Origin of the sequence: Paraglaciecola sp., from assembly GCF_039964565.1 — a bacterium.
GTDB lineage: Bacteria > Pseudomonadota > Gammaproteobacteria > Enterobacterales > Alteromonadaceae > Paraglaciecola.
Genome location: NZ_JBDVXF010000032.1, coordinates 1 through 57,671, shown reverse-complemented (window position 1 = coordinate 57,671; position 57,671 = coordinate 1). Strand labels below are relative to the sequence as shown.

General features: G+C 40.9%; 56 protein-coding genes (1 of these 56 running past the window's edge). 30 read left to right on the top strand and 26 right to left on the bottom strand.

What is annotated here, in order from left to right:
- Both ABJK37_RS15015 and ABJK37_RS15010 read left to right on the top strand, forming a co-directional pair.
- Positions 1 to 55, top strand: partial view of a retropepsin-like aspartic protease gene (locus ABJK37_RS15015; RefSeq protein ID WP_348355551.1) — the final stretch only. 1,127 nt of this gene lie to the left of the window's left edge; 55 of the gene's 1,182 nt are visible here — the last part of the coding sequence; its start codon lies off the left edge, out of view; the stop codon is at positions 53 to 55.
- Positions 56 to 494: 439 nt separating this feature from the next.
- Positions 495 to 1,670 carry a hydroxymethylglutaryl-CoA reductase gene (locus tag ABJK37_RS15010; protein ID WP_348355548.1) on the top strand — a complete coding sequence of 392 codons (1,176 nt, stop codon included), beginning with the start codon at positions 495 to 497 and terminating at the stop codon, positions 1,668 to 1,670.
- 158 nt (positions 1,671 to 1,828) lie between these two features.
- Here the strand turns inward: ABJK37_RS15010 and ABJK37_RS15005 are convergent, their stop codons facing one another.
- Positions 1,829 to 2,686: a PA4780 family RIO1-like protein kinase gene (locus tag ABJK37_RS15005; RefSeq protein ID WP_348355545.1), complete on the bottom strand. Its 858-nt coding sequence runs from the start codon at positions 2,684 to 2,686 to the stop codon at positions 1,829 to 1,831.
- Positions 2,687 to 2,950: 264 nt separating this feature from the next.
- Here ABJK37_RS15005 and ABJK37_RS15000 point away from each other — a divergent pair, with 264 nt between their 5' ends.
- Complete coding sequence (locus tag ABJK37_RS15000) at positions 2,951 to 4,285, top strand: hypothetical protein (RefSeq protein WP_348355542.1); 1,335 nt, start codon at positions 2,951 to 2,953, stop codon at positions 4,283 to 4,285.
- A gap of 60 nt (positions 4,286 to 4,345) precedes the next feature.
- Here the strand turns inward: ABJK37_RS15000 and ABJK37_RS14995 are convergent, their stop codons facing one another.
- Positions 4,346 to 5,764, bottom strand: coding sequence for a VCBS repeat-containing protein (locus ABJK37_RS14995; RefSeq protein WP_348355539.1), 1,419 nt, complete (start codon positions 5,762 to 5,764; stop codon positions 4,346 to 4,348).
- Between the two features lie 295 nt (positions 5,765 to 6,059).
- Between ABJK37_RS14995 and ABJK37_RS14990 the strand changes: the two genes are divergently transcribed.
- Positions 6,060 to 6,908 (top strand): hypothetical protein, encoded by an 849-nt coding sequence (locus tag ABJK37_RS14990; RefSeq protein WP_348355537.1) that lies wholly within the window; start codon positions 6,060 to 6,062, stop codon positions 6,906 to 6,908.
- A gap of 134 nt (positions 6,909 to 7,042) precedes the next feature.
- A complete protein-coding gene (locus tag ABJK37_RS14985) occupies positions 7,043 to 7,939 on the top strand; it encodes a DapH/DapD/GlmU-related protein (RefSeq protein WP_348355534.1) in 897 nt (298 codons plus the stop codon).
- A 126-nt stretch (positions 7,940 to 8,065) separates the two neighbouring features.
- Here the strand turns inward: ABJK37_RS14985 and ABJK37_RS14980 are convergent, their stop codons facing one another.
- From ABJK37_RS14980 to ABJK37_RS14950, 7 genes are all read right to left on the bottom strand, one after another.
- Positions 8,066 to 8,551: a hypothetical protein gene (locus ABJK37_RS14980; RefSeq protein ID WP_348355531.1), complete on the bottom strand. Its 486-nt coding sequence runs from the start codon at positions 8,549 to 8,551 to the stop codon at positions 8,066 to 8,068.
- A gap of 242 nt (positions 8,552 to 8,793) precedes the next feature.
- The gene (locus ABJK37_RS14975) at positions 8,794 to 9,882 is read right to left on the bottom strand and encodes an alpha/beta hydrolase-fold protein (protein WP_348355528.1); all 1,089 of its coding nucleotides are present in this window, start codon (positions 9,880 to 9,882) and stop codon (positions 8,794 to 8,796) included.
- A 45-nt stretch (positions 9,883 to 9,927) separates the two neighbouring features.
- Positions 9,928 to 10,968, bottom strand: coding sequence for an alkaline phosphatase D family protein (locus ABJK37_RS14970; protein ID WP_348355525.1), 1,041 nt, complete (start codon positions 10,966 to 10,968; stop codon positions 9,928 to 9,930).
- 6 nt (positions 10,969 to 10,974) lie between these two features.
- Positions 10,975 to 12,105, bottom strand: coding sequence for an alkaline phosphatase family protein (locus ABJK37_RS14965; RefSeq protein WP_348355522.1), 1,131 nt, complete (start codon positions 12,103 to 12,105; stop codon positions 10,975 to 10,977).
- A gap of 85 nt (positions 12,106 to 12,190) precedes the next feature.
- Positions 12,191 to 14,533 carry a TonB-dependent receptor gene (locus ABJK37_RS14960; protein WP_348356087.1) on the bottom strand — a complete coding sequence of 781 codons (2,343 nt, stop codon included), beginning with the start codon at positions 14,531 to 14,533 and terminating at the stop codon, positions 12,191 to 12,193.
- Positions 14,534 to 14,708: 175 nt separating this feature from the next.
- On the bottom strand, positions 14,709 to 15,071 hold the full coding sequence (gene rraB / locus ABJK37_RS14955; protein WP_348355519.1) for a ribonuclease E inhibitor RraB: 363 nt from the start codon (positions 15,069 to 15,071) through the stop codon (positions 14,709 to 14,711).
- 24 nt (positions 15,072 to 15,095) lie between these two features.
- Positions 15,096 to 15,815 carry a 1-acylglycerol-3-phosphate O-acyltransferase gene (locus ABJK37_RS14950; protein ID WP_348355516.1) on the bottom strand — a complete coding sequence of 240 codons (720 nt, stop codon included), beginning with the start codon at positions 15,813 to 15,815 and terminating at the stop codon, positions 15,096 to 15,098.
- Between the two features lie 190 nt (positions 15,816 to 16,005).
- On the opposite strand from ABJK37_RS14950, the gene ABJK37_RS14945 reads away from it, so the two are divergent.
- Entirely contained in the window at positions 16,006 to 17,157 is a 1,152-nt protein-coding gene (locus ABJK37_RS14945) for an HD domain-containing phosphohydrolase (protein ID WP_348355513.1), read from the top strand.
- Between the two features lie 93 nt (positions 17,158 to 17,250).
- Here the strand turns inward: ABJK37_RS14945 and glnG are convergent, their stop codons facing one another.
- The 4 genes from glnG to glnA all read right to left on the bottom strand — a co-directional run bounded on the left by glnG (position 17,251) and on the right by glnA (position 21,911).
- Positions 17,251 to 18,657: a nitrogen regulation protein NR(I) gene (glnG, locus tag ABJK37_RS14940; RefSeq protein ID WP_348355510.1), complete on the bottom strand. Its 1,407-nt coding sequence runs from the start codon at positions 18,655 to 18,657 to the stop codon at positions 17,251 to 17,253.
- Complete coding sequence (gene glnL / locus ABJK37_RS14935; protein WP_348355508.1) at positions 18,654 to 19,733, bottom strand: nitrogen regulation protein NR(II); 1,080 nt, start codon at positions 19,731 to 19,733, stop codon at positions 18,654 to 18,656. Before glnL ends, glnG begins: the two co-directional genes overlap by 4 nt.
- Before the next feature lie 90 nt (positions 19,734 to 19,823).
- On the bottom strand, positions 19,824 to 20,351 hold the full coding sequence (locus tag ABJK37_RS14930; protein WP_348355505.1) for a DUF4124 domain-containing protein: 528 nt from the start codon (positions 20,349 to 20,351) through the stop codon (positions 19,824 to 19,826).
- A gap of 150 nt (positions 20,352 to 20,501) precedes the next feature.
- The gene (gene glnA / locus ABJK37_RS14925) at positions 20,502 to 21,911 is read right to left on the bottom strand and encodes a glutamate--ammonia ligase (protein ID WP_348355503.1); all 1,410 of its coding nucleotides are present in this window, start codon (positions 21,909 to 21,911) and stop codon (positions 20,502 to 20,504) included.
- A 434-nt stretch (positions 21,912 to 22,345) separates the two neighbouring features.
- Here glnA and typA point away from each other — a divergent pair, with 434 nt between their 5' ends.
- Positions 22,346 to 24,184, top strand: coding sequence for a translational GTPase TypA (gene typA / locus ABJK37_RS14920; protein ID WP_348355500.1), 1,839 nt, complete (start codon positions 22,346 to 22,348; stop codon positions 24,182 to 24,184).
- A gap of 254 nt (positions 24,185 to 24,438) precedes the next feature.
- Positions 24,439 to 27,636 (top strand): response regulator, encoded by a 3,198-nt coding sequence (locus tag ABJK37_RS14915; RefSeq protein WP_348355497.1) that lies wholly within the window; start codon positions 24,439 to 24,441, stop codon positions 27,634 to 27,636.
- Between the two features lie 86 nt (positions 27,637 to 27,722).
- Here the strand turns inward: ABJK37_RS14915 and ABJK37_RS14910 are convergent, their stop codons facing one another.
- A complete protein-coding gene (locus ABJK37_RS14910) occupies positions 27,723 to 28,079 on the bottom strand; it encodes a hypothetical protein (protein ID WP_348355494.1) in 357 nt (118 codons plus the stop codon).
- 309 nt (positions 28,080 to 28,388) lie between these two features.
- On the opposite strand from ABJK37_RS14910, the gene ABJK37_RS14905 reads away from it, so the two are divergent.
- From ABJK37_RS14905 to ABJK37_RS14880, 6 genes are all read left to right on the top strand, one after another.
- Entirely contained in the window at positions 28,389 to 28,997 is a 609-nt protein-coding gene (locus ABJK37_RS14905; RefSeq protein WP_348355491.1) for a MarC family protein, read from the top strand.
- A 27-nt stretch (positions 28,998 to 29,024) separates the two neighbouring features.
- The gene (locus ABJK37_RS14900; protein WP_348355488.1) at positions 29,025 to 29,357 is read left to right on the top strand and encodes a hypothetical protein; all 333 of its coding nucleotides are present in this window, start codon (positions 29,025 to 29,027) and stop codon (positions 29,355 to 29,357) included.
- A gap of 121 nt (positions 29,358 to 29,478) precedes the next feature.
- Complete coding sequence (locus tag ABJK37_RS14895) at positions 29,479 to 29,646, top strand: HopJ type III effector protein (protein ID WP_348355485.1); 168 nt, start codon at positions 29,479 to 29,481, stop codon at positions 29,644 to 29,646.
- Positions 29,631 to 29,693: a hypothetical protein gene (locus ABJK37_RS14890; protein WP_348356085.1), complete on the top strand. Its 63-nt coding sequence runs from the start codon at positions 29,631 to 29,633 to the stop codon at positions 29,691 to 29,693. Before ABJK37_RS14895 ends, ABJK37_RS14890 begins: the two co-directional genes overlap by 16 nt.
- A gap of 137 nt (positions 29,694 to 29,830) precedes the next feature.
- A complete protein-coding gene (locus ABJK37_RS14885; protein ID WP_348355483.1) occupies positions 29,831 to 32,128 on the top strand; it encodes a TonB-dependent receptor in 2,298 nt (765 codons plus the stop codon).
- 21 nt (positions 32,129 to 32,149) lie between these two features.
- Positions 32,150 to 32,830, top strand: a complete 681-nt coding sequence (locus ABJK37_RS14880; RefSeq protein ID WP_348355480.1) for a Fe2+-dependent dioxygenase — start codon at positions 32,150 to 32,152, stop codon at positions 32,828 to 32,830.
- A 151-nt stretch (positions 32,831 to 32,981) separates the two neighbouring features.
- Here the strand turns inward: ABJK37_RS14880 and ABJK37_RS14875 are convergent, their stop codons facing one another.
- The 3 genes from ABJK37_RS14875 to lspA all read right to left on the bottom strand — a co-directional run bounded on the left by ABJK37_RS14875 (position 32,982) and on the right by lspA (position 35,803).
- Positions 32,982 to 34,859 carry a diguanylate cyclase gene (locus tag ABJK37_RS14875; RefSeq protein WP_348355477.1) on the bottom strand — a complete coding sequence of 626 codons (1,878 nt, stop codon included), beginning with the start codon at positions 34,857 to 34,859 and terminating at the stop codon, positions 32,982 to 32,984.
- A 256-nt stretch (positions 34,860 to 35,115) separates the two neighbouring features.
- On the bottom strand, positions 35,116 to 35,301 hold the full coding sequence (locus ABJK37_RS14870; RefSeq protein WP_348355474.1) for a hypothetical protein: 186 nt from the start codon (positions 35,299 to 35,301) through the stop codon (positions 35,116 to 35,118).
- A 7-nt stretch (positions 35,302 to 35,308) separates the two neighbouring features.
- Positions 35,309 to 35,803 (bottom strand): signal peptidase II, encoded by a 495-nt coding sequence (lspA, locus tag ABJK37_RS14865; protein WP_348355471.1) that lies wholly within the window; start codon positions 35,801 to 35,803, stop codon positions 35,309 to 35,311.
- Between the two features lie 167 nt (positions 35,804 to 35,970).
- Here lspA and ABJK37_RS14860 point away from each other — a divergent pair, with 167 nt between their 5' ends.
- From ABJK37_RS14860 to ABJK37_RS14835, 6 genes are all read left to right on the top strand, one after another.
- Positions 35,971 to 36,408 (top strand): LuxR C-terminal-related transcriptional regulator, encoded by a 438-nt coding sequence (locus ABJK37_RS14860; protein ID WP_348355468.1) that lies wholly within the window; start codon positions 35,971 to 35,973, stop codon positions 36,406 to 36,408.
- A gap of 143 nt (positions 36,409 to 36,551) precedes the next feature.
- Positions 36,552 to 36,890, top strand: a complete 339-nt coding sequence (locus tag ABJK37_RS14855; RefSeq protein WP_348355465.1) for a P-II family nitrogen regulator — start codon at positions 36,552 to 36,554, stop codon at positions 36,888 to 36,890.
- A gap of 72 nt (positions 36,891 to 36,962) precedes the next feature.
- Positions 36,963 to 38,171, top strand: coding sequence for an ammonium transporter (locus tag ABJK37_RS14850; protein ID WP_348355462.1), 1,209 nt, complete (start codon positions 36,963 to 36,965; stop codon positions 38,169 to 38,171).
- A gap of 166 nt (positions 38,172 to 38,337) precedes the next feature.
- The gene (locus ABJK37_RS14845) at positions 38,338 to 38,874 is read left to right on the top strand and encodes a DUF4199 domain-containing protein (RefSeq protein WP_348355459.1); all 537 of its coding nucleotides are present in this window, start codon (positions 38,338 to 38,340) and stop codon (positions 38,872 to 38,874) included.
- Positions 38,875 to 38,884: 10 nt separating this feature from the next.
- Positions 38,885 to 39,220 (top strand): VOC family protein, encoded by a 336-nt coding sequence (locus ABJK37_RS14840; RefSeq protein ID WP_348355456.1) that lies wholly within the window; start codon positions 38,885 to 38,887, stop codon positions 39,218 to 39,220.
- A 15-nt stretch (positions 39,221 to 39,235) separates the two neighbouring features.
- Positions 39,236 to 39,613 carry a hypothetical protein gene (locus ABJK37_RS14835; protein ID WP_348355453.1) on the top strand — a complete coding sequence of 126 codons (378 nt, stop codon included), beginning with the start codon at positions 39,236 to 39,238 and terminating at the stop codon, positions 39,611 to 39,613.
- 11 nt (positions 39,614 to 39,624) lie between these two features.
- Here ABJK37_RS14835 and ABJK37_RS14830 read toward each other — a convergent pair whose 3' ends face one another.
- Together ABJK37_RS14830 and ABJK37_RS14825 are read right to left on the bottom strand one after the other, a co-directional pair.
- Positions 39,625 to 41,502 carry a diguanylate cyclase gene (locus tag ABJK37_RS14830; RefSeq protein ID WP_348355450.1) on the bottom strand — a complete coding sequence of 626 codons (1,878 nt, stop codon included), beginning with the start codon at positions 41,500 to 41,502 and terminating at the stop codon, positions 39,625 to 39,627.
- A 95-nt stretch (positions 41,503 to 41,597) separates the two neighbouring features.
- A complete protein-coding gene (locus tag ABJK37_RS14825; protein ID WP_348355447.1) occupies positions 41,598 to 42,302 on the bottom strand; it encodes a glycosyltransferase in 705 nt (234 codons plus the stop codon).
- Positions 42,303 to 42,497: 195 nt separating this feature from the next.
- On the opposite strand from ABJK37_RS14825, the gene ABJK37_RS14820 reads away from it, so the two are divergent.
- Complete coding sequence (locus ABJK37_RS14820) at positions 42,498 to 42,656, top strand: DUF3012 domain-containing protein (RefSeq protein ID WP_348355444.1); 159 nt, start codon at positions 42,498 to 42,500, stop codon at positions 42,654 to 42,656.
- A gap of 91 nt (positions 42,657 to 42,747) precedes the next feature.
- Positions 42,748 to 42,966 carry a DUF6500 family protein gene (locus ABJK37_RS14815; protein WP_348355441.1) on the top strand — a complete coding sequence of 73 codons (219 nt, stop codon included), beginning with the start codon at positions 42,748 to 42,750 and terminating at the stop codon, positions 42,964 to 42,966.
- 30 nt (positions 42,967 to 42,996) lie between these two features.
- Here the strand turns inward: ABJK37_RS14815 and ABJK37_RS14810 are convergent, their stop codons facing one another.
- Positions 42,997 to 43,923: a LysR family transcriptional regulator gene (locus ABJK37_RS14810; protein ID WP_348355438.1), complete on the bottom strand. Its 927-nt coding sequence runs from the start codon at positions 43,921 to 43,923 to the stop codon at positions 42,997 to 42,999.
- A gap of 117 nt (positions 43,924 to 44,040) precedes the next feature.
- Between ABJK37_RS14810 and ABJK37_RS14805 the strand changes: the two genes are divergently transcribed.
- The 6 genes from ABJK37_RS14805 to ABJK37_RS14780 all read left to right on the top strand — a co-directional run bounded on the left by ABJK37_RS14805 (position 44,041) and on the right by ABJK37_RS14780 (position 49,706).
- Positions 44,041 to 45,261 carry an acyl-CoA dehydrogenase family protein gene (locus tag ABJK37_RS14805; protein WP_348355435.1) on the top strand — a complete coding sequence of 407 codons (1,221 nt, stop codon included), beginning with the start codon at positions 44,041 to 44,043 and terminating at the stop codon, positions 45,259 to 45,261.
- Positions 45,258 to 46,073, top strand: a complete 816-nt coding sequence (locus tag ABJK37_RS14800; RefSeq protein WP_348355432.1) for an SDR family oxidoreductase — start codon at positions 45,258 to 45,260, stop codon at positions 46,071 to 46,073. Before ABJK37_RS14805 ends, ABJK37_RS14800 begins: the two co-directional genes overlap by 4 nt.
- The gene (locus ABJK37_RS14795) at positions 46,066 to 47,172 is read left to right on the top strand and encodes a phosphotransferase family protein (RefSeq protein WP_348355429.1); all 1,107 of its coding nucleotides are present in this window, start codon (positions 46,066 to 46,068) and stop codon (positions 47,170 to 47,172) included. Before ABJK37_RS14800 ends, ABJK37_RS14795 begins: the two co-directional genes overlap by 8 nt.
- Before the next feature lie 12 nt (positions 47,173 to 47,184).
- Entirely contained in the window at positions 47,185 to 47,880 is a 696-nt protein-coding gene (locus ABJK37_RS14790) for a histidine phosphatase family protein (protein WP_348355426.1), read from the top strand.
- Between the two features lie 137 nt (positions 47,881 to 48,017).
- On the top strand, positions 48,018 to 48,767 hold the full coding sequence (locus ABJK37_RS14785) for an SDR family oxidoreductase (protein ID WP_348355423.1): 750 nt from the start codon (positions 48,018 to 48,020) through the stop codon (positions 48,765 to 48,767).
- 69 nt (positions 48,768 to 48,836) lie between these two features.
- A complete protein-coding gene (locus tag ABJK37_RS14780) occupies positions 48,837 to 49,706 on the top strand; it encodes a bile acid:sodium symporter family protein (protein ID WP_348356083.1) in 870 nt (289 codons plus the stop codon).
- 191 nt (positions 49,707 to 49,897) lie between these two features.
- On the opposite strand, the gene ABJK37_RS14775 is transcribed toward ABJK37_RS14780, so the two are convergent.
- The 6 genes from ABJK37_RS14775 to ABJK37_RS14750 form a co-directional block, all read right to left on the bottom strand.
- Positions 49,898 to 50,278 (bottom strand): VOC family protein, encoded by a 381-nt coding sequence (locus tag ABJK37_RS14775; protein WP_348355420.1) that lies wholly within the window; start codon positions 50,276 to 50,278, stop codon positions 49,898 to 49,900.
- 125 nt (positions 50,279 to 50,403) lie between these two features.
- Positions 50,404 to 51,399, bottom strand: a complete 996-nt coding sequence (locus ABJK37_RS14770) for an alpha/beta hydrolase (protein ID WP_348355417.1) — start codon at positions 51,397 to 51,399, stop codon at positions 50,404 to 50,406.
- Positions 51,396 to 51,830 (bottom strand): hypothetical protein, encoded by a 435-nt coding sequence (locus ABJK37_RS14765; protein WP_348355414.1) that lies wholly within the window; start codon positions 51,828 to 51,830, stop codon positions 51,396 to 51,398. The genes ABJK37_RS14770 and ABJK37_RS14765 overlap by 4 nt, the downstream gene beginning before the upstream one ends.
- 101 nt (positions 51,831 to 51,931) lie before the next feature.
- The gene (locus tag ABJK37_RS14760; RefSeq protein ID WP_348355411.1) at positions 51,932 to 53,368 is read right to left on the bottom strand and encodes a hypothetical protein; all 1,437 of its coding nucleotides are present in this window, start codon (positions 53,366 to 53,368) and stop codon (positions 51,932 to 51,934) included.
- On the bottom strand, positions 53,365 to 54,267 hold the full coding sequence (locus tag ABJK37_RS14755; RefSeq protein ID WP_348355408.1) for an ABC transporter ATP-binding protein: 903 nt from the start codon (positions 54,265 to 54,267) through the stop codon (positions 53,365 to 53,367). The genes ABJK37_RS14760 and ABJK37_RS14755 overlap by 4 nt, the downstream gene beginning before the upstream one ends.
- Entirely contained in the window at positions 54,264 to 54,659 is a 396-nt protein-coding gene (locus ABJK37_RS14750; RefSeq protein ID WP_348355405.1) for a GntR family transcriptional regulator, read from the bottom strand. The genes ABJK37_RS14755 and ABJK37_RS14750 overlap by 4 nt, the downstream gene beginning before the upstream one ends.
- Positions 54,660 to 54,871: 212 nt before the next feature.
- On the opposite strand from ABJK37_RS14750, the gene ABJK37_RS14745 reads away from it, so the two are divergent.
- Positions 54,872 to 56,380: a serine hydrolase domain-containing protein gene (locus ABJK37_RS14745; RefSeq protein WP_348355402.1), complete on the top strand. Its 1,509-nt coding sequence runs from the start codon at positions 54,872 to 54,874 to the stop codon at positions 56,378 to 56,380.
- A 181-nt stretch (positions 56,381 to 56,561) separates the two neighbouring features.
- Entirely contained in the window at positions 56,562 to 57,398 is an 837-nt protein-coding gene (locus tag ABJK37_RS14740; protein WP_348355399.1) for a lysophospholipase, read from the top strand.
- Positions 57,399 to 57,671: the final 273 nt, after the last annotated feature.

The following is a 57,671-nucleotide window of genomic DNA, read 5'->3' as shown; positions in this document are numbered from 1 at the left end:
AAGGGAATTTGACTTCAAGATTGACCAACAGCAATCCGTGATGTTTATCAAATAATAGCGCCCCCATTGCTATTACCATTTTGGTTTTTAGTTGAGACATCTTCCATATTTACTTTCAAAACTATCGTTTAATACACATATTGGACTCTCATTTTGGTTAAAAATTTTCCTCTTATTTTGTCATTTTAGTTTAATATGGCTAACTCATAATTTATACCAAGCGACTAGTAATATAAATTGAGATTGGTCCTATGCTAGTGCAAGGAGGATATATTTTGGTGCAGTTATTTACACACATGCTAGCTATCAGTGCAGAAAAAAAGCCTAAAAAATATGGGCTTACAGCTTGGCCTCACTCCTGCATATAGTCACATGCCTTACATACGCAAACACGCTTTTTTGTTTGCTTGTCAGTCTAGATTTAATACTGACAAACAAATATAAGGAGCTTAAGCTGTATGAAGGAAGCGTTATTTAATTAAGGAAATAAAACAATGAGTGATCCTACCCGTATTCCCCGTAACACAATGAATGATCATAGCCATGAATGGGCCGAAAAAAGGAGACAGTTTTTAACAGAAAAAACTGGCGCAACGTTAGATAACACTGGGCACTATTCAGTCGACCCAGGCCAATTACCCGGCAATGTTGAGAATTTTATCGGTGTCGTCCAGTTACCAGTGGGCATAGCTGGTCCGATTCAAATAAATGGCGAACATGCTAATGGATTGTTTTATGTACCTCTAGCAACAACAGAAGGCACCTTGGTCGCTAGTTATAGCCGAGGAATGCGCGTTATAAATGAATGTGGCGGTGTAAAAACCACAGTAGTAGAACAATTTATGCAAAGGGCACCGGCATTTATTTTTGCTGACGCGCGTGAGGCACGAGAATTTGGTCACTGGGTGACCGAACATTTCCACGAAATCAAAGCCGCCGCAGAAGTCACTACTAGCATAGGTCAATTGGAACATATTCAGCAGTGGTCAGTCTCGAAAACCAAGTACCTAAGGTTTAACTATACAACCGGAGACGCCGCCGGACAAAACATGGTCGGCAAGGCCACCTTGGCTGCCTGCGAGTGGATTACTGCTAACTATCCTCATGAATGCGAATATTTGCTGTCGGGCAATATGGATACCGACAAAAAGCACTCTCATTTGAACGTGTTACATTCCCGAGGCAAACGAGTGATCGCCGAGGTGGTGCTCAAAAAATCCGTTCTTAAAAAAATAATGAAGGTAGATACCAAAACACTCGCAAGGGCTACGGTTTTAGCAAATACCGGGGCCATGATGGCTGGTGCTGCGTACAATGGCCCACATTCTGCCAATGGCATCGCATCCCTGTTTATTGCCACTGGCCAAGACGAAGCTAACGTAGTGGAATCACATGCGGGATTGTTAGCCCACGAACTATTAGACAATGGCGACATTTATATGTCGGTCACCCTGCCCTCTTTAATAGTCGCAACTTATGGCGGTGGAACCGGACTTCCGACACAAAAGGAATGCCTTGAATTGTTAGGTTGTTATGGTCAAGGCAAGGCTAACAAACTAGCCGAAATTGTAGCGGCAACGGTCTTAGCGGGTGATATATCATTAGGTTGTGCCGTAATCGGCGGCCATTGGGTCAGTAGTCACGATAAACTGGGTCGTAACCGCGACTAATATTAAACAGTACTTTCATCACATAATTGCCTCTACATCCAACTGACTTTAACTTAAAAGTTAAGGTCAGTTTAACGAGAATGATAACAGGTGATAATTGACCATCGTTAACGAGTGTAATACCAATCACTGCGCTGATTAGTCAGTAAAGTTTAGTATCAGAGCGGTTCGTTGGCTTCTTTGACTCTTTCTTGGCGAGCTTGCTCTTCAGCGAAAGCGGCTTTGATTTCTTCCAATACCGAGTCTACGTCTGCATCTTCTTCAGGCTGTAAATATTGTCCGGTTAATTCAGTATCAACGGTTAATTCGCCGGCCTCAAATAAAGCCCACATTTCTTCAGCATAAAAGGTTTTTGTTAATTCGGGGGCGTATTGGCCGTAATACTCATTCATGTTTCTAACGTCTCGCTGTAGCATGCTAAAGGCGTTATTGTTTGCAGCGGCATCGACTACTTGGGGTAAATCAATAATGACAGGGCCGTAGTCATCTACCAATACATTGAATTCTGACAAATCGCCATGTACGAGTCCCGCACACAACATTCGCATCACATACAGCATCACTAAGGCATGATCTTCAATGGCTTGCTCGGCAGACATGGATACATCATTAAGCCTGGGGGCGACTTCCCCCTCGTCGTCTGTCACTAACTCCATTAGTAACACCCCTTCGTAACAACCGTAAGGTTCTGGCACTCTTACTCCAGCTTTAGCTAACTTAAACAGTGCGTCGACTTCGGTATTTTGCCACGCATCTTCTTGTTGCTTTCGGCCAAACTTAGAGCCCTTTTCCATGGCTCGGGCACGGCGAGTATTACGTACCTTGCGGCCTTCTTGATATTGCGCAGCCTTTTTGAAACTGCGTTTCATCGCCTCTTTATAGACTTTTGCGCAACGGATTTCAGACCCGCATTGCACCGCATAAACTGTGGCTTCTTTACCGCTCATAAGCTGATAAAGTACTTCGTCTATCAAACCATCTTCTACAAGTGGTTGTAATCTTTTTGGTATTTTCATTAAAACCTAAAGCCAACAGAATCAGTTGTTGGTTGAATTATCACGTCGTTCAAATCATCAAAATTTGAACCCCTTAAAATACAAATAGTATGATATCAAGTTTACTCAGCATAATGATATCTAACACGCTTAAAAAGTTTACCACAGCGGCCAAACCTCTGAAAATCAAAATAACCATTAACCTAGGTTCACTATGACCCTAACCCTACGCGGACTAATAGTATAAGCTAAAGCCTACACATCAATAGGGAACAACAATCACTTATGATAACTACACAGAATCGACAACTTTCTATCGCTCTATTGTTGGCTTTTGCCGTCATTTTATTTGGCTGTACAGCGTCTGACTCAAAGTCAAATAACAGCGAGACTAACAGCAATACAAGTCAGCTTAATCAGGCTGCACAACACTATGTAAAGTTGGGATTAGAATTAGGTGAATACGATAAAGATTATGTCGATGCCTATCTCGGCCCTGATGAATGGAAAAAACAAGCTAAGACGCAACTGCGTTCTAAACAACAACTCGCCCTCGCTACTAGCGAGTTACTGCAACAACTGAAAACCATGGATATCACTGATCAAACACTGAAATTGCGTCACAAGGCTTTATTTCGCAACGTACGTGCCATGGATGTCCGTGCCCGTATGTTAATGGGTGAAACATTCAGTTTTGCGGAAGAAGCTCGTCTCATTTACGACGTTAACCTGCCTTCATATGACCTTAGGAAGTTTGATCAAGCACTATCAGAAATAGACAAACTTGTTCCGGGAGAAGGCGATTTAGCCGCAAGAGTCGATGGGTTTCGCAAACGCTTTATTATTACTGAAGAAAAAGTGACTGCTGTCGTAAATCGGGCAATTGCTGAATGCAAAAGGCGCTCTGATCACTACATCTCTTTACCTGAAAATGAACGTTTCGATTTGGAGTACGTCACGGGAAAAAGTTGGTCTGGGTATAATTGGTATCAAGGCGATAACAAAAGTTTAATGCAAATTAATCAGGACTTTCCCATGCAAATCGACCGCGCCATAGGCCTAGGTTGTCATGAAGGTTACCCTGGTCATCATGTTTGGAATGTACTGATTGAAAATAACTTGCTCAACAAAAATGGGTGGGTTGAATTTTCAATATTCCCGCTGTTTAGCCCCTACGCTCTAATTGCTGAAGGCAGTGCCAATTATGGAGTAGATTTAGCTTTCCCCGGTACTCAAAAAGTACAGTACGAGCAGGAGGTTTTATTTCCTCTTGCTGGTTTAGATCCTGATACCGCCGAAACTTTAGAAAAACTCAATACCTTAACGGCTCAATTGTCCCATGGTATTACTGCCACTGCACAACTGTATTTGAATGGAACAATCAGCCGCGAGCAAGCTATAGAGCAACGACGCAAATATGCTTTAGTGTCTAGAGAAAAAGCCGAACAAAGCGTACGTTTCATCGAGCAGTATCGCGCTTATGTACTCAATTATAATTTAGGCAAAGACATCGTTTCGAATTACGTGACTAAACAAAGTCGCAACGAAGCTCAAAAGTGGCAGGCCTTTGAACGTATGTTGACAGAATTGTCTACAGCATCTGATATGCTAGATAAATAAACATCTGCGGTACCTTGGTCCTCGGTAAAAGGCTGCTAGTTGCAGCCTTTTTATCAACCACTAGTTCGCCATTAATACAATAAACCTTTTTAAGAGTTCTGGGCTATCTGCGGATCCGTGATGTAACACTATGTCTGTTTTGCCGTCACCATTAATATCGCCAGTAGCAGCATCGAAAGGGTTTTTAGGCATGGCTATCTTTTGTTTTTGGGAGCGTTTTGCATAGGGCTTTTTGCTGTCGGGGGTAGCAAACAACACTCGAATCCTATCATCGCTATCTGAATACACTATATCTTTAACCGCATCACCGTTGATATCTATCATTTTCACTAAAGGCTGCCCCTGTGCCCCAGAGGATAAACTAAAGGTCATCTTTACTTCTTGGCTTACAATAGGTTTTTTACTAAATTGTCCTGTTTCGTCCATTGAAAAAATTAACACATCTTGGTCAATACTACCGGATAACAACGCCCCTATAATTTGTGAAATTCCGATATCAAAAGATGAGACCGACACTTCCTTTTTACCATCCAAATCTGAGTCGAATACAACCAAATCAGACAAAGTTTCGGTTGAAGTCACAGTGGAATCAGCGATATTGGGATAGCTTAACTTTCCTTTGTCTAACACTGAGTAATAAAACTCAAAGTCGATTATTTTATCTAAAACCCCAGAGCTTTTGGTAAACTGAACCGCGATATCGGGATTACCATCAGCGTTCAAGTCCTCAATTTTTCTCACCACTCGGTGTTGAATATTGCTTTGGTCCATTTTCTGTCCATTTGCAGCTTTGATATCCCACCAATCCAAGGCATAAATGTTATTGTTAATTGCTATCTTGGTGGCAATATCGGAAAACCGCATATCATCTTGTTGTACGAACACATTGAGTTGTCCTTGCTCAACTGTTACCAGGTCCATTTTTCCGTCTGTATTCATATCTTGAAAATACAGTTTTTGATCATGGTACCCCACCCCACTTTCTTCCATTTCAATCCGTGCGGCTATTGGTAATGTTTGTGGGTGCCTCGCGCCGCAGCAGTCAGATAACCATAAATTCAGGTGTTCAAAGTGTGGCAAAATTATGTCGTCAAGGCTGTCGTTATTTATGTGTTTTACAAAGTCCATTTTTTGAAACGCGTCAGGTTTATCACCAATATACATAGACGCAACTGACTCAGCTTGCACCCATGCAGATTTTTGTGACAAATGCGCTGGCACATATCGATATACGTTGTTTTTGTCTAAAAGATATAATCGTTGCAATCCATCCAGTAGAGGTTCGCCCACGTCATAGGCAAATACATTAGAACCAATTTGAATAGAGTCCTTTGTGATATAGCTATCGCTGTGAGTATCAAACGCATAAATCACTAACATCCGCTGTTGTTGGTCATCTATGCCAACTACAACTAGCTCTTTGCCTTCCTGAGGTAGCAGGTCAGCGATTAAAACCGGTTGACCGATATTAAAACTCACATCAATCTGCTGCTGCGAAAAAAGGCCAGAAATTTTCGCGTTAGCCGAAGTCGCTAAAATTCCAAAGCAAGTCAATAAAAAAAAGTAACGATAAAAGTGAGCCATTAAGTCACACAATTCCATATAGATTAAGGATACGTGGTATACATTAGCAAAATATATAATCTTAAAAAGCTAAAAAATGTAAGTGCTTACGTATAATTGTTGCTTTAGGTTAGATAACCCAAACTTGATCGTTATGTCTTTCGCAGTGGTATGCTTAGTTATATTAGTTAAATCAATTAGGAGTGTAATTGTGGGTAAACGTTTTGCGTTAATAAGTGGATTGGTAGCAGTTTTGGCAACGCCGCTAGTTTGGGCCGAATTACCAACCCAAACTCACCCTTATGAAACATTGCGCGGTCTTGAACGCTTTAATAAAACCAGTACTTTGGCAATGCATAATGTTACTCAAACCCCTGATGTTTTACTTGAAATTAAGGGGATTAAAATTGGCGACAACGTATTGCAACAAGCCATCAATCTAGAAGAGCAAGGTGGACAGCTGGGTCGAATTCGCGGAGGTACCCGCAGCGATAAGATAAAATTTAGTTTTTATCAGCCTTATGAAGATTCTCGCCTAGAGCAAAAAGTGGAGTTGTACTTCGATAAACATAATGGATTTATTAAACAAGTTACTGCCACCTATTTCTTGCAAGATGCCTATTTAAGCATAGTCCCCATAAGGGAGCAGAGTCTACGTGCCGCGATTGAAAAATTTGGCTCACCTATGACCATGCAGCAAGCCTATGATTTCAGTGGGCAAAAAAATGGAGAAGTACAATTCGAACGTTTTATTAAAAGACTACAGAGTAACGATCAGATACATCCATTAGCCTTAGAATATTTTCAAAAGCGTAACATTTCTAAAAGCTCAAAATGGGTGAAAGGTGAACAAGATTACGCGCTTATGCATAGTGGTTTTGACCGATGCTATTTGTGGCACACCAATACATTTCAGCAAATTTTAACCTTCTGTTTTTTTGATAAAACCAGCGCCAATCCGAATTCCAGAGGTATTGAGTTAGACTTACATGATTTTCCTACAAGTCAGCAAATTACTGAACTGGGGAACCCACATAACAAACCTAAAATATTATTATAACGCAACCTTTAGAAATACCGATTTCGCGCCAGTATGGGTATATGGCATAACCTATAAACAAATACTGGCTGCGAACAAATCCAATTCACGCGATAATCCCGATATATTCATATTCTCTTTTTTAGGACCTAATAATGACAATTACCCGCAATGGTCACCGATATATTGATGTCGAAAGTGGCAAAACCTTAGATGTATGGTTTCCTCGTAGTAATAAAAAAATTGAGCGTCATTGCTTAGCCAGTAAAGTTGGCTTGATTAAAGGCGAGTTTGTAGAGATTAGTCTGGATATTGATGCCGTCCCTCAATCTGCTGAAGACGCGTATTTACGTCTACATTTGTTATCAGAATGTGCGGTATTGCCTAACAATATCAACCTTGAAGGTGTGTTTGGCTTATTAACCAATGTCGCTTGGACCTCAGCGGGCCCAGTATTACCCAATAAGGTGGAAGAATTAAGAGAACTAATAGCCGCAGAACACCATCACTTAGCCGTCACTTCTATCGACAAGTTCCCAAGAATGGTCGATTACGTAATTCCTGAAGGTGTACGAATTGGTGATGCTGATCGGGTTCGTATGGGGGCTCACTTAGCGCCTGGTACAACTGTGATGCACGAAGGTTTTGTGAATTTCAATGCAGGCACTTTAGGTAGCTCCATGGTTGAAGGACGCATATCACAAGGTGTAGTAGTCGGTGATGGTTCTGACATTGGTGGTGGCGCCTCTACTATGGGGACGTTATCCGGTGGTGGTAAGTCTATCAATGCGATTGGTAAAAACAGCATGGTTGGCGCTAATGCCGGCATAGGGATTTCCCTTGGCGATGATTGCATTGTGGAAGCTGGGTTGTACGTGACTGCGGGAACTAAAGTCACAACCCCAGACGGTGAAGTTGTCGCAGCTCGCCAATTATCGGGTATGAACAGCCTTTTATTCCGCCGTAACAGTCAATCAGGCGTGGTAGAAGCAGTAGTAGCAGACTCATCTAAATGGGGCGGTCTAAACGCTAGTTTGCATAGCAACGATTAATAGATTGCGGAGGCATCCTAATCTTGGGTTGCCTCATTTACCTGTTACGCTTTTCCCCTGCTTTTGTTCTTACTAACAATCACCGACTTTGAGCGTCTCACTTTGATTCACTGTTATCGAAAACTGTTATTTCCATTGTTGTTTATCATGCTCTGAAGCACTTTCAACACACTCCCCCGTTATTTCGGTTAATTCAGACGATTGCGAAAAATCTAATTCGATGTAGCCAAGCCGACAATATTTAGTTTCAGCAAGTTTTTCTTCTAGCAAAGTAATAATGGCTTGGCGTTTGTCTTCGTCTGAAATATATACACCAATTTGAGGCGTACTCTCTTGCGTGCCTTCTCGTTTTTGGCCTGATTGTCCGCGCCCACCTTTCCCTCTACCTGAACGTTCGCCGTCTCCTTTATTACCGCTTCGTTTGCTTTTTCCTCGTTCACCCTTAGGTTTATTGGTTAGATATGTCATTGACAATACAAAACGTTTTGCACCGTTAGAATGAATATCGGTACTGAATCGATTAGGCTCCCCTTTGTCGTACTCTGGTGCACTTGAACAAGCGATTAAGCAAAAAGATAAAACTACAAATAATAAGTTAAAACGCAGAAGCATGATGGAATTCCAAAGTGAGAGAGATGTTTGAAAATCAAACCCTAGACTCTTAGTGTAAAATGGGTTGCAACAGCGCCTATAAGCCCTATGTCACCCACAACTAACTATGCAGCATAACGCTTTTTTTATTGAGATTTTTGACCTATACATAAACTTTACAAAGCAACACCCTAGCCTCGCATTAGACAAGATAATATGTAACCTGCCATTGAAAAAGTGCTACTTCATAGTGTCACTTCTGATTATTTTGCTATTCGTGAAAAATGTTCAACACTCATAAAACGATTGACGGTCAGTGTTTGCGGCTTCACTGCAGAATCAAACGTGGCTTGTAATAACTCACCTTGTTGATAGAAACTTTGTTTTGAACTGGCAAAAAGTGGATGCTTTTTGCCATTTATTTGCAACTGCAATTGCCCTTGCTCTGACAAGACTTGGATTAGCGTATTTGAGGTATTGCCGCGGTACTGTCCAATAAAGGTCAAAAGTTCAGCCTCACTTAGGGGAATTCGAGGCTTAGCGAAAACATAATGTAACCCCCAGGTATTAGCTGCGCCTTTTACACTTGCATGCCCTAGACCCGGTAAACGTTCAAACTTAAAAGACACATCTTTGAAATTTTGCTTTTCAAAAAAACCAACAAGGTCATCAAATGCTGGCATTAAGCCATCAAACTCACCTATTGCTGAATAAAGCGTGATTGGCCTTGACAACTTTTTATCAGAGAACGTCTTAGCATAGGAATACAATAAATTATTATCCCAGCCTGACGCAGACGCGGTGGGAATATAACCGTTAAATAAATTAGGCTGATTAAACATAGCATAGAGTGTAAATAAACCACCGTAAGAGCTCCCCATCAAGACACGATTACCATTAGTGCGGTATTCACTGCCAATAAACGGAATAAGTTCTTGCTTAATAAATCCCAAAAACTTTTCAGCTCCTCCAGAATTGGGGACTTGCGCCATATTACTTGGCGTGAAATCTCTCGCTCGTAACACTTCAGGGTTGGGATTTTCTCCGCCCCATTGAATACCCACTAAAATAGCTTCTGGGACAAAACCATCGTAATAAGACTGCCCGTAGGTAGACACCATCAAAGGAAAATCCCATTGGGCATCGAGAAAATATATGACTGGATAGGTTTTATCTGTCTGCCCATAACCTGATGGTGTGGTAATCAAAAGTTGATATTCTTGATTAACTATTTGTGACTTTAGGGTTCGTATTTGCGAGCCTGCGAGTGTCACTTCAGCAAAATTCTCGTTAGCTTGAACATTAATAATGTTCAATAACAACACAAACCAACCCCACTTAAACATACCCATAATGGTTTCCAAATAAAGAATGAGTATGGAGTCTACCCTCACAAGCTAATCGTTGTCCAAAGACAGTGTTTTTGTCATGATTTTTTTACCTGAAACATCCTTTATTGTCATATTGATCTGTTGAGAACTCAGTTCAATGACGCCATAATTTGCTTTGCTGTAGCTTTGCCCTTGGCGATGTTTATTGGGACTCACCGCTTTCCATTCTTCAGTTAAACCAGAGGTAGTCATTTCCCAGAGGGTGTTGCCGTTTTTTCGAGTTATTTGGCTTAATTCACTCCAATGTGTATCTCCGCTGACAATAATTAAATTATCAATTTGATATTTATCCAATAAGGCTAAAAATTTTTGCCTTTCATGGGGTAAGTTTGCCCAAGACTCCCATCCAGAAAACTCGGGTAACAATTGAATACTAGAGGCAAAAATACGTACATCGGCTGGTTGTTGTAATTGTTGCTCTAACCACCGCCATTGGGTATCCCCTAACAGGGAGCGTTTAGGATCTGAACTGGGTAAATATGGGCCCAAATTATTCGGTGCCTTATGACTCAAATATTCCAGCTTGGAAACAGATTCAAGTGGGCTTCTATTCCAACGCAAGTCAGGCAAGATTATTTGTACTCGCATTTCGCCCTGAGTCAACATATGGCTAGTATAGATGCCATCGCCCCTAGTGCGCCTTTTGCTATTTTTGGGAACCTTAAAATAATCCAACAGGATCTGTCGCGATGCTTCTTTGTGCGGATATTCAGCGCCAGCATCGTTTTCACCAAAGTCATGGTCATCCCAAATACCAATAGTAGTAGTGTTTGCCAACATAGTTTGCATACCTGCAGTGGCCCATTGTTTGGCATATTTACCCTCTAGCTCTGACATGTTTTTGGTATCACCGTAAATATTGTCACCCAACAAAACGAACAAATCGGCCTGCTCTTGATTCATTGCCTGCCAGATGGGTTGAGGTTTGTCTTGATGTAAACATGAGCCAAATAAAATTTTAACCTTAGCCGCGGAGACCTCTTTAGCCATTGCCGAACTGCTCATTGATATCAAAACTAAAAAAATGCTGTTAACGACATATTTCATGATCATTTATCTCTGTTTGACTATAGGTAAAGGTTGTCCAATATCAGTAGAAAATTGCTGATAATCTAGGTTAAGCAATTGAATGGCAGTAGCCGCAACTTGATTCAAACTCAAATCTTGCTGTTGTTTAATATCTAGGCTAGTTTTTACATCGGGTCCCATAGCGGCTAACCAAACTTGATCCGCGCCAGGTATGCCATTTTCAAAATGATTGAGGCCATGTAAATATCCTTTTACTGCTTTAGCACTTGCATGATGCTGCCAAGTGTTTGCTGAGTTTCCACGACCATGATCGACTGTGATCACTAAGTTGGTGTTGCCTTGGTACTGCTCGATAGACTGAAGTAGCTCCCATATTTTCGCGATAAATTGATCCGCCCTTTTAGCGCCGCGCAAATATTCTGGATAGTTGCCTTGATGGGCAAAATCATCAGTTTCACCAAGAGCAAGATAAATCACTTTGGGTTGATGTTGCAATATATACTCCTGAGCAAAACCTGCAGTAAAAGCATCTAAACGCACATTGTGCCAAGGACTGGGAATTTGCTTTTGTAGCGCATTTAACCACTTGGCTTTTTCAGATAAATTAGGCCAAGCGGCTGATTCAAACCCTGCGTTTATGGGAATTTTGCTGCGTTTTCGGTTGATAATTGCCGGAAAGACATCCCAGCTGGCAAATGCAGCCACTTGATTTTGGTAGCCTGACTGACTATTTAACCACTCTAAAAAGGTGACGTTTGCATTATCATTGGCATGATTGGAGTCAATTTTAGGATCCGCTTTACCAGTTAATAATTCGTTATAACCAGGATACGAAAACCATAAATGATTAGTGAGTTGCATCGATGAATGGTTATCTCTATCACCCAGTAAAATTCCCTGTTTGGCGACAACTTGCCACAAGAATGGCAGTAACCGATTACGCTTCTCTTGAACCGTATTACCAGCAAACTCTTGAACAATAGCCTTTCTGCTCCCTTCGAAGTCTTCTAAGTTGAGCACATCATCTTGATAACCCCGAAACACTTCCTGCCAGCGTAGCCCATCAAGACTCACAACTAACAGGTTATCTGCAGCCATTACTGGCTCATTAAAAAATCCTAGATACAACAGCACATAAACGTATAAGTATTTCATATTAATTCAGCCCAAATAAAAAAAGGGACGAACATAAAGTCCGTCCCAAAAGTGACACACAGGGAAAACTGGTTATTGTAAAATGTTAAAATTTCAAAGTAGCATTGAATGCTGCGGTACGAGGTGCGCCAATCCAAGCAGACTGACCAGCGATACCGCCTAAATAACTCTTATCAAACAAGTTATTGACTGTAAAACGAAGCTCTAAATCGCCCATCCCTTCAGCCAATGAAGGGATACTGATCCCGGCGTACAAGTCTGTGACTAAGTAAGCATCGGCAACAGCGGTATTGGCAGCATCAATATATCGATCGTCAACCCATTTTGAGGAAAGTCCCGCAAAACGGTTATCTTGTTGCCAATCTAGCGATACCACTATCATGTTTTCGACTGAACCAAATACTGTGTTTCCAGCAGGGTACCCAATAGATCCTTCTGTATATTCAGAATCGTTCGCAGTAAAGGCACCATAAACAGAAATTGTCTCGGTTAATCGTACTGATAGTGAGGCTTCGATGCCGCTTGATTCCACCCCACCAACGTTCACGTAACTGCCGTTAGTACCAATTAAGTAATCGATACCGTCGGGTGAATCTGGAGCGATAAAGGTCAAACGGTCGTCAAATTTAATACTGTAGTAAGTTAAACTCGCATTAATATCTTGGGACACATACCGTAGGCCTAAGTCTAGATTTTCGGCTGATTCAGGCGTCACCAAATCCAAAGTCGAAGCGTCTCGCTCAAGTACCGTATCTTTAATTGCCGCAAAATTTTCTGCATACCCAGCAAAGGCCTCTAAACCATCCACAGGAGTTGGCACTACTATTCCCGCAGAAATTAATACATCAGAGTCTGATGAAACTGAGGCACCATTAGTAGAGTCGAAGTTGTCTTCACGCTCTAAATCCACTAAGAATTTTTTAGCGCCTAAACGAATCACTGCAAAATCCAAATCCAATTCATCTTCTAAATACAACATGGTGGTTTCTACTGGGAAAGTGCGTTCGTATTCAACCCAATATGGGGTATGGTCAAATTCAGCGCTAGAACGAGAATCGATAATTTTATGCCAATCGCGAGACTCATTACGACTATAATCTTCGTACCAAACACCACCACGTAAGGTGTTATCCATATCGCCAATTTTACTGTACCAAGTAAAATCAGCGTTAAAGCCAAAACGTTCTTTTTCATAATGAGTATGTCGGTAAGAGCCCACTGGTATAGCACCGTCTGAATAACATGCAGGATCATATACCGCACCGGCTCCTCCATAAGGGAAAGTAATCGAACTCTCACAATCGGCTTCAGGGCTAAGGGCGTTGCCCGCCTTATCCACAAAGAAAAGTTGCCCGAGCGCCGAACCGCCACTAACGGTTTGGCCAGACACGAGTTCAGAATGGGGAGCACCAACACCATCTGCCTTCACATCAACAATGTACTGCGGCACCCAATCACCACGGCCTTCATTTTCGTGATAATAAACGTTGGCGCTCAAATCAATATTGTCGCCTTTATATTGGGCTGACACATATCCAAAAATGTTCTCACGTAAGGTAGACCAACCTTGACGATACACTTGGTCAACGTAAGGGATCCCCGTCCATTGTGAAATCAAGCCATCTGATTCTGGATTTTGCTGGAATTGCGCAAGGCTGACACGTTGGTAGTTATCTTCATGGGTGTCATCCCAAGAACCATAAGCAGTCACTTCAATGTCACCAATAAGACTGACGACCTTGGCTGCAATATGATCGCGTCTATTTTCGGCTGATTGATCAACCCAGTCGGAGTTACGACTATTTGAAACACTCACCCAAGCAAAGGTATCTTTTGCAATTTCACCGGTATCATATCGTACAAAAAATTTCTGAGCTTCAAAGTTGCCTTGTGACCAACTCAAAGTCATTTGCTCATCGTCGTTTGGAGCAAGGGTTGTAAAATTTAATGTACCACCTAAGGCTTCGTTTGAGCGGGAAGCTATGTCGCCGGTACCTTGTGATACCTCTACAGCAGCTAAATTTTCAGTATCAATGTAACGATTCGCTTTGGCTCCACCACCATAGTTAGAATTACCGTTAGCGATCCCATCGATAGTAATACCGATTTGCTGTTCGTCTAGGCTTAACTGAAAACCACGAATTGAAACGGTAGTAGACCAATCATCAGAGCCAAACGTGTCCCCTTCGTTTATCAATACGCCTGGCAAGTTGTCTATTTGGGCTAACACACTAGTTAAGTTACTTTGTTGCTTCGCCATCTCATCAGAAGTTTGATTGTTGGCGTAAGACACACTTTTGCCTACTACAGTAATTGACTCCAAATTTTCATTTTTGTCTGTCTCTTCTGCGCCAATCACTGGCATAGTCACCGCACAGGCACTGAGTGCTAGAGATATCGATAAAGCTAATTTGGATGGTGTTTTGATGCTCATTGAATGTGTTGTCCCAGTAGATTTATTTTTGTGGGCCGTAATATGAATGAGTAATGTGTAACTGAGATGTATTTTTATTGACGCTTACATGATGGTTTTACTACACTTTTGTAGCGTTCCAATGACACTATTGTGTCATTGGATTGTTTTTTGAACGAATTGATAGTGGCTACTTTTCAATAAAAAACGTTCCCCAACCGTCGTAATCCACACCATGTTTTTCGGCAATGGCAAAAAGTTTATCGGTATCCTGATTAACTAAATCTACATCCAACATACGCTCAACGACGGCATCAAAACAAAAAACTTCTTCACCATCTTCTAACTCAAACTCTTCCGCATCCCCTACTTCGAAGCCTGCTTTAAATGCGTCAACCGCTGCCTTTTCTAACAACTCAAAGTCGGCACTCGCAAAATGATATTCTATTGTATGTGCTTTACTGGCGTCACTACCATCTTCAATTAACGCTTCTATTGTTTCTTGATTAAACGCATGCCATTCGGCTAATTCGGATGTGTGCTGTGAATTCATGAAATACTCCTATGGGCAAGTTAGTTAGACTTTTTTGTTATCTACTTCTGCATTAATTTGTGAAATTTGTTGCTGCATTTTACGATGAAAATATTCGGCATTGAATTTAACCGACTGAGTTTCATTGATGAACTCTGGCTCAGACAGTTGTATGACTAGCGTACCATTGTCCCATCTATTCAATTTTATTTTGTTATGTAAGCTACTGGCTGTCACCATTACTATGGGTTCCTTAGTCGCTTTGGCGATACGAAATGCTCCCGTTTTAAAAGGTAACAATCCACGACCATTGCTGCGTGTTCCTTCAGGGAAAAACCACACAGATAAGCGCCTTTTCTGAATCTTTTGCACTGTGTCTTGTAAAGTATCATGTGCTCGACCTGAATTTTTCCTGTCGATCATAATATTTCCCGTTAGCCAGTACACTTGCCCTATTATTGGGATCCATATGAGACTTTTTTTACCAACTGTCACTGTACCTTTTTGAGCTGCAGCGCATATAGTTAATAAATCAAAACTATTTTGGTGATTGGCAATAAATACATAGGGCCCACCTTGTTTCACACTATCAGGGACGCGTAGTTCAAGTTTTAGTCCTAACAAAGTAGAAACAGAGCTATACAACACACCGGCAGCATGAACGTTGTCACGGTGAAAAGGCCGTAACACGCACACCAAAATCAATAACAAATTGATCAACAAAAAATAAAAGAATATCGCAATAATGCGTAGTAACGCTAACAAGGCATATCCTAACCAATGAAATGGGCGCTGAGTATACTCATTTTAGCAGTTAGCTAAAACAATTAAGGGATCTGATTTATTCAGTAACATATTTGCTTTCTAATGCTACATAAAAAAATGAATAAAATTCACAATTAGCCGATACTTAACAAAACAACAAATTCTTTCAATTATTAAGGCCGTTCAATTTATGCAAATGTTTAAACACGAAGATCTCGATGAAGATATTCTCACTGACCTTTTGGAAGAAATTAACGAGCTTTATGAAGCCAGCGAACAAACCTTAATTGAATTAGAATTAAAGCCGGAAGACAACGAGTTACAGCGATCATTATTCCGCTCCGTACACACCATTAAAGGTGACTTAGGTTTAGTCAATTTCACCCCCCTCATCCCGCTGTTACAGTATGCTGAAGAGTTACTCGACTACCTGCGTAAAGGCCAAATTCAATACACCAGTAACATGAGCGATTTGGTGCTATTGATAATGGACAAAGTGAAAGTGTTTGTTCAAAGCTGCATTCAAACTGGGCAAGCTGAATATGACAAACAATTATTTGAACAATTGGTGATTGCCATTCAACGTATTACTCCAGAGAATGGCGCGCAACATGAACAGTTACTGGCCAAGGCTGTATTGTTGCTCGATCCCAGTCTTGACTTAGGCCAAGAAAGTGAAATCATCAATGAAAAGTCAACGTCTGAAGCACCTGTAAGTATTGCAACAACAGGCATTCCTAAATCTATAAGCAATGAAGAACGTGAAGATTTAGTGTTTTTTAGAGAGTTGATGAAACCCATAGAAAAACGTTCTAAGTATTGGGATGGCAGAGGCGATAGGATTGCAAAGCTTGCTGGCTATATCAATAAAATTGCTGGTTCACCGGTAAATGAAGTGCAACTAGCCGTTGCCTGCTATATGCATGATTTTGGCATGGCCTTTATGCCAATTGCGGTGCTACATAAACAAGAAAAACTCCAAGAAGTCGAATTTAATCTAATGCGCTCACATGTGTATAAAAGTGCACGCTTATTAGAAAATCTGACTCAATGGAATGAAGCACGAAAAATTGTAATGCAACATCATGAACGTATCGACGGCAGTGGCTACCCGCTAGGAATAAAAGAAAGCGACATTTGCGAAGGAGCGAAGTTGTTAGCCATATTAGACACTTTCGACGCCATCACCCACGCACGGGCACATCAAAGCCATTTTAAACGCCCTAAGAAAAAAGCTGTTATTGAAATCAACCGGATTGCCAAAGGACAGTTTTCAACTAAATGGATGCAGGCTTTCAATACTGGTATGGCGGCGTTATTAACCAGCGAACGAGCCAGGTAACCGCTAGAATTTTTCAAGCCTGCTAGCGATAGCTATAACTAATAGCTTTGCTCCTGTTGCCCAAAACAGTAGCAAAGCAAATTGATTCAGGTATTACATATTTAGTTCTTTTAACTTCCGAGTCAGAGTGTTTCTGCCCCACCCCAAACGTTTAGCCGCATCTTGTTTATGACCATGGGTGTAGTGCAATGCTCTTTCTAATAATATTTTTTCAAAACTCATAATGGCGTCATCAAGAATATTATTGTGGCCAGACTGCAATTGTAGGTCAGCCCAACTGGCTAAGAGTGTTTGCCAATCCCCAGATTGCGCAGTTTTCTCAACTGATACTGGTTGTTGATTAATTTCTGGCGGTAAATCATGGGGCAATACTTCTTGTCCGCTAGCCATTACCGTTAGCCAACGACACATGTTTTCAAGCTGTCGAACATTGCCAGGCCAAGGAAGGTTAGACAGGATCTTTTTCGTCTCTTTACTCAGTGACTTAACCTCAACCGCTAATTCTGCAGCCGCTTTTTGTAAGAAATGTCCAGCCAATAGTGGGATATCTTCGCGTCTTTCGCTAAGCGTTGGAATATGGATACGTATAACATTTAGTCTGTGATACAAGTCCTCTCTGAATTTACCTTCAGATACCCGCAATTCCAAGTTTTGGTGGGTAGCGGCAATAATACGTACATCAACGGAAACCGGATTATGCCCACCCACCCGATAAAACTGCCCATCAGCTAAAACGCGTAACAGCCTAGTTTGAACGTCTAACGGCATATCTCCTATTTCATCCAAAAATAGTGTGCCACCATTAGCTTGCTCAAAGCGCCCTTGTCTGGCAGCTTGAGCACCAGTGAACGCTCCTTTTTCATGGCCAAACAACTCAGATTCGATTAAGTCGGCTGGTATGGCCGCCATATTAAGAGCAATGAAAGTATTGTTTGAACGAGGACTATGACGATGTAAAGCGTGGGCCACCAACTCTTTTCCTGTACCCGACTGACCATTGATCAAGACACTGATACTAGAACGAGACAAACGCCCCACCGCTCTAAACACCTCTTGCATTGCCGGTGCTTCACCAATAATTTCCGTGGCTTTTATTTGTTCAGGCTGTTGATTTTTGCTGGACTGTTCACGGGCGTGTGTCAACGCGCGCTGCACTAAATTGACCGCTTCGTCTATATCGAATGGTTTCGGCAGATATTCAAATGCACCGCTTTGATAGGCGTTAACCGCGCTGTCTAAGTCTGAGTGAGCGGTCATGATGATCACGGGTATATTGGCAAAGCGTTTATGCACTTCGTTTAATAACACCATGCCGTCCATTTGTGGCATGCGTATATCTGACACTATTACTTCAGGAGGTTGCGACGTCTCTAGTTGTAACAGTAAATCTTCGGGGTTTTCAAAGCTAAAACAAGGGATATTCGCTGCTTGTAACGCTTTTTGTAATACCCAGCGAATCGAGCTGTCGTCATCGACTATCCATACGGGTTCTGCACTCATGTCTGGGGATCCTTTTTTTCAATAGGTATATATAAAGTAAATTCTGTTCTGCCGGGCCAACTATCCACTTCAATTTTTCCTCTGTGGTGACCAATTAAGGTTTGCGATATCGATAGACCTAATCCACTGCCCTCTTTCTTACCCGTCACCATAGGATAAAACAGAGTATTTTTGAGTTCTTCAGGTATGCCTGGGCCATTGTCAATAATTTGAATTTTCACGCACAAAGGGGAACATTCACCATGAATAATCACCTGTCGTTCTATCCGAGTGACCACATTTATCTGGCCAATAATGTCTGGGTTTTCTGATAATACTTGCACACTATTACGCACTATATTTAACGTAGCTTGCTGCAGCATATCTTGATCAAGATACACATCAGGGATACTAGGATCGTAATCACGTATAATGGAAATATTGTGACTCGGATCAAGTCGAACTAAAGTGCATACTTTTTCGAGCACCTGATGCACGTTGTACCAATCAAAATTAGGGCGAAGATTGGGCCCTAACAAACGATCGACCAAATTAGTTAATCTATCGGATTGTTCAATAATGACTTGGGTAAATTCTTTTAATTCTTCATTAGGTAATTGTTTTCCTAATAACTGTGCCGCCCCTCGAATGCCACCTAGAGGATTTTTAATTTCGTGAGCTAAGCCACGTACCAACTCTCTAGCAGCCTGCTGCTGTGCCCATTGATGGTTTTCCTGACTTATTTTCTTCTGCTGTTCAACCAATCTAATTTCGACCAATAATCGTTTATCTTGATTTTCCAAGATACTGGTAACAGATACGTCGGCTTGGGTGTGCCTTCCATCAATAAACTTGAAGGTAACTTCACTATCGGAATACACTTCGCCAAATTGCATAGAATTTTGAAAGCGATCGAAGTCCAAGCTAGACGAGGTAATAAACTGGTTAAATGAATAACCAATAAGTAAATTCAAACTACGTTCAAATACCCCCTGAGCAGCATGATTAGCATATTGCACATTCAAATTGCCATCCAGTATAACGACCGCGGTAGATAGGTTATCTAGCAAATTTTCTGTAGTGACGGATTCAGACATAAACTCAACATTTTACGCACTCATATAGTGCAAAGTATTATTTAGCTGCTTTGATATTGGTACTATTTTTTGCTAAATCTTTAATTTGCACTAGTTAGCATTGATCAGAGCAGAAGCTTTTTGCAGATAAAAGGTCTGCTGCTTAGACGATGCAAGGATCTTGCCTGAGTTGTCGAGAAAATTAACTTGAATGATATGGGCGCCGCGATTGACGGATTCGAGTTGAAATTGACTATTTGATTGAGTTTTAACTGTTTGATTATCAAGTATTAATTCAAACTTACCTGGTTTTTTTGGCGATACGTCAGCGGTGATGGTGACGGCCCCTGAATTATCGCGCAAGGTTTCCTCAGCCGCAGGCGAGCGAATAGACACCACATATTGAATAGTCGGTTTAGATTTAGATACGGATTTATTATGACTAGCCGTACGGTTTGAAGGGGTATTGAGTGAAGGCACGACAACAGTATTCATTGCCGATAAATTAACAGGTACTGCTCCATCGCTGCGTATATCACTATAAACTACCGTTCCATCTGCCTTTACGGTTTTATAAATAACCTGTGCAGAAGCGCTAATACACAGTATAAATAACAAAATAATAGCAGCGAATTTCATAGCGGTTTTCTACTCCAAATATCAACGACACCCTGCCGCAAACCAGTAAATTCAAGTGTAGCGCTATTTCAAGTAAAAAAAAGCCCGCAAATGCGGGCTTGTTATTTATTTTAATAACTAATCTAGAAAGTTATGTAACTGGGTGTTGAATTAAACGCTGTAGTACATATCAAACTCAACTGGGTGAGTTGACATGTTAAGGGTTTCAACTTCAGCACTTTTAAGTGAAATGTAAGCATCAATCGACTCGTCAGTCATTACGCCACCGGCAGTTAAGAATTCACGGTCATTGTTTAGCGCTTCCAAAGCTTGCTCAAATGAACTACAAACTTGTGGGATGGCTGCAGCTTCTTCGGCTGGCAAGTCATACAAATCTTTATCCATTGAATCACCAGGGTGAATTTTGTTTTTGATCCCATCAAGTCCAGCCATCAACATAGCAGTAAATGCTAAGTAAGGGTTACCTGTTGGGTCAGGGAAACGCACTTCGATACGACGCGCTTTATCGCTAGTAACGAAAGGAATACGAATAGATGCAGAACGGTTACGTGCAGAATACGCCAACATAACCGGAGCTTCGAATCCAGGCACTAAACGTTTGTATGAGTTCGTAGACGCATTAGTGAAAGCGTTGATTGCTCGAGCATGTTTAATGATACCACCAATATAGAACAAAGCTTCTTCAGACATACCGGCATACTTGTCACCAGCAAAGATGTTTTTACCATCTTTAGAAATAGATTGATGTACGTGCATACCTGAACCGTTGTCACCAACCACTGGCTTAGGCATAAAAGTAGCGGTTTGTCCGTATGCATGGGCAACGTTATGTACCACATACTTATAGATTTGTACTTCATCAGCTTTTTTAACTAAGGTATTGAAAAGACATGCAATTTCGTTCTGTCCTGCAGTAGCAACTTCATGGTGATGTGCTTCAACAGTTAGGCCCATTTCTTCCATAACCATACACATTGCTGCGCGGGTATCATGTGCAGAATCAACTGGAGGAACGGGGAAATAACCTCCTTTAACACCTGGTCGGTGAGCCATGTTGCCTTCTTCGAACTCTGCGCCAGAATTCCACTTAGCTTCGCTCGAATCGATTTTAAACATTGAACCTGACATATCAGTGTGAAAACGTACATCGTCAAATAAGAAAAACTCTGGCTCGGGACCAAAAAACGCAGTGTCACCTATACCTGTAGATTTCAAATATTCTTCTGCTCGGCGTGCCACAGAACGAGGATCGCGATCGTAACCTTGCATAGTCATTGGTTCTAAAATATCGCAACGGATATTAACTTGTGCTTCTTCTGCAAATGGGTCAAGAACGGCAGTATCGCCGTCTGGCATTAAAATCATGTCTGATTCGTTAATGCCTTTCCAGCCAAGAATTGAAGAACCATCAAACATTTTACCTTCTTCGAAAAAGTCTTCGGTTACTTGATGAGTGGGAATAGAAACGTGCTGTTCTTTACCTTTAGTATCAGTAAAGCGTAAATCAACAAATTTAGCTTCGGTTTCTTTAATAAGGTCAAAGGCCTTTTGTGCTGACATGGTGTCCTCCAGATTAAAAGTATAAATGCGTTACTCGGAGTCAACTCACTCCAAATTCTAAAACGTGCCAAAACATTGCGATAATCATGCCACATACCTAAGTGTTTGGAATGCCTTTTGTTTATGTTTTTTTAGCATAGAGTAAACGAAAAAAACATCAACCAACGCACCACGTTAAAGCATTTATGCACCATAACAGTGCCATAGCACTTTAATGCTTCAATTTATCTTTCTAATGTTAACGTAACGTTATCGAAATGCTGTTCCATCTTTTATTTACCGCAAAATGCATTTGAAGTTCGCTAAACGTAGGATAAAACTGTACAATCCGCGCCCAATAAATTTCAGTAAATTTTAGCTGTGTATTTCATTGGCAGATTGGCAAAAAAACCATTCCAAAATGACGAATACTTGGCCCTAACAGAGAAAAGATAATGAGTTCATCAACCACCTCAATCGAAAATTTGAGGAACATAGCCATAATAGCGCACGTTGACCACGGTAAAACCACCCTAGTTGATAAGTTATTACAACAGTCTGGCACCTTAGAAAGCCGCGGCGAAGCCGAAGAGCGTGTGATGGACTCTAACGATATTGAAAAAGAACGTGGTATCACGATTCTTGCCAAAAACACGGCAATAAAGTGGAACGAATATCGAATCAATATAGTAGACACTCCTGGACACGCCGACTTCGGTGGCGAAGTAGAACGTGTAATGTCTATGGCTGATTCAGTACTATTATTAGTTGACGCGCAAGAAGGCCCAATGCCACAAACTCGCTTTGTGACTCAGAAAGCTTTCGCTCAAGGTTTAAAACCCATAGTGGTCATCAATAAAATCGACAAGCCTGGTGCGCGCCCTGATTGGGTTATGGATCAAGTATTTGATTTATTCGATAACTTAGGTGCAACAGATGACCAACTTGATTTTCAAGTAGTATACGCGTCGGCTATTAATGGTTGGGCTACCAACGATTTAGATGCAGAAAGCGATACTATGACACCTTTGTTTGAAACGATCATTGAACACGTTAAGCCACCAGCTGCTGACATTAATGGCACGTTTCAAATGCAAATTTCACAGCTAGATTACAACTCATATGTAGGTGTAATTGGTATTGGCCGAATTACTCGAGGTTCTGTTAAGCCTAACCAGCAAGTCACTATTATTGGCGCTGATGGTAAAACAAGAAATGGCAAAGTAGGCCAAGTTCAAGGTTATTTAGGTCTAGCTCGTCACGAAGTAGACGCAGCAGATGCCGGAGATATCATCGCAATTACGGGGCTAGGTGAACTTAAGATTTCTGATACCATATGTGACCCTAGTACTGTGGAAGCATTGCCAGCATTGTCTGTTGATGAACCAACAGTAACGATGACTTTCCAAGTAAACAATTCACCGTTTGCCGGTAAAGAAGGTAAATACGTGACCTCACGTAATATCCTAGAAAGACTGCAAAATGAGTTAGTGCATAACGTAGCGCTTAAAGTAGAAGAAATGCCTGATCCTGACAAATTCCGTGTATCGGGTCGTGGTGAATTACACTTAGGTATATTGATTGAAAATATGCGTCGTGAAGGTTACGAGTTAGCGGTATCACGTCCAGAAGTAATTTTGAAAGAAGTTGATGGGCAAACTCACGAACCTTTCGAGTCAGTCACTATTGATGTTGAAGAAGAACATCAAGGCTCTGTTATGGAACAAATTGGTACCCGTAAAGGTGAGTTAACCAATATGTCGCCAGATGGCAAAGGCCGTATTCGTATGGACTTCATGATCCCAAGCCGTGGTTTGATTGGTTTCCAAACAGACTTTATGACTATGACTTCAGGTTCTGGTTTGATGTACCACACATTTGATCACTACGGTCCGCACAAAGGCGGCGAAATTGGTCAACGTAAGAGCGGTGTATTGATTGCCAACGCTACAGGTAAAGCTTTGACTAACGCATTGTTTAACCTACAAAGTCGTGGACGTTTATTTATCGGTCACGGTGTTGAAGTATACGAAGGCATGGTAATAGGTATCCACTCTCGTGAAAATGACTTAACTGTAAACGCCCTTAAAGGTAAACAGTTAACTAACGTACGTGCGTCTGGTACCGATGAAGCACAAAGCTTAGTACCTCCTGTTAATATGTCGTTAGAGCAAGCTCTTGAATTCATCGATAACGATGAGTTAGTTGAAGTGACTCCTGAAAGTATACGTATTCGTAAGAAGTTGTTGACTGAGAACTTACGTAAACAAGCAGGTCGTCCTGCTAAGTCTTAAACGCTAAGCGTTTAAGAAGAAATATTTAAAACCGGCGAAAGCCGGTTTTTTTTGGGGTAATCTAATACCAACCCACATTTAAGGAATTAACCAATCAATGTCACAATCCTACCCTTAACAATTATTTACTAATCTCTCAAAACTCAGTAATGTTTATTCGACTAAGCTACTTTGTCGTGTTTTTTAAATGACACCATTGATGCTGGAATACGCACCCAGCAATTTTTCAGATACAAATTAGGATTCTTACCAGAATGAAGCAATTTACTTTTGGACTTAGAGCTAAGACAACCTTGGCTTTGGGCGGGCTATTAGCTATTGCATTGGTCGTTATCAGTTTTACCACTAACTGGCAATCAAGGAATCTTGCTGAAAAAGAAGTACTTGAATTGGAGCAAAGTAAATCGTTTTTGCTTAAACAAGCAATTGAAGTGACCTTAGAAAATCATCATCAAAACTTGCAATCACTGCGTGATATCCCTTCTTTGCAAGCCATTGTAACAAGGTCCATTGAGAATACGCTTACTCCAATAAACGCTGAAAACCTCAAAGAGCCTAGGCAGCGCCTAGCAAGGGTTTTCGAAGCATTTGTGCATAATCACAGTGAATATCAACAATTAAGATTCATCGACAAAGCGGGTAATGAAGTATTACGGGTGCAACGCAGTCCAAATGGCGAGGTAATTAATGTGGCTGCTGATAACCTTCAAAATAAAGCTAATTCTCATTATGTAATAGAAACCCTCAAACTAAAGCATGGTGAAACCTATTATTCAAATGTCAGCCTCAACCGCGAGTACGGTGCGATTCAGTTACCTCATCTTCCTGTATTGAGGATCGCAACGCCTGCTTTTGACAATGAAGGAAAAATAGCTGGGTTATTGGTATTGAATTTATCTACTGAACAACTATTTTCCGGCATATCTTCAGTAAAAAATGGGATTCAAAGGAGAATTGTAGATAACAACGGTTTCTACATCAAACACCCCGACGATACAAAAACCTTTGGGTTTGACCTCGGTGTTGACAACAAGTTAAGTAATGATGAGCCTTTCATGGCGAAAACGATACTTAAACAGGATGCTTTCATTAGATACGATCAAAATGAGAAAGAACTGGAGGGGTTTCAGAAAATATTTTTTTCCCCTCGAGATAACACTAATTATTGGGTATTAACCTTCCATATCCCAGAAGATTTAGTCTTTTCTGAGATCAATGATTCACTTCAAACCATGCTGTTATTCAGTTTATTAATAGGTTTTTTAGCCACTGTTTTTATTATTTGGTTTGTTTCACGAAGAATTTTGAAGCCTGTTGTCACTATGGCCGCAGCGTGCGAACGCTTCAAAGGTGGGGATTTGACAGTACGTCTTGATACGCAGTCTGTTAAAGATGAGATTCTTACTCTGTACGAAGGCATCAATACTTTTGTTGAAAAACAACAAAAGACAACTGACTCCCTGAATCATGAAGTCATGACTCAAACCAAACGTCTATCCGCAGTTATCGATAACATAGTAGATGGCATTATTACCATTAGTGAACAAGGAATAATCGAATCATTTAATCCTGCAGCACGCGACATTTTTGGTTATACCGAAGCTGAAGTTATTGGTAAAAATGTCACCATGTTAATGCCAGAACCCTATCACTCGAAGCAAAATGGCTTTCCAGACAACCGTAATAACGCAACAGACAGCGAATTAGTCAATAAAGGCGACGAATTTATTGGCCAACGAAAAGATGGTTCTACCTTCCCTATGGAATTAGGAGTAAGCGAACTTACTATCGATAACGATAAACATTTTGTAGGGATTACCCGAGACATAACCCAGCGCCAACAAACTAAAACCGCATTGAAAAACGCTAAGATAAATGCAGAACAAGCCAGTCTAGCCAAAAGTGAATTTCTCGCTAATATGAGTCACGAAATCCGTACCCCAATGAATGGTGTAATAGGCATGACCAACCTTTTATTAGACACGCCACTAAATCCTGAGCAGCACAATTTCGCCAAAATAGTCAAAAGTAGTGCCAAATCCTTACTGTCTATCATCAATGACATCCTCGATTTTTCTAAGGTAGAAGCGGGGATGTTAGAAATGGAATCAATTGATTTCGACATGGGTTTATTAATGAATGAATTTGGAACCAGTATTGCAGTCAGAGCACACGACAAGGGATTAGAGTTGATCTGCCCAGCCAACCCTTTGTTCGATCAGTGTTTCCGAGCTGATCCTGGGCGTATTCGGCAAATTCTCAATAATTTGGTGGGCAACGCCATCAAGTTTACTGAACAGGGTGAAGTCGCCGTATACTATCATGTTCAGCAACAGACTGAATCTCGTACTAAGGTGCTCGTTGAGGTAATTGATACGGGTATTGGGCTATCGGAGGAACAGCAAGCTGGACTTTTTGAACGCTTTAGTCAAGCTGACGGCTCTACAACACGCCGTCATGGCGGAACAGGACTCGGACTTGCTATCAGTAAACAATTAGTAGAGTTAATGGGAGGTGAAATTGGCATCAATAGTACCTTAGGAAAAGGCTCGACATTCTGGTTTACACTGGATCTTGAAAATGCTGAAGCATCTGCCACTAGTAATTTTATGGCCAACCTAAGTGAACAAAAAATTTTAGTCGTAGATGATAACTTGACCAACCGTACTCTACTTGGACATTTGTTAACAAACTGGCAAGTTGAATACACGTTAGCAGAAGACGCCAAAGAAGCGCTGACACTTCTTAAAGAGGCGAGTGTTCAGAAGCAACCATTCAGCATTGCTATAATCGACATGCAGATGCCAGAAATGGATGGCGTACAATTAGGCAAAAAAATAAAGAATACCCTTGCCATATCTAATACACATTTAGTCATGCTCACCTCTCAAGGAAAACGTGGAGATACTAAAAAACTAAAAGCCGCGGGGTTTAACGCTTACCTAACCAAACCAGTCGACCAAACCGTTTTATACAATACACTATTGCAAGTAGCGAAAATAACAACGGATGATGCGCCAATATTCAATGAATACAGTTCACGCCAATCGCCACAGTTTAATGCAAGAGTATTAGTAGTAGAAGACAACGTTATAAATCAAGTGGTAGCCCAATCAATGCTTGAGCAACTCGGTATTCAGTCAGACCTTGCAGCTAATGGAGAAGAAGCTTTAAAAGCGCTTGAGAGTTTTCCATTTGACCTCGTACTCATGGACTGCCAAATGCCAGTAATGGACGGGTTTGAGGCCACCCGCCATGTTCGCTCGCCACAATCTAAAGTTCTCGACAGCTCGATTCCGATTATTGCCATGACTGCCAACACTATGGCGGGTGACCGAGAAAAATGTATCGATGCAGGCATGAATGATTTTATCTCAAAGCCAGTAGAGTCATTTAAGTTACAACAAGTCCTCGAACACTGGTTATCAAAAACAATCACTGGCGTTAAGTAATAATAAAATAGTGGTTCACTCTTATTTTGGCGTCTCTTAGACTCCTCTAATGTGAGTGAATTTAAGACTATGCTCAGAAGTTTTTGTCATACTTTGGTTTTCAAAAACTTTTCTATATAAGGCTTAACCAGTATGTCTAAATCGGTCTCAACAACTGGCTTGGAATGCTCTTTTTGTAACGCAATTGAAGCTAACTCAACGAGTAATTGTTTAGCGACTATTTCTCGCACCAGACCTCTGGAATATATACATATCTGTTTACTTGTGACTTTGTATTCAATGGCATGGGTTAACTTGGCTTTTTTGAGTATTTTCGAGCTCAATACAACACTAGATACGTGATTTCCCCACTCCTTTGGCACCAGTTTAAATAACAAACTTAGATCTTTTTTTGACAATGCATGAAAAGGTTCATGACTAAACTTTCCAATGATAACTTTCATATTAGCCCTTTGTTAGTAACGTAGTTGTAGGGTTAACCGCATTATTCTTCCCCTGTTAATAAATAGTAGACGGCTTTTCAGCGACCAAAAAATAACGTTTTTGCTGCTCTTCCCGCGTTTGCCCTGCCTTCACTAAGCGACCCAATTGTGAACAATTTCAGTTAAGGTAAGTATTTTGCTAAGATAGGTACCATCTAATTCTAAGAGCAGGTGAAAAACTTAAGAAACCCAGCACTTTGTACAATCTTTCTTAGATAAACAAGTACAAAGAATTAACTACACGCGACACGCCTCTGGAGGTTCCGACTCATGATTGATTTTTTAGCAACGTTTATTTTTTTCTTTGCGGTCATAGACCCTATCGGTACTGTACCTGTTTTTATCGCTGTCACCCAGAAGTTTGACAACGCAGCTCGTCGTAAAATAGCGTTATACGCAACTTTGACATCGGCGGCTATGCTGATATTTTTTGTCGTCGCGGGGGAACTTATTCTAACTGCAATGGGCATACCTCTTAGTGCCTTTCAAATAGCCGGCGGCATTGTTTTATTCCTATTCGCTCTATCTATGATATTTGGCGAGAGTAAACCTGAATCAGAAGTAAAACTTGCCGAAACTCATAACGATACCGCAGTTTTTCCTTTAGCGGTGCCTTCAATCGCAAGCCCCGGAGCCATGCTTGGAGCGGTTATTCTAACTGAAAATTCTCGCTTTAATATTTTGGAGCAAATGCAAACTGTGAGTATGATGTTATTGGTGTTGGTTATTGTGTATATCTTGATGCTTGCATCAAACTTTATAAACCGCTTGATAGGTAGTAGCGGTGCAAGTGTTGTCAGTAGAGTCATGGGACTTATCCTCGCGGCAGTGGCGACGACCAATACCTTAGCTGGTATCAAATTATATTTTGAGCTCTAATTTCTTTCTATTACCGTTTAAATTAAGGTGTTAACCATTAAAACACAGGTTTCTTTTCGCTTTTTAAATTTAAATAAATTACAAGGGATTACCCTAACCAGAGAAGTCACTGGGGCCACTTACCATGCCAACAACACCAATGGTCGCTTTACTGGATCTGTTGCGTTAACTGATAAGTTAGACAACATTAACGATCTCAATATCTATTTTGTGCGACAACAAGTAGTTTTAGATGATTGCGATATTCTAATAACTGTGACTTCTCAAAATCGCCCCTCGAAGATTGAAGTTCCAATGCTAGTGAATAAACTGCTTAGACATATCGACTGCAAAATAACCGTAGCTTTAACCCCAGAGTAACGTGCAACCTTAATAACCGTATAGCGGCTCTTGGTTATTAAATAAATAGAATTAAAACTGGAAATTTTCATGAGCGTAAACGGCTTATACTTACACTCCTACTCGTTTTACAAATGGTACTGTGATAAATCAAGCAGGCACTAATGAGGGCTCCTGTAAGATTTTTTATTTTTCAAAACTACAGAAATTGACTGAAAACCAAACCCTAGCGTTATTTGGAAGCTATTATCGAGACGATGTACTAGCCAACCCAAAGGGGAGGATCACTACAATATTCGTCACTTCATAAAATCAGGTTGGTCTGGGTTAAAATTTGATGGAGTACCGCTTACTTGATTGTCACTTACCTTCCTATATAAAAAGAAAGAATTACAAATAACAGCACCAACGCAAATGATAATAACTATCATTTGCGTTGGTAAATTGATTGAGTTAGTATCAGCCCAAATATTTATTAGGGAACACACAAACTCATGTCTAAACACAAACACACTCCTTTACAGTTGGGCTCTGCAGCCTTACTTACTACCTTAGCTTTATCGTCAACCAATGCACTGGCAAATGACGAAACGACTCAATGCGAGGAGACAAATTGCTCTCAAGAAGAAATGGAGTTAATCAGGATCCACGGTGTTAGAAACTCTATTTATAAAGTTGATCATTCTGGTGATATTAGACGTCAGGCTGAATTATTTGATATCCCACAGACCATTACGGTATTAACTAAAGACCAAATTGATGAATCAGGTCGAAGCGATTTAAAAGAAATACTATCTTCCCAAGCAGGTGTGACGCTGGGTACTGGCGAAAATGGTAATGCCTTTGGCGACCGTTATATTATTCGTGGCCATGAAGCACGCTCGGATGTTTTTGTTGATGGTTTACGTGACCCTGGCATGTCCACTCGAGAGAGCTTTTCTGCTGAACAAATTGAAATAACCAAAGGCCCTAGCTCCACTTTTGCAGGTAGAGGCTCTTCAGGTGGTGCGGTCAATAGCATCACCAAAAAAGCGTCAACAGCTTACGATTTTGGTCGTGTTGACGCCTCCCTTGGTACCGATGACTACAATAGAGTGGTGGTTGATTACAATAAACCGCTCACCGAAAACTTTGCGGCACGAATCAACTTATTGACCGCGAGTGAAGATGCACCAAACAGAGATGGCATAGAAAGAAGTAGAGACGGCGTGTTGTTATCAGGCTTATATGACAATACTAATGATCTGCGAGTATTCTCTGATTTCTATTATCTTGAAAGCGAAGATACCCCTGATTTAGGCAGTTATTTCAACTCAGCAACACGTAAACCTGTAGAAGATATTCCAGTTTACGCTCAAGAAGAAGATTTTCTTGATTCAGAAATTATGGCCTTTACCGTCAGAACTGAATACGACATCAACGAAAATTTCAAGTTTTACAATGCTACCCGTTACGGTGAAACAGAAAATGGCTATATCTCAACAGGTGCGCGAGGCAACGTCAGAGCCGAAGAAGATACATTGGCTCCCAATGTCGCAAGTATTGGACTAAGTACCCACCAAGGCTGGCAAGAAATCGAATACTTTGCGACACAATTTAATTTTTTGTGGGATGTAACAACCGGTGAAATTACACATGACTTAGTATTGGGTATTGAGTTTACCGATGAGCAAGTGACCAATGGCACATATGATATTACTTACAACAATCCCACTAATTGCACTACAGCAGGAAGAGGTGGAGTGAGTGGTAGTTATTGTCTATTAGATGAAAACTCTGAAGTTTATGCTAACCCATCTAAAATCATTGGCCGCACGTTTGAACAGGGAAATTCGGATTCGCTGTTTGACGCCTCGACTATTTCTGCATATGTAATGGATACCGCAAAAATAAGTGAAAAGTGGCAGGTTTTCTTTGGCCTCCGCATAGACAGCATCGACTATAGCAATGACGTAGTGAGCCGAGGTAACCCCATAGACTACGCCTATAAAGATGATTTCTACAATGGACATTTGGGCTTAGTTTATAGTGTCGCAGAGCACGGTAATATTTATGCGACTTACGCCACGGCCACTAATATCAACGGCGGTGAATCTGATGTAGGTGCAAGTTGTGGTTATGGCGGTTTATGTGGCGATCCTGATCAGGCCTCAGTAGCGGATCCTGAATTGGTAGAAAACATTGAACTTGGCACAAAGTGGGAGTTTTTAGACGAACGCTTGTTTTTAGCTGCTACTTGGTTCCAAATGACCAAGTCTGATGTCATGGAAAGTGTTGGTGATGACTATTCTACCTTGGGTACACTAAACACAGGTAAGAACCGTGTAGATGGTATTGAATTCGCTCTTAATGGCAATGTAACAGAAACATTAAGTGTACAAATCAGTGCCTCAACTATGGAATCTGAAGTATTAGAATCCTATACAGCAGAAAATGTTGGCTTAGCCTTAAGTAACTTTGCCGAAGACAGCTTTTATTTGCAGCTTCGCTATCAACCTACAGAAAAATTCGCCTTTGGTGGTGATTTTACTTACAAAAGTGAAATGTTCGGTGGTCAACCAGATTCGGCCGCAGGTTATAACACTGACCTAGGCGATTACAGCATAGTTGTACCTAGTTACAACGTGGTCAACCTATTTGCTAACTACAATGCCACTGAAAATATGACCTTAAGACTGAATCTCGGTAACATAGCCGATAAGGAATATTGGACGGCAGCCTATCGTTCAGGTGCGTTTATGTATTTAGGTGACGGTCGCACAGTTCGCGCCACCCTCACTTACGAGTTTTAATTAGTCAGTAAGGAATGAACCATGGTCATTATTAAGCAGTTGTTATCCGAAGCACAAGTTACCAGTTTCAGAGATAGCCTTAATCTTGCGCCATGGCTTGATGGTAAGGAAACGGCCATGGGAATGGCCGCTTCTGTTAAGCAAAATGTACAAGCCAATCCAGAAGATCCAAAAATAAAACAATTAACCAATCAATTGTTAGGTATTTTTGGCGCCAATCCCAAATTGGTGTCAGCGGCGTTACCCCACAGAATATTCCCCCCCGCTTTTAACCGTTATACGGCAGGTGAAGCCTACGGTTTTCATGTGGATGCTGCCATTATGCGCATGCCAAATAGCCAAGATGTTTTACGTTCAGATATGTCGATGACCACATTTTTATGTGATCCTGATACTTACCAAGGTGGCGAATTAATTATCCAGACCGAATTTGGAGAACAACGATTTAAAGGTCAGGCGGGTGATGCAGTATTGTACCCATCTAGTAGCTTACATAAAGTCACAGCCGTAACCAAAGGACAACGATTAGCGGCCATCACCTGGATGCAAAGTTTAGTACCAAACAGTGCCATGCGCGAGACCTTATACCAACTAGATCAAAGCATTCAAACACTTCTGCAGAACCCTCACATTGACCGCGAGGAATTGGACCGACTGCACCACATTTATCATAATTTAATCCGCCAAAACACGCAGGTCTAGATCTAGAATAACCAAGAGATAGTGATGCTGTTGCTTCACCCCAACAATTAAAAGTCGATCTGTTAAAAGCTAACGGCGTTAAAGGACTTCCACCGCCGGATTAAATTGGGAACTCACAAGACTGAGTCAACTTAAACGCCAAAAAGTCTAACTAACTCTGCACGCAATTGCGCCCCATACGTTTGCCTTTATACATGGCATTGTCTGCTCTTTTAAACAAAATTTCAAAAGTCTCGTTGTGTTGAAATTGTGCCACACCCGCTGTAATGGTAACTGGTACTTCGGCCGCTAGGCTATCAGAAAGTTGTTCTTCAATTGCTATACGCAGCTTTTCTGCAATAGCGAGCGCGCCGTTTTTTTCAGTGTCTGGAAGCAATACTAAAAACTCTTCCCCTCCCCACCTTGCTATCTTATCTTGCTCTCTAATCAATTCTTTGGTTATGGTAACGGCAGACTTTAGTATTTTATCGCCATTATTATGCCCAAAGGAATCATTGATATTCTTAAAATTATCAAAGTCGAATAGCACAATACTGCTTGGCTCATTTGAACGGCGCAATCGTTCAAAACAAGATTGTAAATACTTCTGCAAACCAAGACGATTCAGAGAGCCAGTTAGTTGATCAATCTCAGCTAATGTCTGTAATTCTCTATTAGCCTTCTCTAATTCGCGAGTACGTTGTTCAACTTTTGTTTCCAATTCAGCACCCAATTGCTGCAATTCGATGTTTCGCTGCTGCAGTTGCCCAGACAATGCTTCATTGCGACTGCGTACTTCATTAAAATGGTTATTAATGACATAGCCCTGACATAAGATAAATCCGACTATGCCTAAACTAAAAAAGCGTCCAGTTGCCAATAAATCCATCGCAAAAAGAATATCGTTAATGGCAAAAAAGCCGAGAATAAAACACCCCAGCAACATCATTTTTGCGGCAGGTAATTTTTTGAAGCTGGCAATGCATAAACAAACTAACAAATATGTTGTGACCACAAGACAATAGGCTTGATAACTCAATAACGAATAACCGATAGTTTGTGTTGGACTGACCAATACAAATACTGAAAAAAAGGCGGATATCCCATAACAGACTCTAGTGACATTTTTCCTAAAAATTTGCGGAAAACACAACTGCATAAAATACAAAATGGTTGGAACACCTAGATAAAAAGTTAGATAATTCATTTTTACAGTTGCGATAAAATTAACGTCTAAAAACTGTAAAACAAACAGCATATGTTCGTTAGTAAATTCTCGAAACAATAGCAACATACATAAGCAGGCGAACACCAACGGCATTTTCTCAGTCGGTCGCAGGTAAAACTGAATCAAATAAAAAGCCGCTGTGATGGTTAGCACCCCTAGAATAAACATACTAAGAGCAACTAGATCACGCTGAGTGGCAAACATATCATTGGCATTGCCAATTACAATCGGTGTCCACAATCCGCCCCATGCAGTGTGATAACTCGACACTTGAATGGTTAACGTAAAGCTACTTTTATCGTTAGGCAATAAGATGATTTCGCTGTTATATCCAGGTTTCGCGGTAGATTTCAGGTCCGAAACTACGCCGCCTTGAGCCATAAGATTATCATCAATATATAATCGATATGCGGACTCTATTTGCGGAATCTTCATGGCGAAGTCACGTTTTTCTTTTGGTAAATGGATAGTTAAATAATAGGTACCGTATCCATTCAAGTGATTGCTGTGTTGCCCTTCAAACTTCCAACCACTCACCCCTTGAATAACATTCGCTTGCTGGCGCAAGCCTTGAGCTTCATGAGGTAACACTAATTGGCTTTCAAAAAACAACCAACCATCGGTTAATGCCACCTTACTGTTTAATTCAAAGTCAGATATTTGTAAAAATAACTCCCCCTTTTCGGCCGTTTTTTTTGATGGACTTAGTGCATGCCCAAAATGCACGATTAGCGGAGCAAATATCCCTATACAAGCCAAGAATATCAAAATGGACGAGAAGCGAGACACCCAGGTAATCCGATTATTTTTAACAATAGACATGAAACGCTGGCAATCCTTTTTAACTAGCGGAATGAAAATTCGTTTAGATACACAACCAATCTAGCTATCCAATAAACTCACTATATGCCAATTTCGCATGAGAAAATACGCTGAAGAACAACAAAGACCGTTTTATCGGTCTGAAAATACTGTTCTACTTTACCAATATATTCACAAGCCTTATAAATCCATGCGAATGATTAATTTTATTAGAAATCTACGTCAAACAGATAACCACTACAAAATCTAATTTCCGCTATTTCTTATCGTCTATCCAACGACTTAAAAGAGCTGCAATTCTTTTATTGTCATGTTCGGCGTAAGTAAGTAACAAATTTGCCATACCCTTTTTAGCTTTCACTTTGGGTTGCTGGCGGGCAAACAACTTGGTTAAAGGTGATTGATACACGCCTGACTTACCAGATTGGGTGTTGTTTACCACCTGACTTTTACACCTTAGGTTCGGCTTTTCTATCTTTAGCAAACAATAACATAAAGACCCCTAGCATGATTGCCATATCAGCTACGTTAAAGATCCCAGTTCTTACAGATCCAATTCCAATATTTAAAAAATCAATCACTGCGCCATTATTAAGCGCCCTGTCATAAAAATTACTAATACCACCTGAAAAAATAAGAATTAACGAAGATAAACCAAATACGGTATGGGTGCTTGTTCTTAAAATATAAACCAACAAAGCCGCAAGAATCAAACCTACTGCACACACAAATATCCAAAACTTGGCAGTGTCTGACATCCCACTTCCCATCCCTAAAAAAGCACCGGTATTTTCGATATACCCAATACGCAACAAGTCTCCCCAATAACTGGTCATTTCAAATTTGGGTAAATACTCAGAGGCATACCACTTAGTGCCTTGATCAATTCCTATGCTGATCAAACAAATAACCAATATCAATTGTACGCGTTTTAAATTACTCATTTATTTTTAGTTGCCTTTTATAATGTGAAGCTATTATTAATAGCGATGTAATTATTTCATGTCCCCTGATAACAGTCTATCTAGTGTGACTAATTCATTATTTACCCCAAAAGGTTTACCGATGAATGATTGTCTGAGACACTCTACTCAATCAAAAAAGTCTAATTATGAAAAAACACTTTCAAAATCTGCTGCATCAAATTACAACAATACCCTTAGTGATCCGCTATGGAACACTGTTAGCTTTTGCCCTGGCATGCTTCAAAACACTCGAGTACCAAGTGTTTTCCTTCCGACTTAATCAACAATTATATATTGGTATTATTGCCTGCTTTTTTTTGTTTTTAGGGGTGGCGACGACTTGTTTATGGTGGCGTTTAAACCTTAGGGTCAGAAAAGCGGCACCTCATATATTGACAATCAAAGAACTGACATTGCTCCGAGGCTTAGCACAGGGCTTAACCAATCAACAATTAGCGGATGCTTCCTTTCTTTCAGTAAATACTATCAAAACCCACCTAAAATCAGTTTACCGCAAATTATTGGTGAAAAGTCGTAGCGAGGCCGTTGCCAAAGCAAAAGAATTAAAACTCATTGAGTCTTAATTAGGACACCGAAAACATTAAGCAAGTGTTAACTAGGTGTTAACTAAAAATAATTATTTATCTTTTTTCGTTCTAACGACTGCCTTATCTGTGCGTCATGCTTCTGTAATATATGTAGTTTTTACAATTTGGAGCATAAAAAATTGAAGAAGATCGAAGCCATAATTAAGCCCTTTAAACTTGAAGATGTACGAGAAGCCTTAACCGAAGCCGGGATATTAGGTTTAACTGTCACCGAAGTTAAAGGCTATGGTCGCCAAAAGGGGCATACCGAAACCTATCGTGGGGCTGAGTACAAAGTAGACTTTTTACCTAAAATGAAACTTGAAATAGTAGTAGTTGATGATCAGGTTGAACGGTGTATTGAAGTGATAACCGCTAAGGCTAATACCGGCAAAATTGGTGACGGAAAAATATTTGTCTTTAACGTTGAGCGCGCTATTCGTATTCGCACCTCAGAAGAAGGTGAAGACGCTATTTAACGGACTTAGTTCTAGCTTTATTCACAAAGTATTTCCTAAAAAACTTATTCTAATTATAAATTGAGAGCCCACATGCAAGATATTAATAGTGCCGTTGAAACACTGGTACATAGTTCTAATACATACTTCTTACTTATAGGTGCAATCATGGTTTTTGCCATGCACGCTGGTTTTGCATTTTTAGAAGTGGGTACAGTCCGACACAAAAATCAGGTTAATGCCTTAGTTAAAATTATTACAGACTTTGCAGTTTCATGTATTGCCTACTTTTTCATAGGGTATTGGATAGCTTACGACGTAACCTTTTTTAACAATGCCCAAACGCTTGCATCCAATAACGGCTATGACTTAGTAAAATTCTTTTTCCTAATGACCTTTGCCGCAGCTATACCTGCAATTATTTCCGGTGGCATTGCCGAAAGAGCAAGGTTTTACCCGTTTTTAATAGCCTCGGCACTCATTGTTTCAGTAGTGTATCCGTTTTTTGAAGGATTAATTTGGAATGGCAACCACGGTTTTCAAGCTTGGTTACAACAAACCACAGGAGCGAGCTTCCATGATTTTGCTGGCTCGGTTGTGGTTCATGGAATGGGAGGCTGGTTAGCGTTAGTAGGTGTTTACTTTCTAGGTTTACGAAGAGGCAGGGAAAAAGACAACAGACTGATTGCCTTTGCCCCATCAAATATTCCATTTCTTGCTTTAGGTACATGGATATTATGTATTGGTTGGTTTGGCTTTAACGTTATGTCAGCGCAAAGCATGGACGGCATCAGTGGGTTAGTCGCCATGAACTCTTTAATGGCGATGGTCGGAGGGATTTTAGCGGCCTTATGGTTTGGTAAAAATGACCCGGGCTTTATTCACAATGGTCCCTTAGCTGGTTTGGTGGCCGTTTGTGCGGGTTCTGACGTGATGCATCCGATTGGATCTTTATTTGTAGGCTTAATTGCAGGTTGGATTTTCGTCAAACTGTTTACCATTATGCAGCAAACCAAAAAAATTGATGATGTATTAGGTGTATGGCCTTTGCATGGCGTTTGTGGTGCCTGGGGCGGTATTGCTGCCGGTATATTCGGTCTCGAGTCATTAGGTGGACTGGGCGGGGTCTCTTTTACAGCACAATTAATTGGCACGATTGCAGGTATAGTTATCGCGTTACTAGGAGGCTTGGTTGTATATGGACTTGTTAATAAAGTCACTACCATACGATTATCAGAAGAAGAAGAGTTTAAAGGAGCCGACTTGAGCATACATAACATAGGTTCAATCAATCACGACTAACTTTAAATGTTTCAGAAGACTTCAAGGACGAAGTCTTGTAGTAGTTTAATCTCGATATAAATTACTCGTTTTATCACACTCACCCGATTTTCACCCTCTCAAAAACTTTATTTTCCACAGAAATAACATACAGTTAGACTTTCTAATCACAACACAGGCTGCACCCATGAGTTCTATTATTCGCTTTGGATTTTTATATGGGTTAGCACTGGTTATCAGTTTTTACCTGTCACATGTATTGTTAGGAACCAGTCCAGATAATTTCACAAAAGGTGAAATTGTTGGCTATAGCGTGATGCTCATCAGTTCGTTGGCTGTGGTTATGGGGATCAAAGAATTCAAAGGAAACACCGCGCCGACTCCATTAAGTTTTCTAGCTGGCTTTAATGTGGGTCTAGGGATCAGTCTTATCGCTGCCAGTATTTTTGCAGCATATAACTGGGTATATTTAGAATTTATCAATCCAGAGTTTACTGCTACCTATATACAATATTCAGAACAACAAATTCGCAGCAGTGGCCTTGATCCCCTCAGCATGGAACAACAGCTCGAAGAATTAGCTCATTACGGCGAATTAATGAGTAGCCATCTTACTCAATCAGCAGTGATGTTTGCCACAGTGTTTATTATTGGACTATTGTTTTCTGTAGTAAGTGCAATTGCATTTCGTACATCTGAGAAACCAGCGACAACCCATACGTAAGGAGGCTCCAATGGAGTTAGGTCAGTTTTCAGTTAGCCTTAGTGTTAAAGATATCAAAAAATCAAAAAAATTTTATGAAACCTTAGGGTTTAAGGCCCACCCACAATGTGGCTCTATCGAAGATAAATGGTTGATTCTACAAAAAGACACCACAGTAATTGGAATATTTGAAGGAATGTTCGAGTCCAACATCCTCACCTTTAACCCCACAAATGTAAGGGCAATTGAAAAACATTTGTTAGACAATGACATTACTATTGATACCCCAACACAAGGGGAATCTGGACCGACCCATTGTGTATTGAAAGATCCAGATGGAAACGCCATTATGTTTGACCAGTTTTAGTGAGGTCTCGAAGTTATGTCTACAGAATTTGTTTGTTGGAAATGTACAAAACCATTAGGCAAGGTCATCCTGCCAATGTCACGACGAGAAGAATGTGACAACTGTAAAGCAGATCAACATGTTTGTAAGATGTGTGTTTATTTTGTTAATCAGCGCTGCCAGGAAGAACGAGCCGAACATATTAGTGATACGGAAAAAGCTAATTTTTGCGACTACTTCAAACCAAGCAACAAAACGAAAATAGGCGTCGACAAACAAAAAGCAGCTCAAGCTAAGGCTAACTTAGCGGCCTTGTTTGGCGATGACCTTATAGAAGCCAAACAGCAAGATGAATCCTTATCGCCATCTGAATTGGCAGATAAAAAATTGCGTGACATGTTAAATGGTTTATAGCGCGTTACGGGCTAACTACGTATTTGATTTCTTCCGTTCTGTTTAGCTTGATACAATGCATCATCGGCCCGTTTAAACAATGTTTCAAAGGTATCATTCTTCTGGACCTCAGCGATCCCACCGCTTATCGATACTTTCACGCCAACGGGCTGGCCTATTGGGTGAGCAAAAATTGCATCTTTAAGTTTATTAGCGATTGCAAATGCACCTTGTAGATCTGTGTTAGGTAGTAAAACCAAAAACTCCTCACCTCCCCAGCGTGCTAGTTTATCTTGCTCTCTAATGCCGGCCTTAATCAGATCAGCTCCGGTAATCAATACAATATCGCCCACATCATGACCGTAACTGTCGTTAATTTCTTTAAAATGATCGTAATCTACCAGCAGGATGCAAAAACACTCTTGAGAACGACGATAGCGCTCAAACGCCGCCTGAATGTATTGTTGTAAACCATGTCGATTGTACGTATTTGTAAGGGGGTCGTTATTAGCCAAAGCCTTAAGCTCTTTATTGGCTAATTTAAGTTGTCGGGTTCGCTGTTCAACTTTAGTCTCTAGAAGTTCACTCATTAGCATTAAATCAGCATTTCGCTCTTTAAGCTTATCTGTCAGAGTTTCATTGTTACTAGTCAATTGATTAACGCGATTATTTGTCACGAAACTCTGCGACATAATAAAACCAATAATTCCAAGACTAAAAAATCTGCCAGTTGTAATCACACCAACAGCATTTAAAATATCATTGAGAGCAAAGGAAAACGCGATTAACGAGCCAATTAATAAGACGCCTGCGCCCCGCTGTTTATGACGATTTGCAACCCAAATGCGTTGCAAGATGTAAAGCATCACGAACACCGCGACTACTTCGTAGATAACTAAAGGTACGCCAAAGTAACGGGTAGGGAAAAATAAGATATAGGCTGAAAACAGCATACTCAGCAAATAGATAAATCGGCAAAACTGGTAGTGGAACTGTTGACTGTAACTCAGATGGAAAAAATACAGGGCGATTGGAATGCCTGCATAAAAACTTAAAAAATTTAACTTCGTTATCAAAACAAAGCCACCAGCGAGTGATGACAATGCAAAACTCATATGCTCAACTGTAAATTCCCTAAGAAAAAGCAGTAAACATAAACAGGTGTACACCAGAGGAATGTTGTCTGTTGGGCGCACAAAAAATTGAATCAAAGAATGGATCGCCGTAATTAACAAGGCTCCCATAATAAAAAGGCTAAGTGCCACTTTGTCTCGTTGTAAGGTATGTAATGCATCAGCATCTCCCAATACAATTGGTGCCCATAGTCCCCCCCAACTAGAATGATAATTTGAGACTTGAATCGTTATCGAAAATTCTTTGAGTCCTTCAGGGATCCTAACGATGGCAGTGTTATAACCAGGTGTTCCCGATTGTTCGGTATCTGACGCCACGCCCCCTGATGCCATAAGATGCTCGTCTATATATAAACTATAAGCACTTTCAATTTGCGGTATTTGTAGCGCCAAATTGCTCGCTCCGAACTCTAGCGCAACGTCTAAATGATAGGTTGCAAATCCAATAGTACCGTAGTGTTGATTGTAGTTTGAGGATTGCCAGCCGCCGTGTCCTTGGATAAAAGTCGACTTACCCTGCGACTTTTGTATTTGTTCAGGCTCAAGTAGTTGCTTCCAATAAAATAACCACTGCCCATCTAATGCGAGAGTTTTTCTTTGCAAAAAATCAGCTGACTCAATTGTGGCATGGCCATTGATTGCCGTTTTGGTCGCGGGCTTCAAAGCCACACCAAAGTGATAAATCAGTGGCAAGAATAACAACATAGTCACACTGAACAAGGCGATCGATAGGGTTTTTGACCAAATAGCCATGTGAAATTTTTCTAGGGCAGCCATATCTTCCTTAACTTAAGCTGTATGAACAGAACGCAAACTTATTGTGACTTGAACATATTAACAATTTCTGGGTTCAAATTAGCCTTATTTCTGAGTTATTTTTTATACTTGGTATTTAAATCTATACCCTTTTCGTAATGGGCATTCATGTTTTTATCCGAGCTTCTAAAATAGTAACACCACTTCATATATTGGTTCTTAAGCGCCTGACTCAAGATCCCATTGGTTTGAAAACGAATAGCAGAGGTTCGACTGATGTAGGGTAGCCTAACAGGCTTCGCTTTGCGCTTAAGTTTCAAACAAATTTCGGTATCTTCAAAAATATCGATGTCTGGAATCAGTCCTACATCAAGCAACAACTGTTTCTGGGCAAATAAACAATGGTCCAAATAAAATATCTCACGCCAATCACCACGAATTCGATTCGAATACCAAGAAGTAAAAGTTAATAGCGGATGTTGAATGTCGAACTGGTGAGTAAACGCCCCCCATTGTATCCTTGTTGCTGAATTTACTAAGGCTTCAATGGCCTCAACTTCCAGTAAGCTACGTGGATGATGTAACATTACCATGTCAAACTTAGCTTGCTTAATCCCCATATTAAGACGCCCAGCCCGCGAGCCAATATCTGTTTTAATTAGGCGAGTATTAAAGTGCTGAATTAAGGAAACAGTATTATCGTGACTACCGCCGTCAACACAAATTATCTCAATGTTTGTTAACCCCTGGTACGCGCTAAGAATTTTAGCCAAGTAACCAGTTTTAGATTCATTTAACGTAGGAATGACAATACTAAGCAAGGTAAGTAGCTCTTCTGAATTTTCACCTGATCAATTCGAAACAAACTAATAGGTACAATAACAAAGGTTAAAATAACAAATAAATAAAGCACTAGACTAGCTTATGGTCTCTGTACTCCATAAACAAATTCTTTTATGCTAAACATTAAAATTTAATTTAGAAACTTTGTTTGCAATATTAAGGAATAATAATTTATGAAAAAGTTAATTGGTGTATGTGCGGTAGCATTATTTTTAAGTGGTTGTGCGCCAGAAATCGGTAGTGAAGAATGGTGCGCTGACATGAAAGAAAAGCCGAAAGCAGATTGGACAGCAACTGAAGGCAAAGACTTTGCCAAGCATTGCATCTTTTAGGTTGTTACAACACTAAAATCGAAGTTATGAGGTATAGGATAAAATATACCTCATAACTCTCCCTCCCCTATATAGAAAACGTATCCCTAGTATGAGAAAGTCGCTACGAACCAAAATCATCGATGTGTGCGATAAAAAAGTTGCCGCTAAAGGGCCTTCTGTGGGTTTATCTTTCTACGCATTTTTCGCCAACAAAAACGATGATCCTGAATTATTAATGGAGGCCGCCACATGGTGGATTGCCACCCACCAATTAGATCATTTTGAAAAAGCCATAAAAATTAAAGATATGGTCTTAAAACAAAGTTAAAAATTTCCCTAACCCGTAATTTATTAAAGTTTAAAATGTTTCAAACATTGACTGCACCACTCCCCTAAACCAACTTAAAGCCTCATCATCTTGGGTATTTTTATGCCAGTAAAGATGGGTTTCAATGTTGGTGAGACGCACAGGTATAGCCACTTCAGTTAAATCATTGGGTCTTTTTGAATCTGCTAGCAACTCCTTGCTCAACATATAGGGTACGGTTAATAAAAGATCAGATTCTTTCAACATTGCTTTTGCAGCATAGTAATTTTGACAGCGAATACTGATATCTCTTGAAAGCCCCTGCTGTTGAAACAAAAAATCTTCTGCCGCATCACCACTTGGACGATTAGATACGCCAATATGTTTGGCAGTAAAATAACTATTTTCAGTTAAGTTATTTTCTAAAGGGTGTCCTTTACGCATTAACACACAAAACTCTCCATCGATAAGCTTGGTATGTAATACCGGAGGTTTAATTGGCAACGCTACATCAAATGCCATATCAATATGCCCTGCTCCTAGCTCTCTGGTTAAATTTTCCCTATCGACTTTGACACTAGAAAACGTTGCTTTAGGTGCTAACTCAGCCAATTTTTTAGCTAACCTCGGTAAAATGGAGGGTTCGAGCGCGTAATGGATCCCCAAACGAAAATGATGTTGACTGTTGAAGGGCTGAAACTCCCCCCAATGCTGAAGTATTTGTCGTAACCGCGTTAGATTATCAATTATCTGCGGCGCCATGCGCTGACAAGCTGGCGTAGGTAACATACGATTATTGCTGCGCTGAAAAAGTGGATCACCTAAATACTCTCGCAATCTCTTTAACGCATGACTCACCGCCGAGGGAGTAATATGTAATACATCAGCTGCCCGCGACATATTTTGCTCATGATAAATACTCTCAAACACCTTAAGTAAATTAAGGTCAAGATGTTGAATTTTTGATACGTCTGCCATTTTCAACCCAATGAATTAAATTCATATTAACCATATAGTATTTTTCATTTCATTCAATCAAATAAAGAGACTATGCTAGCGTTAAGTTTCATTTCCCCCTACTTTGGAGTCACTATTATGGATTTTAACCACAGCGAAAAAACACAAGGTTATATCGAACGTGTCAGAGCCTTTATGGATGAACACGTTTATCCAGTTGAAGAACAAATTTATTCGGAAACGCTTGAACTCAATCCCGACGGTAATTGGAAAAATTGGCAAGCCCATCCGTTAATTGAACCGCTAAAGAAAAAAGCCCAAGAAGCCGGACTTTGGAATCTGTTTTTACCTGATGCCAAGTTAGGCAAAGGTTTAACAACCTTGGAATATGCACCTCTAGCAGAAGAGATGGGCCGTGTATTATTTGCTTCTGAAATTTTTAATTGTAATGCCCCTGATACTGGCAATATGGAAGTGCTCTATCACTTTGGTAACGAATACCAACAAGAAAAGTGGCTCAAACCTTTGTTAGCTGGTGAAATACGTTCAGTATTTGGAATGACCGAGCCTGACGTGGCCTCATCTGACGCTACGAATATGCAAGCGACAGTTGAATTAGATGGTGACGAATTGGTGCTTAACGGCAAAAAATGGTGGTCAACAGGTTTAGGACACCCTAACGCCAAAATCGCGATTTTTATGGCCCTATCTAATCCTGAAAATGATAAACACAGCCAGCACAGCATGGTTGTTGTGCCTCTTGATACGCCAGGGATTGAAATTAAACGCATGTTACAAGCGTTCGGTGACTACGATGCACCGTCTGGCCATGGCGAAATGCATTTCACTAATGTACGGGTGCCTAAAGAAAACTTATTAGTTGGCATGGGTAAAGGGTTTGCCATTGCACAAGGTCGCTTAGGTCCAGGTCGTATACATCATTGTATGCGTTCAATCGGTGGTGCTGAAAAAGCATTAGAATTGGCTATGCAGCGAGGCATGTCGCGTACTGCTTTTGGCAAACCGCTAATGATGTTAGGTGGTAACCGTGAACGTGTTGCAGAAGCGCGAATCGCAATTGAGCAAGCTCGTTTATTAACCTTACAAGCCGCTTGGAAAATTGACAACGTAGGCGTTAAAAATGCCATGGTGGACATATCTGCCATTAAAGTTGCAGTGCCAAAAATGTTAGAAGAAGTGGTTGATATGGCGATCCAGATTCATGGTGGTGCCGGTATGTGTGATGACTTCCCGCTTGCTCGATTTGCAGCTGGCGCCCGTGCCCTGCGTCTAGCCGATGGACCTGATGAAGTGCATAAAGGCATGGTTGCTCGTCTAGAGCTGAAGAAGTACCAATGATGCAAACAGTACTGATAACCGGTGGCGCTTCAGGTTTAGGTGAAGCGCTGGCATTACATTATGCCAAACAGAATTTTGAAGTCTGTGTCGCTGACCTCAACCATGAGCGTGGCAATAAGGTAGTAGAAGCCATCAATAATGCACAAGGAAAAGCATTCTTTTTGCGTTGTGACATCACTAACGACTCTGACATCGAATCGCTAAAACAACAACTTCAAACTTGTTGGAATAAAATTGATGTTTTGGTAAATAACGCCGGCGTGGCAACTGGCGGTGCTTTAGAGTTTGAAGACATTGAGCAGTGGGAATGGGTAATCAATATTAACGTATTGGGTATGGTACGAATGTGCCGTGCCTTTGTGCCTATGATGAAGCAGCAAGGCGCGGGGAAAATCGTGAATATCGCATCACAAGCGGGGATCACACCTGCGCCACTGATGGGTAGTTACAATGCCAGTAAAGCCGCGGTGGTCAGCTTTTCAGAAACCATGCATTTAGAACTCACACACGACAATATCCATGTCAGTGTGGCTTGCCCCGGTTTCTTTTCAACTAACCTTGATGAATCACTGCGCAGCAAGCAGCCTGGGGTGGCAAAACTTGTGAGTAAAATGCTCCACAGTTCATCAGATATTACTGCTGCGCAGGTTGCTGAAGCCATTTATCAAGACAGTGAAAACCTTAAGTTCATGACCATTACTCATAAAGATGGTCGCGCGGCCTATCGTTTAAAACGCTGGTTAACACCAATGCGTTATTTGGCAATGATGAAAAGGCAGTTAAGAAACTTTAGGCCTAGACCCGATGCCTGATCTTAAGTCCAGCCCAGCGAATCAACAGGTGATAGATACTGCCGGTGAAGTGAGAAAAGGAGAAGAACTTAACTTAACCAAGTTAATCCCTTGGCTTGAAAGCAATATTCCAAACCTTAAAGGCCAGCCAAAAGTCACCCAGTATTCCGGAGGTGCATCTAACTGGACATACTGTTTAAGTTATACACACCAAAATGCAACTAGCCGCGAAGTTATTTTGCGCCGCGCGCCTGCAGGGACGAAAGCCAAAGGTGCCCACGATATGGGCCGCGAATATCGCTTACAAGCCGCCCTAAAACCCGTGTATTGCTATGTGCCAGAAATGTTGGGCCATTGCGAAGACGAGTCTGTATTAGGCGCCGAGTTTTACGTCATGGAAAAACTCAACGGATTAATACCAAGGAAAAACCTGCCAAAAGGTGTCACATTAAAACCAGACACCACAAAGCAACTATGTTTAAACGCGTTAGATAGCCTAATCGAGTTACATCAAGTCGACTACCAAGCCGCAGGACTGAGCCATTTGGCCAAAGGTAATGGTTACACCCAACGTCAAATTGAAGGTTGGAGTGCGCGTTATACTAAAGCCAAAACATGGAACGTTCCCAGCGGTAAATATGTCATGAATTGGCTTAGAAACAATATGCCTAGCCATGAACATATTTGTTTGACTCATAACGACTTCAGATTTGATAATTTAGTATTAGATGAGAAAGACCCAACCAAAATTTTGGGTGTATTAGATTGGGAACTTGCCACACTGGGCGATCCGTTAATGGACTTAGGCAATAGTTTGGCCTATTGGGTACAAGCTGATGACGATACGCTCGCAAAATCAACACGGCGTCAACCGACTCATTTACCGGGTATGCTGAGCCGCAAAGAAGTCATTGACTATTACCTCAAGAAAACCGGATTTAAAGTAGAAAATTTTGCTTTCTATGAGGTCTATGGTTTATTCAGGTTAGCGGCAATTGCACAGCAGATTTATTATCGTTATCACCACAAGCAAACCGATAATCCAGCCTTTAAAAACATCTGGTTCTTCGTACACTATTTGTTGTGGCAATGTCGTAAAGCCATCAAAGGTAAACGTTAAAGGAATCTAAAAATGACCGCGATTTATCTCATTAGGCATGGCCAAGCGTCTTTTGGCAAGGCTGAGTATGATTGTTTATCTGAACTTGGCGAACAACAAGCCATCCACCTTGGGAATAGCTTTAAAGCCAGAATAGCAAGCTTTGATAGAGTAGTTCGTGGCAGCATGCAGCGCCATCAACAAACTGCAACCGGCTGCCTAACAGCATTAGGGCAAGCCGATATTGCACAGCAACAGGATGCAAATTGGAACGAATATGACCATCAAGACATACTCGCACAATTTGATCCCGAGTTGGCCACGGCTGCCGGGGTCAAAAATTACGTCAGTCGCCAAGACAATCCTCATAAAGCCTTGCAGCAAGTCATTGCTCAGGCTTTTGAACGCTGGATTGGCAGCAAGCATAATGGTGATTATAGTGAGCCATGGCCTGACTATCAGGCAAGAATACAATCGGCTTTGGCTAACCTTGTGAATAACCTAAAAGATGAAAAAAATGTGGCGGTATTCACTTCTGGTGGCCCAATAGCATTATTATCTCAGGATCTTTTGGGCGTACCCGCAAACAATCTAATGACCTTAAACTGGACCTTAGTGAACTGCGGTATTACCAAACTCATTAACACCAAAAAAGCAGTGATTTTGTCCACACTCAACGAACACAGTGCATTTGAGGGCAGCAACAAAGGCCTTCTTACGTATAAGTAAACTCCAATAAGGTGCATGGGAACAAATAATAAAATTGACAACATAAGCTATTAGCTAAGTAAGGCTACTAGCAGTTAACAACACCCCGCTCTTGTATTCCCAAGGGGTAATTAATCAGACAATAATAAGAGAACACTATGATCAGACAAAATATCTTAATTACTGGGGCGAGTTCAGGGTTAGGCAAAGGCATGGCTATTGAATTTGCCAAATTAGGTCGCAACTTAGCGCTATGTGCTAGAAGAATGGACAATCTAGAGTCACTTAAACAGGAACTATTAGAAATTAACCCTGATATTAAAGTGTTTATTCGCTCCCTTGATGTAAACAATCATGACCAAGTGTTTGAAGTAGTTAAAGCCTTTGCGGAAGATTTAGGTAGTTTGGACCGTGTCATTGTTAATGCTGGAATGGGTAAAGGGGCGTCGATTGGCACGGGATATTTTCATGCTAACAAACAAACTGCAGTCACTAATTTTGTCTCGGCGATAGCACAATGTGAAGTAGCCATGGAAATATTCCGCAACCAAAACGCCGGCCATTTGGTGACCATATCTTCTGTGAGTGCGATACGCGGCGCACAAAGAGCAATGACAGTATACGCTGCCACAAAAGCTGCGTTAAGCTCGCTAAGCGAGGGCATTCGCATTGATGTGCGTCATACCCCAATAAAAGTGACAACTGTGCACCCTGGCTTTATCCGTACCGAAATCAACGAAAAAGTAAAAGCGGTACCATTTATTGTTGACTTAGAAACAGGTTGCAAAGCCATGGTTAAAGACATCGAAAAAGAAGTTGCTAATAGTTTTGTCCCTAAATGGCCTTGGGCTTTGTTTAGATACTTAGCGCGAATTGCCCCACTTAGTCAGTTAGCCAAAATGAGTTAAAAAACACGCCTGACTGCCATGAAAACATGTTCCATGGTTTAACCTTTTGTATTTCAATTCAGGAACAATATTGCAATGACGGATTCGATCTTAACCCAAGTCATCATGCCTATAGTCTTGGCTCTCATCATGTTTGGAATGGGCTTAAGCCTAACCAAACATGATTTTTTAGAGTTAGGAAAAGAGCCTAAAGCCGTTGTTGTAGGCTTATTTGGACAATTATTGTTACTGCCGGTTTTGGCATACAGCGTGGCGATATTATTTGGTATAAGCCAACATTTGGCGATAGGCATAATGATTTTAGCCGCTTGCCCTGGTGGAACGAGTTCTAACATTATTAGCCATTTAGCCAGAGCCAATCTAGCCTTATCAGTAAGTTTAACTGCCGTTACTACCTTAGTTTGTGTGTTCACTACTCCGTTGATTATCCAATTTGCGATAAACCAATTTGATACCAATCCAGTGAAATCATTTTCGCTACTGAGTACCACTTTGGGCCTAATTTTTATCACTTTGTTACCAGTAATTTTAGGTATAGTGCTACGTCATAAATTTCCAACACAAGCCATCAATAGCGAACCTTTTTTCCGGCGCTTGGCGACAGGGTTTCTGATTTTTATGATTATTGCTATCACCTATCAAGAGCGCGATAACATCCTTGAATCCTTCTCTCAAGTATTACTGCCGTCTATCTCCCTAAATATTGTGGCCATTATTACCGGCCTATTATTAGGCCTGATTTTTAAATTAGTTAAACGTGACTGCATTACATTAGGGATTGAGGTAGGCGTACAAAATAGCGCGATGGCAATTTTGATAGCAGTTTCGTTTTTAGAACGTCCCGACTACGCAATTGCGCCGGGTGTATACGGTTTAGCCATGTATTTAGGCGCAGGGTTATTGATTGTGGGTACTAAGCGGTTTCAAAAATGGAAGTAAGGTCTTTACGTTTTTGGCCGGTCAATCGGTGTTCTAACGGTACTGAGCTATAACTGTGAACAAAATGGCTAAGAATAAAATCCACTGGTCTGAAGTTAGCTTGAAAATGACAAAGTAAGAACAGCTTTGTCATTTATCAGTCACTATCAAAAGATCCAGTGCATTTTTTGATTTGAAAAATCTACTTAAAACTATTCAACTCGTTTCATAACGCAAATTTTGTTACCCGCAGGATCGCGAAGATAAGCTAAATACAACTTCATTGTACCGCCATCACGTACTCCAGGAGGATCTTCACAGGCTGTGCCGCCATTTGCTAGACCCGCAGCATGCCATGCCAAACCCTGCTCTTCGCTTTCAATGGCAAAACCTAAAGTACTACCATTTCCGTGAGTAGCTGGCTCCCCGTTAATTGGCAAACTTAATCCAAATACACCAGTTTTAGTAAAGTAAAAACAACGTCCCTTAGGATCAATTGTGCCTTCTTCGTAGCCCAATGCACCTAGGACCGCATCGTAAAATTTTTTCGATGCCTGTATATCATTAGCACCTAACATCACATGACTAAACATTTTTAACACTCCTAAAATTCGTTTGAAATTTAACTTAACAGCAGTGTACTCATTACTGGCTAAAAGTAGAATTTTTCATAGTTATGAACTGTTGTAAGTTTTGTGAAGTTTTACCAACCCTACACTTACTGTTTTTGACGCCCAGCGATAAACGCCATTATTTTTCCATTTATCAAACCTGCTTGATCCACGTTAATAAAGTGTCCGCTATCGGCAACGATTTCAGCTTGTACACTAGGCAAAATTTTAATGGCGCGATCGACACTTTGCTGATTATTAAAAAGATCGTTATCTCCAGCTAAGAATAACACCGGCAAAGCGAGTGATGACAATTGTGTGTCGTCAAATGGTTTCATGTCCATTAGCAATGGCGATGTGGATGCGGTTGTGATAGTTCTGAAAAAATGATCAATATATATTTGTTCAATACCCTCTACATTGCTCGACAAAGTCGCTAAGTTTTTGCGTAACCCTTCACGCTGGGGATTTAATGCATATAGCAAATTAGATAAAATACCAAGGCTGGGCTCTAACCAAGTAAAAGTTTGCGCTGGACTAAGCAGTATGAGTTTTTTCACCCTATGGGGTTTTGTCAAAGCTAAATTAGTTGCGATCCAACCGCCTTGAGACGCACCAATAAGGATTGGTTTTTGCAATTCTAGGGCGTCAAATATTTCGAAATACCAAGAAATAAGTATTTCGAGTGACTCTTCATCATGATTCAGTTCTGATTTTCCAGGTCCTAAAATATCATCTATCGCATACACCCTGTGGTTTATTGATAACGCCTCAATATTTGGGTACCACATGGTAGAGTCAGCGCTCATGCCGTGAAGTAAAATAACGGGCGGGCCATCAGTAGGTCCTGAGACTATTATATGTGCAGTACCCTTTGAAGTAGGCAGTTTTAATTCACGGTACGCTGTATTCCATAACGTCAGTACACGATTGTAAAGTGCTTGGTCACTTAGGCTTTCAGGCTCCTGTGTTTTGAGCTTTTGGTATTCTGAACTTTTATCTGGCAGGCCATAGGTCTTGGTAATGTCGTCATTAACGTGGGTACGTTCGCAACTCACTAGCACATATGCAATAACAATGAATAATGATACGTAGATTTTCAAGATGAGTTTTGTTGCCTAGCTTGTTGCCATTGCTCCAATGAAACAACAAACCCCTTACTGACTAGCCATTGTTCGGCATCCTCAATATTTTGAGTATAAAATTGATGTTCTGTATCGTAGTTAGATACATCACCAATAATATTTTTTTGCAACTCAAAACGGCATATTGTGACTTCGTGAGTTTGATTGTTCGCGGCGCACCAATCATATATAAGCTGGAAGCCCTCAACAGCCTCAAAAGTTGGCATGATCCAATTGCGCAAATCAACAATTGCAGCCCATGGTTGATGCTTAATACCAGCAACCAGTTGTTGGGTTTCTTCTAGTACTTTTTTAACTGTGCCTTTTGACCAAACACTATTCATCTCTACGCACAATACATTGCCCGCCAAATGTAGACGATAAAGGCCTTGTTGCGTATTGATTGGCACTGTAATGAACTCCTAATTCTATGAAGCTGCTTATTGATAACTTAACATAAGATCAAAAGAATAAAACAAACAAAAATTTATGAGAAAAGTTTCAATGACTTTTATGCTCTCAACTCTTTGGCATAACCACACCAAAATTTGATACTGGTAAAGCACAGGCCAGCCGCTAAAACTATCGCTAAAGCAAGTATCCAATACTGTTTTTGCTGCAGACTAAACAATGCCACTGCCAACCATCCAATAAAATTGAAAGCAGTAAATAGTACTGTGACATATCTCAACCACGCAGTATTTTTTACGCTAGTAGTAACAAATAACACATAAGTCATTTGTAGCAACAAACCAAGCGCTACGGCTAATAACGCAACTAAACCTACTATCAATCCCCCCTTTACACCTGAGATGATAAGAGTAAATAACATAAAAACAGCACAGGCAAATAAACTCACTCGACCAATTCGTTCAGCAAACAACATCGCCACTTTCAACATATAACGCCTGCGGTTTTTACTATTATCCAAAAGCCATAGATCAGAGATACTTTTACGGTTGTATATCCATTCAAGACTTATCGCAGTGCAGACCACCACCAGATAAAACAACATAAAAATACAAATGGGGATAAGTATGGCCTCATGATTAATTTCGTTGACAAAAAACAGCGGCAGAGCAAACAGTACGACTAGAAAACCGAAGATACATTTTAATAAGAAACTATGCACCTTTGCGCCAAACAGGCCTAAATACAATAAATCCTCATGTCTACCGATATCCAAACCAAATAACACACGACTTTCAATTTTGCCCCAGGTTTTAGATGACCTCCTTGCATTGGCAAAAAGCTGAAGAGGTGTAAAGTTTGAACTTTTACGATGTTTTTTCCACGTTCTTGGTGCCAAATTTGGGTCGTATTCTGCCGGTTTTAGATAATTGCTTCTGGCTAACAAAAAGCTTTTATAGGTAACGGCTAAGCATACGCAGGAAATGGTTATACCGATGGCTGGGATTGAGAAAATAGACCAAACACTAGTGACTATTTTTTGCCAGAGACTAAAGAAATATTCGTTTTGTTTAACATAAATCATCAAAAACCAAATCAGGATATAAATCCCTAACCCGATAAAGCCTGTTAACCTCCAAATCTCTTTTCTGACAAAAAAGAACATTGATGAAGTAATTAGCCACAATACGCTTAGGCAAACAAAAAATTCATAAAACGAATTAGCGAATATGGCACAAGTCAGCACACTGCTAATAAACACTAAACTAGTTGAATAGTTAAACTGATAGGTATGAAAATCAGGAGCCAAAAAACCAAAGCTATGCCCTCGAGACAAGGATAAATCATCCAGTATTCTGTATGCACCGAGTATACTCAAAGCTAAAAATTGCCAAGCGGGGAAACTGCCACTCGAAGAAGCGAATAACCAAGTAATTAAAACAACGATAATCAGGCTATAAATGGGAGCCGGCAACCAAAATGTTTCACCGCCACTTGCCCCATAATCTCTTTTTATAATCGCTAAATATTGCTTCATGCGTTTAGCTCCAAAAATATATCTTCAAGACTTAATTGCTCAACGGTAATCTTGGCGTTGAGCTGCTTTTCCCATACATCTAAGCCTTTTACATCAAATCCTTTTACGGTTAATCGCCCGGTGTTTCCTGCAACTTGATGCTTCAATACTAAAGGGTCTGAACTGACATCGGCTAAATTCGACTCACTGGCTATATGAATCCGAACCACTTGTTCTTTAAGCTCATCAATACCGCCCTGATAAAGCACTTTGCCTGCTTTTAACATAGCTATATCAGCCGCAGCTCTTTCGATATCAGAAGTGATATGAGTGGAAAACAAAATACTGGTCTGTTCATCAAGGTTAATGTCAATTAACTCTTTAATAAAAGAGCGCCGCGCACTGGGATCTAAACTGGCAACGGGTTCATCTAAAACCAGTAACTCGGGCGAATGGCCTAATGCCTGAAGAATAGAGGTTTGTTGTCTTTGCCCTTCAGACATATTGCTGATCCGCTGTGTTGTATCAATGTGCATTTTATCAGCTAGTGATTTAACCTTTATCGCGTCCCAATTTTGGTAAAACGCCCCTGTGTACATAAACAACTCTTGCGGTGTCATCCAATGAAAACAATCTAGTGTTTGTGCCACATAGCCTAAACGCTGTTTGGTGTTTGCTGACATATTCCATGCATCTTCAGCAAATATTAATGTTTCACCTCGGTTTGGTCTTAATAGACCTAAAGCCGTTTTCAACAAGGTAGTTTTGCCTGAACCATTTTCACCCAACAACCCCATGACAGCGCCTTTTTTAAGAGTTAAATTCACGCCTTGCAACACAGGTTTGCCTTCATAACTTTTATACACATCATTAAGCGTTAACACATTGGATTCGAGATTATCCATATTGGAAAGATTCATTTGAGTTCCTTTTCTAATTTTTTACTTAGCCAGTCGAGCGCTTGTTGTTTATCTAAATCTAATTGTTTGCATTGCTGAATAAAGGTTTCTGCTAGAGGGGTTAACTTTTGTAAACGCTCACTGGTGCTTTCTTTATGCACTTGCTCGGCAATCATCATTCCCTTGCCACGCATTCTAACTACATCGCCATGGGATTCTAAAAATCCATAGGCTTTGGATATGGTCATAGGGTTCACTTCAAGCTCAACAGCCAACTGCCGCACAGAGGGTAAATAATCACCTGCGTTCAATTGACCACTGGCGATCATGCGTTTTATCTGCTCAAACAACTGCCGATAGATGGGTTCGCCAGAACTGGGAGATAATTGCAAAATAAGCGTTGAGTGCTGCAAGTTTCTGTTCTCTCTTGTATTGGTGTATTATATATATAATACACCAATACAATTTACAATATTTTTATCAAAATAGAAAAATGTTTGATTAAAAAACAAGATGTGCATTAACCCTTCCAGTGAACGAGTGCAAGACACCTACATCTTCGCTGGATTGACGAGGCTATCCTATAAACGTATTCTGATATCATGCTAGGCAACGGAATATTCAGATGAAAGTAAGCGCCAATATTAAGACCTTCGCGATTAGCATTGGTATGCTAGCGGTACTTGGCTGTGATAAGCCTGCCCCCCAACAAATAAAAACGAATCAAACAAAGTCACAACCCGAATCACAACTTTTAAAGACAGGGCTGACTGAGCGAATTCGCATTAAGGATCAAACGCCTTGGTTACAAACCTTAGAGCAACGACAAAAACACTATAATGTGCCGGGTGTATCATTGGCGTTTATGCGCAACGGCCGCGTAGTTTGGACGTTACAAAGTGGTGTCAAGGATCTCACCACTAATCATCCTCTAGATGAAAATACTGTGTTTCAAGCTGGCAGTATTTCAAAGCCTGCATTTGGCGCGGTGTTGATGAAGTATCGCCAAGAAAATGCTTTAGATTTGGATGCTGACGTCAACAAATTACTCACAAGTTGGCAATTACCTCAACATGATTGGTCAGGACAAGAAGTGGTGTCACTTCGCAGACTGTTGAGTCATACCGCTGGTACCACAGTACATGGTTTTCCTGGGTATGCCGCTAATGAAGTCGTACCTACTTTGATACAAGTATTAAATGGCGCAGAACCAGCCAATACGGCGCCAGTGCGGGTCGATATCCGACCGGGCTCAAAGATGCGGTATTCCGGTGGAGGCACAACCCTAGCACAGCTAGTCCTACAAGATGTGACAGGCGAAATTTTACCCACAATGGCTGAGCGTTTATTGTTTGCTCCTTTAGGCATGAAACGTTCTAGCTTCGAACAACCCATATCCTCTAAGTTAGTAGATAATAGGGCAACACCTTACAAGGGTGATGGCACAGCAGTGCCAGACGGGGCCCACACCTACGCCACGCTCGCAGCGGCCGGAATGTGGAGCACACCAACAGATATGTTAAACATGGCGAGTGCTGTACGTAGCGCCTATTTAGGCACTGAAACAGACTGGATTTCACAGGCCACCGCCGTCGAAATACTCACCTCCAATGCCCCTACACCTGATAGTCCGAATGTTGGTATAGGCTTTTTTATAAATATGTCAGATGAGGGTGAAATGCTTGGATTTGGCCATGGTGGTGCAGACGAAGGTTTTATGTCGCAATTATATCTCGAATTAAACTCAGGTAACGGCTACGCCATTATGACCAATGGTAACAACGGCAATCAATTGATTAGTGAGCTTGAGGTAAGAATAAAAGAAGCATTCGACATAGGTTATGCCGAACCCGAAACTAAAACCATAGTCGAGCTGAGCACAAATGAACTGACTGAGTATCTTGGATCCTACGCTGTAACCAAGCCTGTTGTGGTCGATATCGTTTTAGAAGCGGCCGAAAATGGGTTTCTACTTACCGCCTCTCCTTATGTAGAAAATGAAAAACACTGGTACCAAGGTAAAGACACGTTTTTTGCAATGGATGGCAGTACCGTGACCTTTGAAAGGGACAAAAGTGGCGCAATCACAGACCTTAGTTTCAACAACGGTGTACGTGGCACTAAAAAGCGATGAGACTAATAAACTATGTCACTGTCATCCAATCTAAATATAAAACACATCCAGTTAGGGAGAAACCAATATCAATTCAAGCAATGACCCAAACACAGCCAATATCGCTAGTTTTAAACTGATCAGCGCAGATAATTTACAGCTTCACTGCCACCAATGGTTACCCACGGCAGACATTAAAGCTGTGGTACAAGTTGCACATGGTATGGCAGAACATGGCGCGCGATATGGGCGCTTAGCCGCTAGTCTAAACGCCGAGGGTTTTGCTGTTTACGCCAATGACCACCGTGGTCATGGACAATCCATATCAGCAGGTCTACCCCTAGGGCACATGGCGGATGAAAACAGTTGGAACAAAGCCGTAGACGATCTTGACTTACTTAATGGCGAGATCCGCCGCCGTCATCAAGGTTTACCTATTATCCTATTGGGTCATTCTATGGGGTCATTTTTGACGCAGTCTTATCTTAATCAATATGGCGATAACATTGCTGCTGCAGCCCTATCAGCCAGTAATGGTCCGCCAGGGCTGCTTGGCAAAATTGCGCAATTGATCATACGTATTGAAAAATTAAGATTTGGAAAAACAGGTCACAGTGCGCTTATGTCAGCCATGACCTTTAAAGCATTCAATAAGGCGTTTAAACCCAACCGCACCGAGTTTGACTGGTTAAGTCGAGATACAGAAGAAGTCGACCAGTATGTTGCCGACCCTCTGTGTGGATTTGAATGTTCTGTAGCGAGTTGGCAAGGCATGTTAGATGCGTTGACTACATTAGCCACAGATCAGACGCTTAATAAAATCGATAAAACTAAACCCATTTATGTCATCAGTGGTACTAAGGATCCCGTTGGCGAAAATGGCAAAGGAGTCAAACGTCTACTTAAAGCCTATGAAAAAAACGGTCTCAGCAAAGTAACCCATCAGTTTTATCCTGAAGCGCGGCACGAGTTGTTTAATGAAATCAACAGAGACGTAATTACTCATGACTTTATTACATGGCTTAAATCTGCGATATGACTCAGGTAAGCAATTAGGCATAGTCCTTGCCTAGTTGCTCATTCCACCAAAACACTAGTACTGCGTGATACTCAATCTTCCCAATCAATAACAACTCTTATACCAATTCATCTTATCAATTAGTCGCTGGTATTCTCCCTTTGGGCGAGGTTTAAAAGCACCTACTCTGCGTTGCTCGAACTTACAATAGAATAACTATTGCTTCATTCGAGCGCCTTGATTAGGTGATTTTAAACCTCGCTGAGCGATCAATTGTTAGGATGGATTGGTATT

What these genes read in the sequence shown, in the direction of transcription:
- ABJK37_RS14835 (WP_348355453.1), top strand. Translation starts at nt 39,236, where the DNA reads ATGTCTACAGAATTTGTTTGTTGGAAATGTACAAAACCATTAGGCAAG.
- ABJK37_RS14795 (WP_348355429.1), top strand. Translation starts at nt 46,066, where the DNA reads ATGCCTGATCTTAAGTCCAGCCCAGCGAATCAACAGGTGATAGATACT.
- ABJK37_RS14945 (WP_348355513.1), top strand. Translation starts at nt 16,006, where the DNA reads ATGCAAATGTTTAAACACGAAGATCTCGATGAAGATATTCTCACTGAC.
- ABJK37_RS14805 (WP_348355435.1), top strand. Translation starts at nt 44,041, where the DNA reads ATGGATTTTAACCACAGCGAAAAAACACAAGGTTATATCGAACGTGTC.
- ABJK37_RS14915 (WP_348355497.1), top strand. Translation starts at nt 24,439, where the DNA reads ATGAAGCAATTTACTTTTGGACTTAGAGCTAAGACAACCTTGGCTTTG.
- ABJK37_RS14965 (WP_348355522.1), bottom strand. Translation starts at nt 12,105, where the DNA reads ATGAAATACTTATACGTTTATGTGCTGTTGTATCTAGGATTTTTTAAT.
- ABJK37_RS14885 (WP_348355483.1), top strand. Translation starts at nt 29,831, where the DNA reads ATGTCTAAACACAAACACACTCCTTTACAGTTGGGCTCTGCAGCCTTA.
- glnL (WP_348355508.1), bottom strand. Translation starts at nt 19,733, where the DNA reads ATGTCTGAATCCGTCACTACAGAAAATTTGCTAGATAACCTATCTACC.
- ABJK37_RS14810 (WP_348355438.1), bottom strand. Translation starts at nt 43,923, where the DNA reads ATGGCAGACGTATCAAAAATTCAACATCTTGACCTTAATTTACTTAAG.
- ABJK37_RS14815 (WP_348355441.1), top strand. Translation starts at nt 42,748, where the DNA reads ATGAGAAAGTCGCTACGAACCAAAATCATCGATGTGTGCGATAAAAAA.
- ABJK37_RS14905 (WP_348355491.1), top strand. Translation starts at nt 28,389, where the DNA reads ATGATTGATTTTTTAGCAACGTTTATTTTTTTCTTTGCGGTCATAGAC.
- typA (WP_348355500.1), top strand. Translation starts at nt 22,346, where the DNA reads ATGAGTTCATCAACCACCTCAATCGAAAATTTGAGGAACATAGCCATA.
- ABJK37_RS14820 (WP_348355444.1), top strand. Translation starts at nt 42,498, where the DNA reads ATGAAAAAGTTAATTGGTGTATGTGCGGTAGCATTATTTTTAAGTGGT.
- ABJK37_RS15005 (WP_348355545.1), bottom strand. Translation starts at nt 2,686, where the DNA reads ATGAAAATACCAAAAAGATTACAACCACTTGTAGAAGATGGTTTGATA.
- ABJK37_RS14980 (WP_348355531.1), bottom strand. Translation starts at nt 8,551, where the DNA reads ATGCTTCTGCGTTTTAACTTATTATTTGTAGTTTTATCTTTTTGCTTA.
- ABJK37_RS14830 (WP_348355450.1), bottom strand. Translation starts at nt 41,502, where the DNA reads ATGGCTGCCCTAGAAAAATTTCACATGGCTATTTGGTCAAAAACCCTA.
- lspA (WP_348355471.1), bottom strand. Translation starts at nt 35,803, where the DNA reads ATGAGTAATTTAAAACGCGTACAATTGATATTGGTTATTTGTTTGATC.
- rraB (WP_348355519.1), bottom strand. Translation starts at nt 15,071, where the DNA reads ATGAATTCACAGCACACATCCGAATTAGCCGAATGGCATGCGTTTAAT.
- ABJK37_RS14850 (WP_348355462.1), top strand. Translation starts at nt 36,963, where the DNA reads ATGCAAGATATTAATAGTGCCGTTGAAACACTGGTACATAGTTCTAAT.
- ABJK37_RS14880 (WP_348355480.1), top strand. Translation starts at nt 32,150, where the DNA reads ATGGTCATTATTAAGCAGTTGTTATCCGAAGCACAAGTTACCAGTTTC.
- ABJK37_RS14755 (WP_348355408.1), bottom strand. Translation starts at nt 54,267, where the DNA reads ATGAATCTTTCCAATATGGATAATCTCGAATCCAATGTGTTAACGCTT.
- ABJK37_RS14860 (WP_348355468.1), top strand. Translation starts at nt 35,971, where the DNA reads ATGAAAAAACACTTTCAAAATCTGCTGCATCAAATTACAACAATACCC.
- glnG (WP_348355510.1), bottom strand. Translation starts at nt 18,657, where the DNA reads ATGAGTGCAGAACCCGTATGGATAGTCGATGACGACAGCTCGATTCGC.
- ABJK37_RS14975 (WP_348355528.1), bottom strand. Translation starts at nt 9,882, where the DNA reads ATGGGTATGTTTAAGTGGGGTTGGTTTGTGTTGTTATTGAACATTATT.
- glnA (WP_348355503.1), bottom strand. Translation starts at nt 21,911, where the DNA reads ATGTCAGCACAAAAGGCCTTTGACCTTATTAAAGAAACCGAAGCTAAA.
- ABJK37_RS14785 (WP_348355423.1), top strand. Translation starts at nt 48,018, where the DNA reads ATGATCAGACAAAATATCTTAATTACTGGGGCGAGTTCAGGGTTAGGC.
- ABJK37_RS14985 (WP_348355534.1), top strand. Translation starts at nt 7,043, where the DNA reads ATGACAATTACCCGCAATGGTCACCGATATATTGATGTCGAAAGTGGC.
- ABJK37_RS14970 (WP_348355525.1), bottom strand. Translation starts at nt 10,968, where the DNA reads ATGAAATATGTCGTTAACAGCATTTTTTTAGTTTTGATATCAATGAGC.
- ABJK37_RS14760 (WP_348355411.1), bottom strand. Translation starts at nt 53,368, where the DNA reads ATGAAGCAATATTTAGCGATTATAAAAAGAGATTATGGGGCAAGTGGC.
- ABJK37_RS14930 (WP_348355505.1), bottom strand. Translation starts at nt 20,351, where the DNA reads ATGAAATTCGCTGCTATTATTTTGTTATTTATACTGTGTATTAGCGCT.
- ABJK37_RS14775 (WP_348355420.1), bottom strand. Translation starts at nt 50,278, where the DNA reads ATGTTTAGTCATGTGATGTTAGGTGCTAATGATATACAGGCATCGAAA.
- ABJK37_RS14790 (WP_348355426.1), top strand. Translation starts at nt 47,185, where the DNA reads ATGACCGCGATTTATCTCATTAGGCATGGCCAAGCGTCTTTTGGCAAG.
- ABJK37_RS15000 (WP_348355542.1), top strand. Translation starts at nt 2,951, where the DNA reads ATGATAACTACACAGAATCGACAACTTTCTATCGCTCTATTGTTGGCT.
- ABJK37_RS14745 (WP_348355402.1), top strand. Translation starts at nt 54,872, where the DNA reads ATGAAAGTAAGCGCCAATATTAAGACCTTCGCGATTAGCATTGGTATG.
- ABJK37_RS14845 (WP_348355459.1), top strand. Translation starts at nt 38,338, where the DNA reads ATGAGTTCTATTATTCGCTTTGGATTTTTATATGGGTTAGCACTGGTT.
- ABJK37_RS14910 (WP_348355494.1), bottom strand. Translation starts at nt 28,079, where the DNA reads ATGAAAGTTATCATTGGAAAGTTTAGTCATGAACCTTTTCATGCATTG.
- ABJK37_RS14875 (WP_348355477.1), bottom strand. Translation starts at nt 34,859, where the DNA reads ATGTCTATTGTTAAAAATAATCGGATTACCTGGGTGTCTCGCTTCTCG.
- ABJK37_RS15010 (WP_348355548.1), top strand. Translation starts at nt 495, where the DNA reads ATGAGTGATCCTACCCGTATTCCCCGTAACACAATGAATGATCATAGC.
- ABJK37_RS14840 (WP_348355456.1), top strand. Translation starts at nt 38,885, where the DNA reads ATGGAGTTAGGTCAGTTTTCAGTTAGCCTTAGTGTTAAAGATATCAAA.
- ABJK37_RS14800 (WP_348355432.1), top strand. Translation starts at nt 45,258, where the DNA reads ATGATGCAAACAGTACTGATAACCGGTGGCGCTTCAGGTTTAGGTGAA.